Annotated in this window: 48 protein-coding genes and 6 pseudogenes (1 of these 54 running past the window's edge); 38 read left to right on the plus strand and 16 right to left on the minus strand. The window is 61.0% G+C overall.

Features of this window, described 5'->3' with window-relative positions; translation table 11 throughout:
• Positions 1–2,046: 2,046 nt before the first annotated feature.
• A complete protein-coding gene (locus IVB36_RS22620) occupies positions 2,047–2,823 on the minus strand; it encodes a substrate-binding domain-containing protein (RefSeq protein ID WP_247393001.1) in 777 nt (258 codons plus the stop codon).
• A 229-nt stretch (positions 2,824–3,052) separates the two neighbouring features.
• Between IVB36_RS22620 and IVB36_RS22625 the strand changes: the two genes are divergently transcribed.
• From IVB36_RS22625 to IVB36_RS22650, 6 genes and pseudogenes are all read left to right on the plus strand, one after another.
• Complete coding sequence (locus tag IVB36_RS22625) at positions 3,053–3,883, plus strand: helix-turn-helix domain-containing protein (protein ID WP_256467270.1); 831 nt, start codon at positions 3,053–3,055, stop codon at positions 3,881–3,883.
• Between the two features lie 265 nt (positions 3,884–4,148).
• Positions 4,149–4,397: a hypothetical protein gene (locus IVB36_RS22630; protein ID WP_247393003.1), complete on the plus strand. Its 249-nt coding sequence runs from the start codon at positions 4,149–4,151 to the stop codon at positions 4,395–4,397.
• Entirely contained in the window at positions 4,394–4,597 is a 204-nt protein-coding gene (locus IVB36_RS22635) for a transposase (protein WP_247393085.1), read from the plus strand. Before IVB36_RS22630 ends, IVB36_RS22635 begins: the two co-directional genes overlap by 4 nt.
• A gap of 121 nt (positions 4,598–4,718) precedes the next feature.
• A pseudogene (locus IVB36_RS22640) lies at positions 4,719–5,168 on the plus strand (transposase); the annotation flags it as partial.
• An 832-nt stretch (positions 5,169–6,000) separates the two neighbouring features.
• Entirely contained in the window at positions 6,001–6,438 is a 438-nt protein-coding gene (locus IVB36_RS22645; protein ID WP_247393004.1) for an ABC transporter substrate binding protein, read from the plus strand.
• A gap of 275 nt (positions 6,439–6,713) precedes the next feature.
• Complete coding sequence (locus IVB36_RS22650) at positions 6,714–8,540, plus strand: caspase family protein (protein WP_247393005.1); 1,827 nt, start codon at positions 6,714–6,716, stop codon at positions 8,538–8,540.
• Positions 8,541–8,769: 229 nt separating this feature from the next.
• Here IVB36_RS22650 and IVB36_RS22655 read toward each other — a convergent pair whose 3' ends face one another.
• Entirely contained in the window at positions 8,770–10,083 is a 1,314-nt protein-coding gene (locus tag IVB36_RS22655) for an adenylate/guanylate cyclase domain-containing protein (protein ID WP_247393006.1), read from the minus strand.
• Between the two features lie 872 nt (positions 10,084–10,955).
• Here IVB36_RS22655 and IVB36_RS22660 point away from each other — a divergent pair.
• From IVB36_RS22660 to IVB36_RS22710, 11 genes and pseudogenes are all read left to right on the plus strand, one after another.
• Positions 10,956–11,153 carry a hypothetical protein gene (locus IVB36_RS22660; RefSeq protein ID WP_247393007.1) on the plus strand — a complete coding sequence of 66 codons (198 nt, stop codon included), beginning with the start codon at positions 10,956–10,958 and terminating at the stop codon, positions 11,151–11,153.
• 831 nt (positions 11,154–11,984) lie between these two features.
• Positions 11,985–12,980, plus strand: a complete 996-nt coding sequence (locus IVB36_RS22665; RefSeq protein WP_247393008.1) for an ABC transporter substrate-binding protein — start codon at positions 11,985–11,987, stop codon at positions 12,978–12,980.
• Between the two features lie 121 nt (positions 12,981–13,101).
• Positions 13,102–13,755, plus strand: a pseudogene (locus IVB36_RS22670) (HAMP domain-containing histidine kinase); the annotation flags it as partial.
• 49 nt (positions 13,756–13,804) lie between these two features.
• Positions 13,805–15,664 (plus strand): ATP-binding protein, encoded by a 1,860-nt coding sequence (locus IVB36_RS22675; RefSeq protein WP_247393009.1) that lies wholly within the window; start codon positions 13,805–13,807, stop codon positions 15,662–15,664.
• Positions 15,661–16,050, plus strand: a complete 390-nt coding sequence (locus tag IVB36_RS22680; RefSeq protein WP_247393010.1) for a response regulator — start codon at positions 15,661–15,663, stop codon at positions 16,048–16,050. Before IVB36_RS22675 ends, IVB36_RS22680 begins: the two co-directional genes overlap by 4 nt.
• Entirely contained in the window at positions 16,047–17,297 is a 1,251-nt protein-coding gene (locus IVB36_RS22685) for a response regulator (RefSeq protein WP_247393011.1), read from the plus strand. Before IVB36_RS22680 ends, IVB36_RS22685 begins: the two co-directional genes overlap by 4 nt.
• Before the next feature lie 325 nt (positions 17,298–17,622).
• Positions 17,623–18,603, plus strand: coding sequence for an ABC transporter substrate-binding protein (locus IVB36_RS22690; RefSeq protein ID WP_247393012.1), 981 nt, complete (start codon positions 17,623–17,625; stop codon positions 18,601–18,603).
• A gap of 432 nt (positions 18,604–19,035) precedes the next feature.
• Positions 19,036–20,022 carry an ABC transporter substrate-binding protein gene (locus IVB36_RS22695; RefSeq protein ID WP_247393013.1) on the plus strand — a complete coding sequence of 329 codons (987 nt, stop codon included), beginning with the start codon at positions 19,036–19,038 and terminating at the stop codon, positions 20,020–20,022.
• A gap of 193 nt (positions 20,023–20,215) precedes the next feature.
• Complete coding sequence (locus tag IVB36_RS22700) at positions 20,216–20,527, plus strand: hypothetical protein (RefSeq protein ID WP_247393014.1); 312 nt, start codon at positions 20,216–20,218, stop codon at positions 20,525–20,527.
• A 43-nt stretch (positions 20,528–20,570) separates the two neighbouring features.
• On the plus strand, positions 20,571–21,545 hold the full coding sequence (locus IVB36_RS22705) for an ABC transporter substrate-binding protein (protein ID WP_247393015.1): 975 nt from the start codon (positions 20,571–20,573) through the stop codon (positions 21,543–21,545).
• A 78-nt stretch (positions 21,546–21,623) separates the two neighbouring features.
• Entirely contained in the window at positions 21,624–22,757 is a 1,134-nt protein-coding gene (locus IVB36_RS22710) for an ABC transporter substrate-binding protein (protein WP_247393016.1), read from the plus strand.
• Positions 22,758–22,896: 139 nt separating this feature from the next.
• On the opposite strand, the gene IVB36_RS22715 is transcribed toward IVB36_RS22710, so the two are convergent.
• Both IVB36_RS22715 and IVB36_RS40175 read right to left on the minus strand, forming a co-directional pair.
• On the minus strand, positions 22,897–23,694 hold the full coding sequence (locus IVB36_RS22715; RefSeq protein WP_346731060.1) for a tetratricopeptide repeat protein: 798 nt from the start codon (positions 23,692–23,694) through the stop codon (positions 22,897–22,899).
• Between the two features lie 234 nt (positions 23,695–23,928).
• Positions 23,929–24,126 (minus strand): annotated as a pseudogene (locus IVB36_RS40175) (winged helix-turn-helix domain-containing protein); the annotation flags it as partial.
• A 207-nt stretch (positions 24,127–24,333) separates the two neighbouring features.
• Between IVB36_RS40175 and IVB36_RS22725 the strand changes: the two are divergent.
• The 4 genes from IVB36_RS22725 to istB all read left to right on the plus strand — a co-directional run bounded on the left by IVB36_RS22725 (position 24,334) and on the right by istB (position 27,787).
• A complete protein-coding gene (locus tag IVB36_RS22725) occupies positions 24,334–24,834 on the plus strand; it encodes a nuclear transport factor 2 family protein (RefSeq protein ID WP_247393017.1) in 501 nt (166 codons plus the stop codon).
• A gap of 112 nt (positions 24,835–24,946) precedes the next feature.
• Entirely contained in the window at positions 24,947–25,150 is a 204-nt protein-coding gene (locus IVB36_RS22730) for an ABC transporter substrate binding protein (protein ID WP_247393018.1), read from the plus strand.
• A 469-nt stretch (positions 25,151–25,619) separates the two neighbouring features.
• Positions 25,620–26,927, plus strand: coding sequence for an IS21 family transposase (gene istA, locus IVB36_RS22735; protein ID WP_247393019.1), 1,308 nt, complete (start codon positions 25,620–25,622; stop codon positions 26,925–26,927).
• Positions 26,927–27,787 (plus strand): IS21-like element helper ATPase IstB, encoded by an 861-nt coding sequence (gene istB / locus IVB36_RS22740; protein WP_247393020.1) that lies wholly within the window; start codon positions 26,927–26,929, stop codon positions 27,785–27,787. Before istA ends, istB begins: the two co-directional genes overlap by 1 nt.
• Here the strand turns inward: istB and IVB36_RS22745 are convergent.
• Both IVB36_RS22745 and IVB36_RS22750 read right to left on the minus strand, forming a co-directional pair.
• A complete protein-coding gene (locus tag IVB36_RS22745) occupies positions 27,772–28,968 on the minus strand; it encodes a hybrid sensor histidine kinase/response regulator (RefSeq protein WP_247393021.1) in 1,197 nt (398 codons plus the stop codon). The two genes, istB and IVB36_RS22745, sit on opposite strands and share 16 nt — an antisense overlap.
• Before the next feature lie 457 nt (positions 28,969–29,425).
• A complete protein-coding gene (locus IVB36_RS22750) occupies positions 29,426–30,016 on the minus strand; it encodes a response regulator transcription factor (protein WP_247393022.1) in 591 nt (196 codons plus the stop codon).
• A gap of 187 nt (positions 30,017–30,203) precedes the next feature.
• On the opposite strand from IVB36_RS22750, the gene IVB36_RS22755 reads away from it, so the two are divergent.
• From IVB36_RS22755 to IVB36_RS40180, 3 genes are all read left to right on the plus strand, one after another.
• Positions 30,204–31,217, plus strand: a complete 1,014-nt coding sequence (locus IVB36_RS22755) for a hypothetical protein (RefSeq protein WP_247393023.1) — start codon at positions 30,204–30,206, stop codon at positions 31,215–31,217.
• Positions 31,218–31,442: 225 nt separating this feature from the next.
• A complete protein-coding gene (locus IVB36_RS22760; RefSeq protein WP_247393024.1) occupies positions 31,443–31,601 on the plus strand; it encodes a hypothetical protein in 159 nt (52 codons plus the stop codon).
• Positions 31,602–31,826: 225 nt separating this feature from the next.
• Entirely contained in the window at positions 31,827–31,961 is a 135-nt protein-coding gene (locus IVB36_RS40180) for a hypothetical protein (RefSeq protein WP_256467271.1), read from the plus strand.
• A gap of 852 nt (positions 31,962–32,813) precedes the next feature.
• Here IVB36_RS40180 and IVB36_RS22765 read toward each other — a convergent pair.
• A complete protein-coding gene (locus IVB36_RS22765) occupies positions 32,814–33,134 on the minus strand; it encodes a glucan biosynthesis protein (RefSeq protein ID WP_247393025.1) in 321 nt (106 codons plus the stop codon).
• Positions 33,135–33,405: 271 nt separating this feature from the next.
• Here IVB36_RS22765 and IVB36_RS22770 point away from each other — a divergent pair.
• A pseudogene (locus IVB36_RS22770) lies at positions 33,406–34,439 on the plus strand (glycosyltransferase family 4 protein).
• Positions 34,440–34,816: 377 nt separating this feature from the next.
• Here the strand turns inward: IVB36_RS22770 and IVB36_RS22775 are convergent.
• The gene (locus IVB36_RS22775; protein WP_247393026.1) at positions 34,817–35,635 is read right to left on the minus strand and encodes a class I SAM-dependent methyltransferase; all 819 of its coding nucleotides are present in this window, start codon (positions 35,633–35,635) and stop codon (positions 34,817–34,819) included.
• A 786-nt stretch (positions 35,636–36,421) separates the two neighbouring features.
• On the opposite strand from IVB36_RS22775, the gene IVB36_RS22780 reads away from it, so the two are divergent.
• The 4 genes from IVB36_RS22780 to IVB36_RS22795 are packed head-to-tail and all read left to right on the plus strand — an operon-like array spanning position 36,422 to position 42,455.
• A complete protein-coding gene (locus IVB36_RS22780; protein ID WP_247393027.1) occupies positions 36,422–36,703 on the plus strand; it encodes a metal-sensing transcriptional repressor in 282 nt (93 codons plus the stop codon).
• A gap of 10 nt (positions 36,704–36,713) precedes the next feature.
• The gene (locus IVB36_RS22785; protein WP_247393028.1) at positions 36,714–37,871 is read left to right on the plus strand and encodes an efflux RND transporter periplasmic adaptor subunit; all 1,158 of its coding nucleotides are present in this window, start codon (positions 36,714–36,716) and stop codon (positions 37,869–37,871) included.
• 3 nt (positions 37,872–37,874) lie between these two features.
• Positions 37,875–41,123 (plus strand): CusA/CzcA family heavy metal efflux RND transporter, encoded by a 3,249-nt coding sequence (locus IVB36_RS22790; RefSeq protein WP_247393029.1) that lies wholly within the window; start codon positions 37,875–37,877, stop codon positions 41,121–41,123.
• Between the two features lie 6 nt (positions 41,124–41,129).
• Positions 41,130–42,455 (plus strand): MFS transporter, encoded by a 1,326-nt coding sequence (locus tag IVB36_RS22795; protein ID WP_247393030.1) that lies wholly within the window; start codon positions 41,130–41,132, stop codon positions 42,453–42,455.
• Positions 42,456–42,912: 457 nt separating this feature from the next.
• Here IVB36_RS22795 and IVB36_RS22800 read toward each other — a convergent pair whose 3' ends face one another.
• A complete protein-coding gene (locus tag IVB36_RS22800) occupies positions 42,913–43,563 on the minus strand; it encodes a Crp/Fnr family transcriptional regulator (protein WP_247393031.1) in 651 nt (216 codons plus the stop codon).
• Between the two features lie 67 nt (positions 43,564–43,630).
• On the opposite strand from IVB36_RS22800, the gene IVB36_RS22805 reads away from it, so the two are divergent.
• The gene (locus IVB36_RS22805; protein WP_247393032.1) at positions 43,631–44,128 is read left to right on the plus strand and encodes a hypothetical protein; all 498 of its coding nucleotides are present in this window, start codon (positions 43,631–43,633) and stop codon (positions 44,126–44,128) included.
• A 50-nt stretch (positions 44,129–44,178) separates the two neighbouring features.
• Here IVB36_RS22805 and IVB36_RS22810 read toward each other — a convergent pair whose 3' ends face one another.
• Complete coding sequence (locus tag IVB36_RS22810) at positions 44,179–44,799, minus strand: class I SAM-dependent methyltransferase (RefSeq protein ID WP_247393088.1); 621 nt, start codon at positions 44,797–44,799, stop codon at positions 44,179–44,181.
• A gap of 34 nt (positions 44,800–44,833) precedes the next feature.
• On the opposite strand from IVB36_RS22810, the gene IVB36_RS22815 reads away from it, so the two are divergent.
• Entirely contained in the window at positions 44,834–45,622 is a 789-nt protein-coding gene (locus IVB36_RS22815; RefSeq protein WP_247393033.1) for a nucleoside phosphorylase, read from the plus strand.
• 60 nt (positions 45,623–45,682) lie between these two features.
• Here IVB36_RS22815 and IVB36_RS22820 read toward each other — a convergent pair whose 3' ends face one another.
• From IVB36_RS22820 to IVB36_RS22830, 3 genes are read right to left on the minus strand one after another with little or no spacing between them, the layout of a single operon-like run.
• A complete protein-coding gene (locus IVB36_RS22820) occupies positions 45,683–48,868 on the minus strand; it encodes a CusA/CzcA family heavy metal efflux RND transporter (RefSeq protein WP_247393034.1) in 3,186 nt (1,061 codons plus the stop codon).
• A complete protein-coding gene (locus IVB36_RS22825) occupies positions 48,865–50,277 on the minus strand; it encodes an efflux RND transporter periplasmic adaptor subunit (RefSeq protein ID WP_247393035.1) in 1,413 nt (470 codons plus the stop codon). Before IVB36_RS22825 ends, IVB36_RS22820 begins: the two co-directional genes overlap by 4 nt.
• The gene (locus IVB36_RS22830; RefSeq protein WP_247393036.1) at positions 50,274–50,681 is read right to left on the minus strand and encodes a FixH family protein; all 408 of its coding nucleotides are present in this window, start codon (positions 50,679–50,681) and stop codon (positions 50,274–50,276) included. The genes IVB36_RS22825 and IVB36_RS22830 overlap by 4 nt, the downstream gene beginning before the upstream one ends.
• A 572-nt stretch (positions 50,682–51,253) precedes the next feature.
• Between IVB36_RS22830 and IVB36_RS22840 the strand changes: the two genes are divergently transcribed.
• On the plus strand, positions 51,254–51,661 hold the full coding sequence (locus IVB36_RS22840; RefSeq protein ID WP_247393038.1) for a hypothetical protein: 408 nt from the start codon (positions 51,254–51,256) through the stop codon (positions 51,659–51,661).
• A 90-nt stretch (positions 51,662–51,751) separates the two neighbouring features.
• On the opposite strand, the gene IVB36_RS22845 is transcribed toward IVB36_RS22840, so the two are convergent.
• Positions 51,752–51,952, minus strand: a complete 201-nt coding sequence (locus tag IVB36_RS22845) for a hypothetical protein (protein WP_247393039.1) — start codon at positions 51,950–51,952, stop codon at positions 51,752–51,754.
• Between the two features lie 581 nt (positions 51,953–52,533).
• On the opposite strand from IVB36_RS22845, the gene IVB36_RS22850 reads away from it, so the two are divergent.
• Positions 52,534–52,743, plus strand: coding sequence for a hypothetical protein (locus IVB36_RS22850; protein WP_247393040.1), 210 nt, complete (start codon positions 52,534–52,536; stop codon positions 52,741–52,743).
• A gap of 75 nt (positions 52,744–52,818) precedes the next feature.
• On the opposite strand, the pseudogene IVB36_RS22855 reads toward IVB36_RS22850, so the two are convergent.
• Positions 52,819–53,746 (minus strand): annotated as a pseudogene (locus tag IVB36_RS22855) (Ku protein).
• A gap of 149 nt (positions 53,747–53,895) precedes the next feature.
• On the opposite strand from IVB36_RS22855, the gene IVB36_RS22860 reads away from it, so the two are divergent.
• From IVB36_RS22860 to IVB36_RS22880, 5 genes and pseudogenes are all read left to right on the plus strand, one after another.
• Positions 53,896–54,306 carry a hypothetical protein gene (locus IVB36_RS22860; protein ID WP_247393041.1) on the plus strand — a complete coding sequence of 137 codons (411 nt, stop codon included), beginning with the start codon at positions 53,896–53,898 and terminating at the stop codon, positions 54,304–54,306.
• Positions 54,307–54,316: 10 nt separating this feature from the next.
• On the plus strand, positions 54,317–54,766 hold the full coding sequence (locus tag IVB36_RS22865; RefSeq protein WP_247393042.1) for a hypothetical protein: 450 nt from the start codon (positions 54,317–54,319) through the stop codon (positions 54,764–54,766).
• A gap of 3 nt (positions 54,767–54,769) precedes the next feature.
• Complete coding sequence (locus IVB36_RS22870) at positions 54,770–55,489, plus strand: SOS response-associated peptidase family protein (protein ID WP_247393043.1); 720 nt, start codon at positions 54,770–54,772, stop codon at positions 55,487–55,489.
• Between the two features lie 11 nt (positions 55,490–55,500).
• A pseudogene (locus tag IVB36_RS22875) lies at positions 55,501–55,756 on the plus strand (DNA polymerase IV); the annotation flags it as partial.
• 66 nt (positions 55,757–55,822) lie between these two features.
• Complete coding sequence (locus tag IVB36_RS22880; protein ID WP_247393044.1) at positions 55,823–56,518, plus strand: hypothetical protein; 696 nt, start codon at positions 55,823–55,825, stop codon at positions 56,516–56,518.
• Between the two features lie 111 nt (positions 56,519–56,629).
• Here IVB36_RS22880 and IVB36_RS22885 read toward each other — a convergent pair whose 3' ends face one another.
• On the minus strand, positions 56,630–57,671 hold the 3' portion of the coding sequence (locus tag IVB36_RS22885; protein WP_247393045.1) for an AAA family ATPase. It continues 1,037 nt past the right edge of the window; only the last 1,042 of its 2,079 coding nucleotides appear in the window; the start codon falls outside the window, past its right edge — the gene reads right to left on this strand; its stop codon occupies positions 56,630–56,632.

Raw genomic sequence — 57,671 nt, forward strand, 5'->3', positions numbered from 1 at the left:
AACGAAGGCGTCGATCACGCGAACCGGATTGTCATCTGCAACCCAGTCGTCCAGGCATTCCGGCAACAAAGTAGATTGCCCGCGATCAGCTCCTTGAACGAAACGAGCCATGCCAGCCCCCCGCCGATTCAGTGCGGAATCATAGCAGGCACGGCGTTTTCACACAGCCAGGGTCATTCGCGTCCAATCGGTCGTGTCTCCGCCACGTCCAATCTGCCCTCAACTACCGAATTGCCGGACGCTATAGCCATCATCGCTTTGGAGCTCGGGCAGACGAGGCACCCCTAGCGATAAACGTGTGTTCTTCGTCAATGTCGCGTTTTATGCAGATAGTGACGATCTCCGTCGCTGCGGCTTCAAGATCAGGAAGATACCGGGCCGCGAATGCTTCGATTGTGCGGTGCGCAGCCAAAGCATATTGATAGCCCCTATCACGCGTCGGCCATCACGCAACGGAACAGCAATTGCCAGCAGGCCCTCGGCGTGCGGGGGCCGCCTTCCCGCCGGTCTGGATCACCGGGTAGCCTACGGCTGACGGCCAAGCAGTGCAATCCATCGGTCATGAGAGGACGGATACATTGATGCAAGACCCCTGACCGCCAGCTAGGCAAAACCACTTGCAATGCACGGCCTGACCATACGTTGGGTCAAAATTGTCGAACTAACGCTCGGCTGCAAACTTCCCGGCGGCCCCTATGAACAGACATGTAGCTGCACCGCATTAGCAGACGCGATGGGCCACTAGGCGACATGGACCGCTTAGACAAATAAAAGAGGACGACAACTGAGGCGGCCTTACTCCGCCTTGAGCGGCAAGTCTTTGGCCTCTTCCTCGTCCAGAAGCTTGGCCACTATTTGGCGCCTGCTTCATCCTTGGCCTCTGCAAACCGCTTTTCAAAGAGCGCCAAGTTTCCCGATGGATGTATTTGTCTGTGGCGGTGTCCTTCACGAACTAACGTCAGGGCCTGATCGCCCATCGTTACATGGCGCTGCTCTGCCGCAGGCTGCTTTAATTAGGGGCACGCAACCTTGGTGAACTCAGCCATTTCTGAATGTGCAAGGCGTTCTCACTCAGTCGCGCCGCCTTTGATAAAGCTTCTCGTTGAGGGCCTGGCGGTGCTGATTCTGACCGACTGCGAGCGGCGCTTGCCAATTGAGCTAGGCGTTCCGATAGTGAGGGGATAGGCTGGATTATAAAATGGCTCCGCGTATTGGCGGGAAGGCGGCCGGGTAGATATCGCCGGCCGAGTCATTGCGACCGCAAAACCAGAGCTGGCCCTTCATTTGGGAAATTGAAGTCGTTGGCGCGCTCGCAATGGCAGAACAAGGTCAATTTCAATCTTTGGTCAGAGCAGGGACGCTCGGCCGTTTACTAAGTTCGGCTTCATGCCGTAGCTGAACTCGGACATTACTTCGCAAGGCGGTATTCACTATTTCGAGGGGCCTTTTTGTTTTCAACTTCAAGTCAGGGCGCCCGGATCGTGGTCCGCAGTCCCCTTTGGTTCCCAGAAAAATTCTTGCTTTCAATAGCTTCGGAGGAAATCGCAAAGAACTGCCACATTGTTTGGAGGGGGGATAGCCAACTCGGTATCGCTTTTGATGAGTAGTTCCGCTTTGGGCTGATTGAGAAGAAAGACAAGCTGATCGCGATACCCGCGCCCTGCGTGGGAAGCGATTATGATTAGGGGTCTCGTAGGCAGGCTGTAGGACTAAGCCGAGGCCAAGGCACAGGTTGCGCCTGGGGAGAGACAGCGCCTATCGCTTAGGGTGCGTACTCATAAATCTGCTGCTAATAGTAGGCGCACGTGATGTCCGCCTGACTGGGTTGTCGGGTTGTCCATGGCGCATGATGATCTATCTCAGGATGTCCACGGCTCCTGGCATCGCTACTGTTCATGCTGAGCAGCCTCGATAGGAGGCTTCTGATGGCCATCCTCAAGGGTGCGGCTCGGTAGACCTTATCGTCAATCGAGACGAGCCACCGCCTTGGACTGGTTCGAGCTGCAAATTATCACGACAGAAGTGCATCTTTCTAACTTCACGACACTATTCGAAACCCTTGGCCTTCAGAACGGTCCGGCTGCCAGGCGAGGATAGGAAGGCGACCAGCGCTTTTGCAGCATCGCCCTGATTGCTACCGATAATGATCCCCGGAGCGAACTGGGTGTAATTCTGTATATCTGACGGCAACGGGGCAATGAGTTCGATAGTGGGCTGTGCGAGAATTTCGCTGACTTGATTGAAGCCTATCTCGACCTCGCCGATGGCCACGCTGGAATAAAGTGTTCCAAGCGTTGACAGCCTTGTTTTGGATTTCATCTCCCCAGCGATCCCCATTCGTTCAAGTAAGTTTGCCACGTAGATGCCACTGGCACCTCCGCCTGATGGATCGGGATAAGCGATCGATCTTGCTGCCAGCATGGCGCGTTTAAAAGCGTCGGCCGAACTGATATCGGGCTTCGCGGCACCCTTGCGCACAAACGCGCCAACACCGACCTTTGCGACAACGACGCGGTTCCCCGCCACGACTTTGCCCTGCATCTCAAGCCGGTCAATTGCTTGAACTGAACTCAAGATTAGGTCGGCAGCCTCACCCTTTAGAACACGCTCCGCCACAGCACCTGCGGTCCCGTAGTCGACCGTTACCTTGTACCCTGAGGATTTTTCAAAATCTGGTACTAGAGCTTCAATTGCGGGATGCAAGGCAGAGGCGGATAGGAGCCTAACTTCAGGGTCTTTGGCGGCAGCTCCCACCGTAACGCCGAGCGATACAAGCCCAATCGCAACTCCCGCAAATGTACTTAGTAGGTTGTGCCGGTTCATGGCTTTTCCCCTTGTACGCTTTGTTTCGGTTTCGGCGAGATACTCAACTGTTCAAAAGATCAGGGTGTCAGTCTATGCACCCGAAGCCGAGTTTTTCGCGGAGAGTGTAGCGCAACCCGCCGCGACGCAATCGAAAAGCGCAGACTAGTTCCACATCGTGGACACTGCCGAGCAGCTGTGCCACGATAACGTCTGCCCCTGAGGGCGGAGCGATATCGTCAGGCGTCCCATGAAATCCCGTGGCAGTCGCGATCCCACCGGCGCCCCACTGGTCGATAGGCCTGGCGGAACGCAAAGTATTCAAAGAGCATTGGCTGTGTTGCGAATCCTGGCCACGGCCCGCGAGGCAGGCCTGAGACTCAGCGAAATTTCCAAGCAGGCGGAGCTCACTCGGCCCACGACACATCGGATCCTAAGTGTCTTGATGGCGGAAGACACCGTTGAGAGGCGAAAGGGCTCTCAGCGATACGTCATCGGCGAACAGATACCATTGCTGGCCCTGTCGCGGCGATCACGCGATCCCCTCCTCGATATCGTTAGTCCTCATCTGCGGAGTGCGGTCAGTGAACTCGGTGACACCGGCTTTTTCACGCGCTGTGTCGGACTTGAAACGGTCTGCGTCGCAAGACAGCTGGGAACCGCCCCTATCCAGGCGCTATCTTGGGATGTAGGCGAACGCCGCCCCCTTGGCGTTTCCAACGCCGGAATTGCGATCCTATCCAGCATGCCCGCCGGAGCGGCGCGCGAAGTGCTCGCCAAAAATCGATCGCGTTTCTCTCGCTACGGTTTCTCGACGGAAGGGATCTTACAGGAGGTCGCAATGGCGCGATCGAAAGGCTTTGCAAGCCGCGCGCTGTCCCTCATTCCTGGCGCAAGCCCCGTCTCCGTGACCATCCGGTCTCCTGGTGGCGTAGCTCGTGGCGCACTTACGATAACGCCAACAGCGCGACGCCGCTCGCCCGAACGCACCGAGGAGATCGCAGCTTGCCTTCGCCGACACGCCACGGCGGCTGAATTTGAACTCAGCAATGCGGTCACCCCGCGGCCGGCGCGCGGTTAAGACCTGCGGCGCCAGGACAGCCATGCCGCAATCGCGGCTCTTGTCAGGGACGGTGTGCCACTTAAGGAGATCGTCCGCCGCACAGGCATAGTCGCAATCTGGTTCGCCAAATTAGTCGCGGCGGCGGTACGGTATCTTCCGCACCCGTCAAAGCACCCTGGATGGGCACCTGCCGTTCCTGGACGCACAGTGGTAAAGCGGCTGTCGTAACGGTGCCGAACTCTGGCGGCGTTTGAGAGGGCAAGGCTTTAAGGGATCGCTGCGCGTGGTGGCGGAATGGGCCACGCGACGGCGGCGCGCCGAGATTATCAGCCGTCAAATTGCAGAGGGTCCCGCCGCCCGGACGATAGCGCAGTTGATGACGATGAAGCGGGACCACCTAACCAAGGCCGAGACCCTCACGGTTTCCGCTATTGAACAAAGCGTCCCTATGCTGGCCGATGCCAACGCTCTCGTTGGCCGCTTCCACGCGATGATCCGAAAGAGGGCCGAGATCGAGCTCGAACCTGGATAGACGAATCCAAACGGAGCCTCATTGGCTCATTCGCGAATGGCATCGCCAACGACAAGGGCGCGGTGCACGCGGCTATCACGCAACCGTGGTCCAATGGCCAAGTGGAAGCTCAGATCACCAAGCTCAAGCTGATCAATCGGCAGATGTACGGGCGCGCTAAGCTCGATCTCCTTCAGGCTAGGCTGATTGGCGCGCCATAAAAACAAACACGATCATCGAATATGCGTCAGAGCCCCGATTGAATGCCGAAAACTTAAAAAACGGGGTCCTTATTCCGTGCCGAAACACACACGCTTCCGGTGGCCCGAGCAACAGCACGTTCTCAGTCGCAAGCTGCAAATGCTTGGCCACGACGCCCGCTTGATGCCGGCGAAATACGTGCGCCCCTATTCGAACGGACAGAAGAATGACTTCCGAGATGCGGAAGCCATCGCCGAAGCGGTCCAACGCCCGACCATGAAGTTCGTCGCAACCAAGACCGCCGACCAGCTCGACCTGCAGGTGCTGCACCGCGTGCGCGAGCGATTAGTTGGTCAGCGCACCGGCGTCATCAATCAGATTCGTGCGTTCCTGCTGGAGCGGGGCATCGCCGTGCGGCAAGGCCTGAGCTCCCTGAGGTCAGAGTTGCCGGGTATCCTCGCGACGCGCACCGATGTGCTCTCGCCTCGCATGTTGCACACCCTCGAGGATCTGGACAGCCGCAGATTGCGCGACCAAGCCCGCGCGCTGCGCACCCTTTTGGACCGGGCGGAGGCGATCGCGCAACGAGAAAACTGGCAGCGGACCGCCACGCTAGACCTGAGCGGCGCGCCACCGCAAAGCTAGGAACTATCCGGCAGGGCGCCGATTTGAACGCCATGCCACGTTTTTACTTCGACGTTCACCATGATGGCGGGATCATCATCGACGACGAAGGCCCGATATGACCGCTGCAGCAAGACAAGCCTTGGTCGCTTTGGGCGAGGCCATCCTCCACAAACCGAACGTCCTCAAAAGTTCGATGACAAAGATCGAGGTTAGAGACGCAGCGGGCCGTGGGGTGCTCCGAACGTCCGCTGCAGTCCTTTTTGAGGTCCTGCAGCGTTGAACAGGGCGAGCCAACACTGATGCTCAAGGCCGAGGAATGCCGGGCATTCGCTGAAGAATATCGAGAACGCGCCAAAAGCGAGAGATCGCGCGCTTCGCCAATGTGCTTTGCGGTATTTCCAATGCCTATCTAGCGCTGGCGAGCCAGCTTCGACCTTCTTGCGACGCTGGAGCGCCAGGAGAGCGCGAGCACACCAAGCGGCGACACTTCAAAGGCATGACGCGCCCCTGAAGGGAAGGGGACGTCACCCCTCCTTGCGCGGTGAAGCCCGCGCCGCGGCATTCCCGCTTGTGGCCCTTCGGCGAAGTGGCAGCATCGCTCAAAGAGGTCCGCTCGTTGAGGCCGGGCGGACAAGATTTGCTCAGGTTGAGTTCTTCGCATCGCGACCCGGACCGGACATCGCGCGGCTGGCACGCCTACTCGAGATTCTGTGGCAGAGGTCATAGCCAGCCGGTTCCAGTGTGTTAGTTTGAGGCGAGTGATAGGTTGTCTCTAGGCTTTGCGGAGGCATCAGACATGAAGCGGCGCGAGTTCATAACGGCCTTCGGCGGCGCTGCGGTGTGGCCGCTGGCGGCTCAAGCGGAGCAATCTAGAAAGATTTACCGAATTGGATATCTGACGGCTAATTTGAGCAGCTATCCTTGGGTAAACGGCTTCGTTCGCGAATTAAGTGATCGCGGCTATTCGGAGGGCAACAATCTTGCCATCGAATGGCGGGAGGCAAAAGGACATTCGGAACTTCTGCCCGAGATGGCTGCCGATCTCGTGCGGCAGAATGTCGACCAGATCGTGGCTGTGGGAAATTACCCCGGACTCAGAAGTGCGACAATTCCCATTGTCGTGCTCTCCAGCCGCGGCGGCGTCGAAACCAAACTATACTCGCCTCTTTTACATCCTGGCGGCAACCTTATCTGTTCCTCAGCATTTGGTCGCGAGGGCCGACGAGTTGTTTAAAGCGGACGTACACTAAGCGCTCAGCGATGCCCGCTAATGACCACCCCATTGGCGAAGTGGCGGCAGTCCTCCACGAGGTCCGCTACCGAGGCATGACGGACCAGATTTGCTCACGTTGAGTTGTTCGCATACTGGACCCATTGCAGACCTCCGGCCGCCGAGCCCGATATCGCCTTTGAGCGCGCCCTAGGAGATCGTCATCGACGTCACAGACAAGCCTCTTGCCTTCCGCCAGGGTGCGAATACTCTGCTCGCAGTGTGATTTGGGGCTGCGAGTGGGCGCGCTTCGGTTATTGGCTTGGCTGTTTATTGCGGCTTGGCTCGGCTGCGGATCGGCGCTTGCCGAGCGCCGTGTCGCGCTAGTGATCGGCAACTCCGCCTATAAAAGTGTGCCCCGGCTGGCCAACCCAGCGAACGACGCCACGTTAGTCGGGGGCATGTTCAAGAAGGCCGGGTTCGACTGGATCGATATCAAGGCCGATCTCAACGCCACGGAGATGCGGAAAGCTCTGCGTGACTTCGGCGGCCGAACGCGAGATGCGGATGTTGCAGTCATCTACTATGCCGGTCACGGCATTGAGTTGGACGGAACCAACTACCTTATTCCCACCGACGCGACGCTGGAAACGGACAGCGACGTTCTAGACGAGACGGTAGCGCTCGACCGCGCTCTGTTCGCTGTCGAGCCTGCCAAACAGCTGCGGCTCGTTATCCTGGACGCCTGTCGGGACAATCCATTCGCGAAATCTATGAAGCGGACCGTTGCGGCGCGCGCAATCGGGCGTGGCCTAGCCAAGGTCGAGCCGACCAGCCCGAACACCATGATCGCCTTTGCAGCCAAGGCCGGGTCGACCGCCTCGGATGGCGGGTCCAGGAATAGCCCGTTTGCGGCGGCTATAGTCGAGCGACTGCCAACTCCTGGCCTCGACCTGCGCAAGGCATTTGGATTCGTACGCGACGACGTCCTGAAGAACACCGGCTACAAGCAGGAGCCCTACGTCTACGGATCACTAGGTGGCGAAGACGTTTCCCTGGTCCCGACGAAGTCCGCGGCAACCTCGCAGCAGCCCACGCAAGATGCCGTTCGGCGCGACTACGAGCTGGCGCGCCAGGTCGGAACGCGAGAAGTCTGGACTGCGTTCCTGACTCAGTATCCGGACGGCTTTTATGCCAGCCTCGCCCGGGGACAATTGGATCGAGTGGCGGCTGAAGAGACACGAGTAAAGGCTGCGGAAAGAGCCCGTCTCGCCGAACAGGAAAAGGCTCGCCTCGCGGCCGACCGGGCAAGGCAAGCTGAGCAAGACAAGGCCACGGCCGCTGCCAAGGTTGCCGAGGACGCCCGGATTGCAGCTGAAAATTCCAAGCAGATCGTAGAGGCGAAGGCCGCAGCAGCTGAGCAACGGCGCAAGGAAGCGGAAGCTGCGGCGGAAAAGGCAGCCGCGAACCCGGACGACCAAAAAGCGGTCGACCGGCAGCGTCCCGCCAACAGCCAGCAGAACGTCGCCGCACTGACGCCGGCTACAAGCCAACCTGCGCGCTCGCCGGAGGACATCAACAAGCTTGTACAGCTTGGGCTCCGCCGCGTCGGCTGCTTCACCGGACCGGCGGAAGGTGAGTGGAGTTCATCCTCGCAGCAATCGGTGTTGAGGTTCAACAAATCCGCGGGGACCAAATTCGATGACAAGCTCGCCAGCCTCGACCTGCTCGAGGCTATAAAGGCAAGGCAGGGTCGCATCTGCCCCCAACTTTGCGAGCACGGGTTCACGGCGGTTGACGACCGCTGCGTTAGGCTCACGTGCCACGGCACGGAGGTCTTAAACGAGAAGGGCCAGTGCGTCTCGAGAACGAGGGACGACGGCACGGCAGCCCGGAAAAAGGAGGGTACGCTTGCCGCCAGACCGGAGCCGACGACCTCCAAGCCGACCGAAGGGCGCTCGCCCGGCGGCAACCGCTGTGTCAGCATCAGTCAGCGGTGCGCACTGGAAATTGGTGGACGGTGCGATCAAGCGAGCGGAAAATGGGAGTACGGGCGCAATGGTGCCGGAGGCAGTACCGAGTCATTCAACGCCTGTCTCGGGCGATTGATGGCGGGGAGGAAGTGAAGCTACGCTCGCGGCCGAGCGGACCTGAGGAGAGATCCCATCTAATGTCCGGTTCTGGCCACCCATTGCAGACATGAGCGGCTGGCTGATGATCAGGCATGATTGAAGGACCTGCACCATCGTATCCGTGGGGTTCCCAGCACGCCCCGTCTCCGAAGGTCGGCTCGCCGGTTGACCCAGAAGTGTTTCGCACCCGGGCGCGGTGGCCGGCTGCTCATGGGAGATATTTCTATCGTTCAGCTGCGAATATACGCCACTCACCAGGGATCCCCTTAAGGGATTGGATGCCGCGGTCGTTGAAGCGTAAACCAGAACCCGCTACCAAGTCTTTGACCGTACTCGACACCAACACCTCGCTTGGACCGGCAAGCGCCGCAACCCGCGCACCTATATGAACAGCGATGCCGCCAACATCTTCACCGATCACTTCGCACTCGCCGGTATGAAGTCCAGCACGGACGTCTATGCCGAGCAGCTTGATCTCATCCGCGATGGTGCAAGCGCAGCGGACGCCACGCGCCGGGCCGTCAAAAGTTGCGAGAAAACCATCGCCGGTCGTTTTCACCTCACGGCCACGGAAACGAGCAAGCGCGCGCCGGATCGTAGTATGATGGTCGTCGAGCAGATTACGCCAGCGCTGGTCGCCGAGGCTTGCAGCCTTCTCCGTCGAGCCTACGATATCGGTGAACAAAACCGTGGACAGCACGCGATCTGACTCAATGCGCGCGGGGGCGCCGGTGAAGAACTCCTCAATCGCGTCCGAGATCTTTTCTGAGCCGTCGCCGACGTAGAAGAGATGATCGATCCCCGGAAATTCGACGAGCTTGGCGCCCGGAATATGGGCGGCCACGTCGCGCCCCCCGGCGACATCGACGACCTGGTCTTCCGTGCGATGAAGCACAAGCGTCGGTACACGGACGGCTGGAAGGATGCCGCTGATGTCGATCTGGCTGTTCATACGCATCAGCGCGGTGACCGCAGCCGGGCTGGCACCGAGGCGTTCGTTACGGCCCCACCATTGCTGGAATGCAGCGTCGTTGGCGCGCGACGGCGCAAACCGTTGGATACTGCCGCCGGTACCCCAGGCTTTCTCGACATAACCAAAGAAGTTTGCGAGCGCCTGGTCGCTTGGAAACCAGTAGGAGAAGCGCGAAAAGCTGCCGTATAGTGCCAGCGCTCGGCAACGCTCTGGATAGGTCGCGGCAAACAACACAGACAGGGGCGCGCCCTCCGAAATCCCGAGTAGCGCCGCCTGCTCCATGCCGGCGGCATCCATGACCGCGCGGAGATCGTCCATCCGTACGTCCAGGCCGGGCAGCTCGCTGACGCGATCGGAGCCACCGGTGCCGCGCTTGTCGAAAGTCACTACCCGGGCATAGCTACTCAACCGGCGAAGGAAGCGCGCGAAGTCGGGCTGCTCCCAGTAGTTCTCCACGTTTGACACAAATCCCGGAACCATCACCACATTGATCGGGCCCGCACCAAATGTTTGATAAGCAATGTGAACATTGCCGCTTTTGGCGTATTGGGTAATCGGCTGCATGAGCGTTCCCCGCTGGTTCACCGGGTTTTTCCTGGGCGGAAATGCGAAACTTGGTCCTACGACGGAAAAACGGCAAGTGCCAGTGTTGTCATCTTCGGGTTTTTGACCTGTAGCTGACGTGCAAACCTGGTCGGTGCAATTCCGTTTCCTAATGAAGACCGGCCATTGCGCGCGCTGCGAAACCTCCCCTTCTGCCCCAAACCGTCATTCGTCGAAGTGCGATTCAGGAGGGCCCGATCCGTTAACGTTTGCGCACCAGCAAAGTCCAAACAGGCGACGCACCGTCCCAGCCGCGAAGGCGCCCCGACAGCCGCACCTTCAGCCCGGCTTCCGTGATCCGCTCGACAACAAGATGCAGCGCAATTACGTCGCCCTCAGACAGCTCCACACAGCCCCGTTTTCGCGACCACACCGCGCCCGGGAAGCGAAACAAGTTCGCCTTCAGCCATCGACCGCTGCGCTCCGTCAAAGGTTGTAAGTCGACCTGAGCGCCGGCCCTAGGCCGCAGCCTGACATCTGCCCGTCGCAGGCAATTCGGAATCCAGCCCATGCGAATGACTAGCCGTTACTTTTCACGTTTGTCTAGGCTTCGTCCGTCTACCGGATTCGCGGGCCCCGAAGCCGAGGACGCTCGCTCTTTCAAAGTAATGGAAAGTTCGCAGCCCCGCGCCGAAACCGCGCCTAACGGCCCTCAACTGACGGAAGTGTCCGGTCGGCTATCAGGGCTAATCCGGACGTCGATCCAGGCGGGCGCCTACTGCCGCTTGGAGCCTAACCCAACGCTTTGGCTCCCTTAGTTGGTGCAACGACTGGATGACTCGCAAACGTTGTTCTATCCTCAGGCGCGACGAGCGAGGGGGTAATTTAGTCGCATGTCGCAAACCCAGGGGTCGCCGGCCAGCCTGAACCTCATTTCTCGCTCCGGCTTAGAATGGCGTCAGAGCATGATTGCTTTGATGCTGGTTCTGGCACCTATGGCGCTGGCCATCATTGTGATGGCCATCGGACTTGCTATCTGGGCGATGCGGCTCATCGTACACGGTGCCCGCCGAGTTGCCTCCCTCACCTAGCATCAGGCTCGTGGCCTGCTGTCGTACGCAGTTGGCAGTTGGCTTGCTGTAGCATTGGCATGGGTCTGGACAGCGCGGCAGGGGTTACGCTCTGACGCCTTGAAGTTTCGAAGACTAACGCTCCTCGCCGTCGCCGCGAGCCTCATAGGTTTCGGGATCGTCGCCGTCGGCGTGCCGATCGTGACTGACTAGCGTAACTGGCAATCGACGTCAGAATGTTCCGATCGATATTCATGACGCGAAGTCAGTCGCAATTGTTGTTTTTCTTTTCGTTGTGACAACACCGCTGACCGAAGAAATCCTCTACTTTGGCCTCTTGGTATCTTGCCTGGGTCGAAACGGTTGGCAAAATTCCAGCATCTTGGCCTTCGGCACCGTGATCTTTGCTGCCAACCACATTATTCCGCTCGGTCTCGTTTGGGGTGCAGCGATGATTTGCTGGGTCTGAAACGTACACGCTGCGTCTGGGCTACGAATCGCTCTCTCCCTCTTGGCTCGTTCACACCCTTTTCAACGGGCGACTTACCCTTCCCTATCCGTTGATCACCTGGCTCGCGCAAGCCAACTAATTATTCGGATCGTTTAAATCGTCACCCGGCAATGGCCCCGCGTCGCAGACGTCCGTGTGTGGCCCATCGCATCATTGGCGCGTACATCGGCAGGTCTGGAGTCGGCGATAGAACAGAACTCATGGCCTCCGGAGCACCCCCGCCGCCTTTCACTCGAACCGGACGTGAGTCGGTCTCAATTTGCGATAGCGAAGCTGATTTCCCCCTATCAATGTACTCCTTTTAGCCGATACGATGCTGCTTCCCGACGATGAGGGAGCCCATGAAGCGGCGAGACGTTTTTCATGTTATTGGCGGAGTAGCAGCGTGGCCGCTCGCGGTTTCGGCGCAGCAGCCTAAAAACGTACCGCGGATTGGCTTTCTTGTGACGGGTTCGCTTGAATCTCCCGAGGCGCGCGCAATTCTAAAAGCCTTCGATCAGGGACTCCGCGAATACGGCTATATCGCTGGTCAGAACGTGATCCTAGAGGTCCGAGCGGCGGACTTGAATGTCGAGCGGTTTCCGGTTCTCGCAAGTGAACTGGTAAGTCTTAATGTTGATCTCATCGTCGCATCGAATTCGCTCGCGGCGCGTGCCGTGCAGCAAGCAACCAGCAATACTCCCATTGTCGTTCCGGTTATGGGCGATCCTGTCGGAGACGGGCTCGTTGCTAGTCTCGCTCGACCGGGTGGGAACATCACCGGGTCAACTTTCCTTGGACCGCAGCTTGTCCCCAAGCGCCTAGCCCTGCTCAAGGAAGCGCTGCCCACCGCTTCGCAAGTCGCCGCGCTCTGGCATCCCGGCGCCTATGGCGAACGCACGATGAATGACATGGTTAAGGAAGCAAAGGAGGCGGCACTCACCTTGGCAGTGCACCTTCGACTTGTTGCTGTGCGCGTCCCCGACGATTTAGATCGCGCGTTTTCCGCGGTTGCCGCAGAGCGTGCCGATGCCCTTCTCATATTTCCGAGCCCGATGCTTTTCAATCAACGAAAGCGCATTGTTGACCTCGCGGCAGAGCATCGGCTGCCTACAATGGCTATGGGCAAAGAATTTGTACAACTCGGTGGGTTGATGTCGTATGGAGCGGACATCATCGACTTCAATCGACGCTGCGTTGCCTACGTGGACAGGATACTTAAAGGCGCGAAGCCTGCTGACTTGCCGGTCGAACAACCCACTAAGTTTGAACTTTTTATCAACCTCAAAACTGCGAAGACATTTGACATCGAAATTCCTGCCGCGCTGCTCGCCCGCGCCGACGGGGTACTCGAGTGAGAACAATTATTTCCGAGTTGGTCGGAGCGGCCAAGTTGGCGAACGGCCAGGGCGGTTCACCCCGGTTTAGGCATGGCTCCCGCAGGCGACAATGCCAATTCTTCTTGATACCGTGGCCGGGATGAGCATTTCGCTACAACCGGACACATCGGAAGGACGGACGCTGGCGGCTTCCGCCCGGCCGGACGCACCTGCTGTGCAGTCAGCGCCGCCGAAAGTCCGTGCCCGCCTGTTCGCCAAATATGTCGCCCTGTTCGTGGTGGTGGTGGGACTCGCGCTGCTTTCGAACGGGATATTCGAAGTTTTCTTCTACTACCGCGAGCACAAGGCGGCCCTGATCCGGATTCAGCACGAGCAGGCCGAGGCCGCGGCGGCCAAGATCGGCCAGTTTATCAAGGAAATCGAAAGCCAGCTCGGCTGGACCACTCAGCTACCGTGGTCGGCTGGCTCGCTGCAGGACCGGCGTTTTGATGCTCTTAGGCTGCTGCGGCAGGTGCCGGCCGTTACCGAACTTTCGCAAATCGACTCGACGGGCAAGGAGCGTTTGCGAGTGTCGCGCCTCGCCATGGATATCGTGGACTCCGGCCTCGACTTATCCAAGGATCCGAAGTTCACCGAAGCGGTTGCCAACAAGGTCTATTACGGCCCCGTCTACTTCCGACGGGAGTCGGAGCCTTACATGACTCTGTCACTGGCCGGCACCCGCAAGGACGCCGGCGTCAGCATCGCCGAAGTCAATCTGAAGTTCATTTGGGAAGTGGTCTCGCAAATCAAGGTCGGCGAACGCGGGCATGCCTATGTAGTGGGTTCGGAAGGACGGCTGATTGCGCATCCAGACATCAGTGGTGCTGCGCAACACGGATATGTCGAAACTAGTGCAGGTCCAGGCTGCGCGCGCCGGCAGTGCGAACGACGCCGATGCGTTGCAAGGCTCGCTGAATATTCAGGGTCAGGAGGTGCTGACAGCGTCCGCGCCGATCGTGCCGCTGGGCTGGACCATGTTTGTCGAGCTGCCGGTCAATGAAGCCTATTCGTCGCTGTACCTTGCCCTGCAGCGCCTTTCGATCGTACTTGCCGGCGCATTGTTCTTTGCCATTCTAGCCGGAGTTTTCCTGGCGCGCCGTATGGTTGGTCCGATCAAGGCATTAAGCGCTGGCGCGGAACGAATTGGCGATGGCGATTTCGCTCAGCGTATCTCGATCACGACCGGCGATGAACTCGAAAGTCTTGCGAATCAATTCAACAAGATGGGTGCGCGGCTTCAGGAATCCTATGCGGACCTTGAGAACAAGGTCGAGCAGCGCACTTCGGAGTTGAGCGAGGCACTGCAACAGCAGACCGCAACGGCCGACGTTCTCAAGGTCATCAGCCGCTCGACATTCGATTTACAAACGGTGCTCGATACGCTCGTACAATCAGCAGCACGACTGTGCGAGGCAGATGAAGGGCTCATTCTGCAACCCAGAGACGGTGCCTTCGGACTGGCGGCAAGTTGCGGGCTTAGCGTTAAAAAAAGGAAGTTTCTGGATGGCTATCGTTTCACGCCGGGTGGAGCGACAGCAGTTGGACGCGCTTTGTCCGAAGCTAAAACGACAGTACTTAACGATGGTCTTTCGCCACTGCGAGGAGATCCGGATCCAGCGCAATCAAGAATTGCTGTTCCGTTACTACGTGAGGGCGTGCCGATAGGCGTGTTCGTGCTGACGCGGCGGGAGAAGCGCCCCTTCAGCGAAAAGCAGATCGAGCTCATCACCACCTTTGCGGACCAGGCCGTCATCGCCATTCAAAACGTCCGGCTGTTCGACGAGGTTCAGGCGCGGACCAAAGAACTCGCACGGTCGCTCGAGGAGTTGCGCACTGCGCAGGACCGGCTGGTGCAGACCGAAAAGCTCGCTTCGCTCGGCCAGCTTACCGCTGGCATCGCCCATGAGATCAAGAACCCGCTCAATTTCGTCAACAATTTCGCTGCTTTGTCGGGGGAATTGATTGGGGAGCTGAACGACCTGCTGAAGCCGGCGGCGCTCGATGGCGAGACCCGCGAGGGAGTCGATGAACTCACCCTTATGCTGAAGGGCAACCTGGAAAAGGTGGTGCAGCACGGCAGGCGAGCCGATTCGATCGTCAAGAACATGCTGCTGCATTCCCGCGAAGGCTCGGGTGAGCACCGGCCCACCGACATCAACGCGATCGTAGAGGAAAGCCTCAATCTCGCCTTCCACGGCGCACGCGCCGAGAAGGCGGGCTTCAACATTACACTCGAACGCGACCTCGATCCCGCCGCGGGCCAGATCGACGTCTATGCGCAGGAGATTACTCGGGTCTTCCTCAACCTGATCTCGAACGGGTTCTATGCCGCCGCCAAGCGCAAGGAGACTGGTGACGAAAACTTCGAGCCCATCTTAAGCGCCGTGACCAGGAGCTTGGGCAACAAGGTAGAGATACGGTTCCGCGACAACGGCACCGGCATTCCTCCCGAGGTGAGAAAGAAGATCTTCAATCCTTTCTTCACAACCAAGCCGGCGGGCGAAGGCACCGGCCTGGGACTGTCAATGAGCCACGACATCATCGTGAAGCAGCACGGCGGTACAATCGACGTCGCCACCGAGCCCGGCGCGTTTACCGAATTCGTTATCACGCTGCCCAAAAGCAGGACCGATCCGACGACTAGCGGAGAAAAAAATTGAGCGTTTACATACTCGTCGTAGACGACGAGCCCGACGTCGAGCCCCTGTTCCGTCAGCAGTTCCGCCGCGATCTGAAATCTGGCCGCTTTCAGATGGAATTCGCCCCGTCGGCGGCCACAGCACTGGCGCGTGCCGCTGAGGTCAGAGATCCCTCATTGATCCTGATCCTCTCCGACATCAACATGCCTGGCATGAGCGGACTCGAGATGTTGCCAAAAGTACGTGCCCAGCGCCCTGATGTGCCCGTGATCATGATCACCGCCTACGGCGATGCTGAAACGCGCCGCAAGGCCATCGAGAACGGCGCGGTCGGAATGCTGACCAAGCCGATCGACTTCGCGCTGCTCCGGATCGAAATCGATAATCGACTGGGCCAAGCTGCATGACCGCGACTATCCTGGTCGTCGATGATGAGCCTGATCTCGAGGCCCTGGTGCTGCAGAAATTTCGTCGCCAGATCCGTGAAGGGGCAATGGCGTTCCTCTTTGCGCATGATGGCATCGAGGCGTTAGCCTCGATCGAGCAGCATCCCCATGTCGACATGGTGGTATCCGACATCAATATGCCCAGGATGGACGGGCTGTCGCTGCTGGCCAAGCTGCAGGAGCAGAAGGACAAGAAATCGACCATCATCGTCTCTGCTTACGGCGACATGAGCAACATTCGAACGGCCATGAACCGCGGTGCCTTCGACTTCTTGACCAAGCCGATCGATTTCGACGACCTTGAGATGACGATCAACAAGACCATCAGTCACGTCCAGACGATGCGCGAGGCCCGCCGCCGCCAGCTCGAAGCCGAACGCGCTCACGCCTCGCTATCTCGTTATTTTTCGCCACAGATAGCGAGCCGTCTCGCGGCTATAGGCGACGGCGACGGTATGGAGGTGCACTGGCGGGAGATTGCAACTATCTTCACCGACGTCACCAACTTCACCCCCCTCGTAGAGACTGTAGCTCCGGGAGTGCTGGGCGCGCTGCTCAACGAATATGTGGGCGGTATGACTGATGTGGTGTTCGCTCATGAGGGCACGGTCGCCAAGGTCATAGGCGACGCGATCCAGGTGCTGTTCAATGCTCCAGGCGAACAGCCCGACTATGCCCAACGAGCCATTAGCTGCGCTCATGACCTCGACATCCGAGCCCAAATGTTCCGAGAACGCTGGAAAAAAACGGGGGTTGAGTTTGGTGCAACGCGCATCGGTGTCCATGCGGGGGCGGCGCTGGTCGGCAACTTTGGCGGCAGTCGGTTCTTCGACTACACCGCCTATGGCGATACCATCAATACCGCGGCCCGGCTCGAGGCAGCCAACAAGTATCTCGGCACCCGCATTTGCGTCAGCGCAGCGGCGGCCAAAGCCGCGGGCAATTTTCAGGGACGGCCAGTCGGTGAAATTATGTTGCGCGGACGCAGCGAGCCGCTAAGTGCTTTTGAGCCACTCCAGGACGTGGCCTTCAGGGCGCCTTCCACCGCGCAATATGTCGAGGCTTTCACCAAGTTGGAGGCCGGCGATGCAACGGCGATGCCGGCCTTTGCTGCACTGGTCGGCCTGCATGCCGACGACACGCTGGCCGGATTTCACCTCAAGCGGTTACTCAACGGTGCCAAGGGCGCCCGCATTCAGTTTGAGTAGAAGTCCCCGCACCACCGCGCCCGAGGATTGTCCACGCATCACCAATTATTTGGCGGCGTGGTAAGATCTCGGTGGCAGCCGCATCCACCTTCCTGTTCCGTTCTCGCGAAAACCGCTTCTGGCCCATCAACGCAGTAGCCGCACACCTCGTCGAGGTCAGCTTAGGAATCAAGGGCGGACCAGAGTTGCTCCGGTCAGCTCCCTCCGCAGTTTGGCCTGCGTCTTCTTGGGAGCGCGCAAGCGCGGCTATCCTTATAAGCTGTTCCATTCTCCGCTTTTTAAGCGCAAGGTCCTGCGTCACCGGCAATCCCAACAGGATGATCACATGAAGCGGCGCGAGTTCGTCTCGTTACTCGGCAGCGCTGCTACGGCTTGGCCGCTCGCGGCGTGGGCGCAGAAGCCGATGATGCCAGTCATTGGATTCATCAATGGCACATCGCCGCAGGGATATGGCCATTTCGTCGCGGCATTTCGCCGTGGGCTGGCCGAAACCGGCTACGTTGAGGGGCAGAACGTCGAAATCGAGTACCGGTGGGCGGAGGGCCACTACGATCGGCTGCCTGCGTTGGCGGCTGATCTGGTTGGCCGGCGCGTCGCCGTTATCGTCGCGACAAGCACCCCTGCGAACCTCGTGGCAAAAAAGGCAACCGCGCAAATTCCCATCGTCTTTACGACCAGCAGCGATCCTGTTGAGTTAGGGCTTGTTGCCAGCCTGGACCGACCTGGAGGCAACGTGACCGGCGCGGTCACGTTGAATGTCGAGGTAGTTTCGAAGCGGCTGGAGCTGCTTCATGAACTGCTCCCGAACACAGGTGTTGTTGCCGCGCTGGTTAACCCAGTGAATCCCAATGCGAAAACTCAGTCCAGAGCGTTGGAAGCGGCGGCTCGCAACATCGGGCTGCAACTCGATACGGTGAATGCAACAACTGAAAGCGAAATCGATGTAGCTCTTGCAGAACTCGGTGAACGACGGAGAAGTGCTCTTCTCGTCGACACGGATGCGTTTCTATTCAGCCGGCGCGCCCAACTCGTTGATCTGGCGAAACGCTATGCAATTTTCACCATTTTCGACAGGCGTGAGTATGCCGAGGCCGGAGGATTGGTGAGCTATGGCGGAAATGTTGAAGATGTCTATCGTCTGGCGGGCACTTACACGGGTCGGATCCTGAAGGGCGACAAGCCGGCAGATTTGCCGGTAATACAATCCACGGCAGTTCAGCTGATCGTCAACCTTAAAACTGCAAATACCCTCGGCGTAACCGTGCCGATGTCACTGCTCGCGCGGGCCAATGAAGTCATCGAATAGACCGCTTCTGGAGGGGTAGGGCATGTCCACTCAAGTCAGTTCCGGCTCCGACCTGCTCTGCTGTTGCAACGCATTGTCAACTTCAACTCTCTTCTCAGGTATCGGGCGGTGCTCTCGATTTGGTGCGCCCTAGAAGCTCAGGACTAGCCAAGGCTCTTTTTGACTCCAAGCTGACCTTCTGCGACCCTTAATCAGTCCGAACTGCCGGATAGTCACTGCAGCCATTTTGGTTGCTCGCCAGCATTACGACGGAGGGAAGCCACTTCCATTATTAGCCTCGCGTGCAGCGAGGAACGGAAATCACGAACTCTCAGGGCGACGCGATTGAGCCGTACGTGACATGCACAGCTTAAAAACTTCAGCGCGAAATCACCTAGGAGCCGAGCGCTGACATTATGCATCCAAACGCTTGGGCGTATCTTGGAGTGACAAATGCGACGGCGAGAATTCATTGGGGGAGTTGCGGCTTTTTCGGCCACCTTGCCGGTTGTTACGAGCGCCCAACAACTAGCTGCGCATCCGCTGATCGGATTAGTTAGCACGCGCTCTCCCGAAGAAGCTACGGTTCACATGGACGGCTTTCGCCGCGGGCTCGAGGAAATGGCTTACGTCGAAGGTCGTACCGTCGCCATCGAGTATCGCTGGGCGAAGGGCGACTACAGTCAGTTGGGGCCCCTTGTCGCCGATCTGCGGGGCAGACCGCTTTCGGTCATCATTGCCACCGGTGATCCGGCCGCACTCGCAGCCAAGGCGGCTGGCTTTCCCGTGCCGCTTGTCTTCGTCGTCGGCCAGGATCCAGTGCGCGCCGGTCTGGTCGCAAGTATGAATCGGCCAGGCACGGCCACTGGTGTGAACTTCTTCACGGGCGATCTCGGCGCCAAACGGCTGGAGTTTCTCTGCACATTGGTCCCCTCGGCTCGTCTTGTGGGTCTTTTGCTCAACCCGGCCTTCGGAATGGAAGCGTTCGACGAGTTCCGACGATCGGTAGTGAGCGCGGCTCAGTCGCTCGGCCGCGAGATAGTGGTGCAGAGCGCAACAACGGATGCTGAGATCGAGGCGGGTTTCGCGGCGCTGAATAAAGCTGGCGTTGGGGCGTTGATGGTGCAGAACGATCCATTCTTCGACTCTCGGCGGACCAAGATCATTGCTCTCTCGTCTCGTCAACAATTGCCCGGCATCTTCCACATTCGGGAGTTTCCGGCGGATGGCGGGCTAATGAGTTATGGTGCCAGCCTCGCCAACGCCTACCGCCAGGTCGGCGTCTATGCGGGCAAGATCCTCCGCGGAGCGAAACCGGTCGATCTTCCAGTCCTGCGGCCGACGAAGTTCGAGCTGGTCATCAACATGCGAACTGCGAAAGCACTCAGCCTTCCGGTACCACCATCCATTCTCATAGAGTCGGACGAACTGATTGAGTGAGATCGGGAGGCGTTCGTAAATGCTGATGGCGCCAGGCGGCGGCGATTGTCCGGAGGTCGAGGTCGACCGAAGGACGTCTGGCGTCTAGCCAGGGGAGGGAGCTTGTGGAGGCTAAGCGGTCATGACTGACCTTGCGCCCTTCCAGTGACGAATGTTTATCGCTACCATGGCCGGTGCTATGTCGGGGTGGCAAATGACGCGGCGCGAGCTCATCAAACTCCTCATCAGCGAGGTCGGGAGTTGGCCGATCGCCGCCGACTCGCAGTTCCAGATCGGCGTTCTGTCGGAGGGCCGCGGCGACAGAACTGACGCCAGTCTTGCCACGCTCGACGCGTTCATTCCGGCGCTACGTGTGTTTGGATATGTCGAGGGACAGAACATCGCCTTCAAGCGTCGATTTGCCGACGGTGACACGAACAAGCTGAGCACGCTCGCGCAAGAATTGAACGACCGCCGATACAAAGCCGAGGTCTGTCCCTCTGGACCGTTGGCCGAGGTTGTTTGATGGTGCCATCAACTTTGGTAACTCTTGTGGTCAGGACGAGCCGATGGATCGACGCACTTTTTTGCTTTCGAGCCTCATACTTGTGTTTGCGGACCAGCAACCGGTACAGGCAGCGGGTAGAATATTCCGAATAGGGTTTCTTACGGCTCAGCGCGAGCCGAGCCTCGCGCCGTTTGTCGACGTGTTTAGAAGCGGCCTCAAACAGCTTGGCTATGTTGAGAACGTGAATCTGGAAATCACCTACCGGTATGGCGACGATGATCTAACTCGCGTGCCGAGCCTTGCCTTCGAGCTGGTTAGCAGGCCCGTTGACCTTTTGGTTGTCCAAGGGTCCGCCGTGACTTTGGTGAATCAGCTGAAGCTATCTACACCTGCGGTATACGTCTTCAGTGGAGACCCTGTGCTCGCTGGTTTTGCGACCAGCCTTTCGCACCCGGGCGGCAACATGACAGGCCTAACGTTTATGGCGGCCGAACTCAACGCCAAGCGACTGCAAATCTTGCGAGATGCGGTTCCACACTTGCAGCGCGTTGCGATCATCGGCAACCCCGAACATCCGGGCTCACACATCGAACGTGTATACTCAGAGGACACGGCTAAGCAGCTGGGCATCGCGGCCGATTTCTTTGCCACGGCAACCCAGGATCAACTCGTTTCCGCACTCGCGGCTTTGGACCGTAGCCCTCCTCAAGCGATCTCGGTCCTCGCCGACGGATTTGCCATCCAAAATCGCAACAAAATAATCGAATTCGCGATGCAACATCGGGTACCGGTCATATCAGGCTGGCCGATTTTTGCCAGAAGCGGCGCGCTCTGCACATATGGCCCAAAGTTGTCCGATTCCTACCATCGATTGGCGTCCTACGTAGACCGAATCCTCAAAGGGGCACGACCAGAGGAATTGCCAATCGAACGGCCAACGACGTTTGAAACTGTCCTTAACTTGCGGACAGCAAAAGTGCTTGGACTGGACTTGCCGGCATCTCTCTTAGCGTCGGCGGATGAAGTCATTGAATGACTCCTAGTTGGCCCAGGGACACCCTTCGGCGGCTGCTGGCGAGCGTCAGGTCTAGAGGGGACAGCAGACCGTCCTCGCGTGCGCTTTAAGCAGAGATTGACGCGAAGCGGGCATCGCCAGGGATTGTTTCTCAATGCGGCCGTGAAATCCTGCACGGCCGATATGGAGGCGTGCTACATTGAGGCGCTCATCATTCAGGTCATTGGTACCGCGATGGAACGACGCCAGCTGCTTTCAGCCTTTGGGGGTCTAGCAGTCTTGCCGCTCGCGTGGCCCATGGCTGGGCTCGGGCAGGCGCCGAAGCTTTACCGCGTCGGCGTCATAAGCGCAGGGAGCTTCGCGCCGGACACTTACCCAGGCAGGCTCACGGACCAACTAACTCACCACTTCGCGCAGAATGGCTTTACTCCGGGGGTCAACCTCGAGCTGGTCAAACGAGCCACTGAAGGGCATCTCGACCGTTTACCGGGGTTCGTGGCGGAGCTGGTTACAGCGAAGGTCAACGTCATAATTGCCATCAGCTATCCTGTCGCTGCTGCAGTGAAGGAGGGTACCAGTACGGTTCCAGCTGTGATTTTTGCCACTGGTGATCCCGTGCAAACGCATCTCGTCGCCAGTCTCAATCGACCGGGAGGAAACATAACGGGTATTTCCGATGTCGCAGCCGAGCTCGCGCCGAAGCGCCTCGAATTGCTGAAGAACGCCGCGCCTGGACTTCAACGCGTAGCATTGCTGTGGAATGCAGGTAACCCCGGAATGACCGCGCGCTATGAAGCATCTGCGGCTGCGGCAAAGCAGTTGAACATCACAGTGATGGCATTAGGCGTACGCGAGCCCGATGATTTCGAAGATGCGTTTGCGAGCATGGAACGCTCCATGCCAGATGGGTTATTGATGGTAGCGGACGCGCTCACCGCTCTCAATCGCAAACGCGTCTTTGACTTTGCGGCGAGGCATCGCTTGCCTGCCATCTATGAGGCGGATAGCTTCGTGCGGGACGGAGGCCTTATGTCCTATGGTCCGGACGAGGTAGAGACCGCTGAGCGGGGGGCGAGCTTGGTGGAGCGCGTCCTGAAAGGCGAGAGGCCCGCCAATCTGCCACTTGAACAGCCGACGCGCTTCCGTTTAGTCGTCAATCTCAAGACCGCGCAGTCCCTCGGGTTGACAATACCACCATCAATCCTGCTGCTTGCTGATGAGCTAATCCAGTAGCTCCGTGCGGTTTATCTCGGTGCATCTGCAGATGGCCCACCGCCGAATTGGCGGCACCCCTTGATAGCTGTTCGGTCCGCAAGGCCGCGCGGACCAGATTTGCGGGCGTTGAGTGTTCGTAGTTGACCCACTGCTCTGTTCATTCCGGATACCCAATACGGCTCACGCATTCCTTGAAGCGTGGATCGAGCCGCAGAGTTTTCCAACGCGGGTCAAGTCGCAGCCATATCAGCCAGTTAGACCGCTCGGCAAAAGCCGTGTCGAGACAGGCAAACGCGCCATCCGTGTCGCCAAGAGCTGCATGGACCAGCGCGAGGCCATAAGATGTGACGAACTTTCGTTCCGAGAGCATTTCCAATTTCCGCAGGGTTGCTCTGGCGTCCGAAGTACGTCCGGCGATGCCTTCGACAAAGCCGCGAGCGGCTAACGGGACCGACCATTCTGGCAGCATGTTCTCAACATGACCAAACGCGGCAATCGCCTCATCATACCTTCCAAGCTCTTGATAGCTTCGTCCAAGCCAGAGATGCGCCGGTGGGAACCCGGCATTGATTTCTAAAACTAACCTTAGTTGCTTGACCGACTCGTCGTATTGGGCGGCGTAATAGTGGCAAAAGCCAATGTCGGTGTTGATCGGCAAGGACAGCGGATCACGCTGGCGAGCCCGATGCATTTCGGCGAGCGCGTCCGTGGGGCGGGCGGCGGCCATCAAATAGGTGCCATACCATTGACGGGTGGGTGGATACCCTGGATCAAGTGAAATCGCTCGTTGAAACTGGATATCCGCAGCTGACCAGTTCCAATCGTGGTACAACTCGACAAACCCGAGTGAAGCATGCGCATCAGGGAGCGACGGATCGAGCTCAAGTGCGCGGGTTGCGTACCGTCGCGCAGAAGGAGACGCGTCTGTCGGCGCGACATAGCTAAGTGAGCCCATCGTTGCGTAGCAATCGGCAAGCCCAGAATAGGCTGCTGCAAAATCAGGATCGAGCGAAACAGCATGCTGGAATTGAGCTATGGCGCGCTTTAGCGCTGGTTCGGATCTTTGGCTCCACTCGTGGCGACCTTGCAAATAAGCGCGATACGCATCCGCATTTGAAGTCGCAGCCTGGTCGACCTGATGAGTCAGGATTGAGTTGCGAACACGAACCGGTGCGACGAACCGGTATCCGTGCGCCGATACCGTGCGAATTAGGTCTTGGTTTGCTCGACCACGCCGAAGAGCTTTCCGCAAGGCAGAGATGTTAACAGTCAGATTGACCTCTTGAACGATTGTGTCAGGCCACACCTCATCCAGTAGCTCGTCCTTCGTGACGAGGTGACCGCGACGGCGAACAAGGGCTACGAGGAGATCGAAGGACTTGGCTGTAAGACTTACAGGTCGTCACCGTGCAGCAGCAGGCGCTCCTTGGGTGAAAGGGTGAAGTCCCCAAAATCAAATATCTGGTCATCGCCTCTATCCGTACCCATGCTTCAGCTTAGGAAAATTACAGGAAAAATATAAGCCCCCTGCAAGGACCGGGAAGGCAGGGATCGCCATGGTCGCTCTCGTGAACCCGCGACGGAGGACCATACTATGAGCAAAAAAACGCGGCGGACGATGAGCGGGCCTTACCACATCGCGAAAATCTTGGGCCGATCTGCGGTGATTGCCGCGTTGTGTGTTGCACCAAGGCTGGCTCTCGCAGCATCCGAAGATGAGGTTAGAGCAGCGTTCGAGCAATTCGTAGCGGCGCAAAACGCGCACGATGTCAAAGCAGTGGAAGGACTGTTGCTAACATCTCCTGATTTCCTCTGGATCACTCGCGGGGCACCGATCTGGGGCAAGGACGCAGCACTGAAGCGGTTCGCTGCCTTATATCAGGGAACTTGGCAACTTGACCCCGACACTGCCGGCTTAAAGGTCATCATGCTCGGCGATGGTGCTGCGCAAGTCTACCTCCCGATCACTTTCGCGATTGGTCCAGCAGGCCAACCAGCTCAGCAGACGAGGTTTCTGATGAATCAGGTACTGATCAAGACCGCCGCTGGCTGGAAGGTCTCAAGCATACTACCCATTCCAGCACCCGCCCCGTAGTGGTGACGTCCCCAGATGGCCCGTGGCAACCTTAAGCTTGAGCAGCTGGGAAAAAACCTGCCTTATCTATTTAGGCACAAGATGCCAAGCAGCGGAGCCGGCGACCCTTCTCATGTCGTATTCCACTGATCCTCTGGAGAAATATCGAAGCGCTGGCGCCTACGCGGCCAAGGCTTTAAAGGGCACCAAGCCTAGCGAGCTGCCTGTTCTGCAAGCAAGCAGGTTCACCCTTGTGATCAACCGAAAAGCCGCGAAGTCGCTTGGTATCCTCGTGTCGCCGTCGCTCTTGGGGCTGGCCGATGAGGTCATCCAATAGAATAGGAGAGGTCCGCTTCTGGCCGCCCTAAGCCGAAGGCCGCCTGAGCCGCCCTGATGTCCGCTGTCGCTGGTAAACCCCACCGCGAGCTGACCGTGGACTGACGGCTGCTTGTGACTCGAAGCTTGACTTGCGCAGCCGGTTACACTCCCCTTCGAAGATCTATTTCCATCTCTTGTTCACGAGGAGCTCAGAAGTGCATTCAACCGGATCGGCTGGATCGGCTTTCTTATCAGAATAAGTCCCCGCTGCTTTGCTCCATCGGCTATCTCACTCCCTATATCTCCAGTCATGAGGCTAATGCGGGTCTTACCTGTCCCCAACGATGTGATCTTATCCGCGATCGAAAAGCCTGTTTCGGCGCCTGCTAATCGGTAGTCTAGCAATATATGTGTCGCGCGCCATGGAAAACTGCCCCCTCAGCGTCACGAGGAATTGCCTCCTCCTCGGATAGCTGAGGAGAGAGTGAATGAAGCAGGAACGAATCACGGAAAGCTCGTCGTGGATTGATCCACGGGGGCAGGTGATGAAGACGCCGGATGACGTGGCGGAGATGTTGCGCCTGAGGGCGTGCGGGTGGGGTCTGAAGCGGATTGCTCGGCAGCTGGGCTGCAGCCACCACACGGTGAAGGACTACGTGGCGGCGGGCGGGCTGAAGCCGTTCAAGTCGCCTGAGCGGCGGAAGCGTCTCAACGGCCTTGAGAGTTGGCTGCGCGAGAGGCTCATTCGGCATCGCGGCAATGCCGACGTGGTGCGCCAGGACCTTTTGGCCGAGAAAGGCGTGGCAGTCAGCCGGCGAACGCTGCAACGCGCCGTGCAGCCCTATCGCCAGGCGCTGAAGGCGGAGGCGCTGGCGACGACGCGGTTTGAGACGCCGCCAGGCCGCCAGCTGCAGATCGACTTCGGGGAGCGCCTGGTTGAGATTGGAGGAGCGAAAGTCAAGGCATTCGTGTTCGTGGCAACGCTCGGACACTCGCGACGGCTCCACGTGCGTGCGTTCCGGGCCGAGAGGCAGGAGCATTGGTTCGCCGGGCTCGAGAGCACATTCACGACCTTCGGCGGTGTGCCGGAGGAAGTGCTGATGGACAATCCTCGGGCGCTCGTGGTGCACCACGACGCAGTGAGCCGGTCGGTTCAGTTTAACGACAAGCTGATTGCCTTCGCAAAACATTGGGGCTTCCGTCCTCGCGCCTGCGCGCCATATCGGGCCCGCACGAAGGGCAAGACAGAGAACGGCGTCGGCTACGTGAAGAAGAACGCGATTGCGGGTCATTCTTTCCCGAGCTGGGAGGCATTCGAGGCGCATCTCGACAGGTGGGAGCGTGAGGTTGCGACGTTCATCCACGGCACGACCGGCGAGGCGCCGATCATCCGCTTTGGGCGTGACGAGATACACCGGTTGAAGCCGCTCGGCGGGCAGCCGTCGTTCGGATCCTTGCGTGAACTGACCCGCGTCGTCAGCAATGATTGCGCCATCGAGATCGAGACAAACAGCTACTCGGTACCGTGGCGCCTTATTGGCGAGCGCGTGGCTGTAACGATCGCGGCCGGCGAAGTGCGGATCCGCCATGGATTGCACCAGGTTGCGGTCCATAAGCAAGCGGAGGGGCGCCGGCTGCGGATCGTCGACTCCGCCCATCTCGATGGTGTTGCTGGGCGCAATGGCGCGGTCCGCCGGGCGGAGATCGGGGCGGCGACGGTGCTGGCGCCATCTCCACCGCCGTCGCTGTTACGTCCTCTTGCCGAATACGAAGCCGTCGTCGGAGGAAGCTTCTGATGGCGCGGGCAAAGAAGGTCATTGAAGCAACAACCGATCCGCTCGATGCCATGCTGGCGCGATTGCAGCTCTCCGGCATCCGCGATCAGCTCGACAGCCTGCTCGACGAAGCGGCGCGCGCAAACTTGTCGGCACGTGAGACGCTGATCCTGCTGTGTGAGCGCGAGATCGCACGCAAGGATCATCGCCGCATCGAGATGGCGCTGAAGCTCGCACACTTCCCGGCCGTGAAGGAGCTTGCTGGCTTCGACTTCGAGGCGCAGCCGTCGATCGATCCAAAGCAGATCCGTGATCTTGCCGCGTCACGCTGGATCGCCAACGGAGAGAACGTGCTGCTGCTTGGCCCGCCGGGCGTCGGCAAGACGCACCTGTCCATTGCACTCGGGCGAGAGGCAATCCTGGCCGGGTATACGGTGCAGTTCACCACGGCGACGACGCTGGTCGCTGGCCTCGCCAAGGCGCACGGCGAGCGACGCCTGGACGAGAAACTGCTCGCGTTGTCGAAGCCAAAGCTGCTGATCGTCGACGAACTCGGCTACCTGCCGCTGGAGCCGGACGCCGCGCATCTGTTCTTCCAGCTGGTCAGTCGGCGCTACGAAACCGGTGCCATGCTGATCACGTCGAACCGCAGCGTTGCCGAATGGGGCACCGTGTTCGCCGATCCCGTGGTCGCCACCGCCATCCTCGATCGGCTCCTGCACCACAGCCACGTGCTGACGATCCGCGGCGACAGCTACCGGCTCCGCGCCAAGCGCAAGAGCGGCCTCATCAAGCCGCCGCCCGACGGTGACGGCCCTCCGGTCGGCTCCGCCTCCCTCCGGCCCGTCACCGTCGGAAACAACCTTCAACCGAGATCATAACCCAGATGGTGGGGGCAGTTCTTCATGACGCAAAGGGGGCAGTTCCGGATGGCGTTTGACAATATATGCCAAGGTTTTTGCTGTCCCTCATTTCGTAGGAAGTTTACGGCCGGCTCCCCGGCATCAAAAGTGAAACACTCATAAGCCGACTGACTCAGGAGACGCCGCAGCGAGTCACGTGTCCCGGGGTCGTCGTCGATCACAACGATGCCGGGCATCTCCTGTGCAGAAGTGGTCTGACCGACAAGTGTGGGCCCCTCCGGGGCCATTACTACGGCATCTACTTTAGGAACTGACAACGTAAACGTCGTTCCCCGGCGCGGCAGCGACCTCAGGTCGATTTCCCACTGCATTGCCGAGCACAGGCGGCGAACGACTGCCAAACCTATGCCCCAGTCCTTTGTCCCTGTTCCGCTCAGGGTTATCAACCTGATAGAAGTCATCGAATATCGAGTCGACGTGCTTAGCTTCGATTCCAATTCCTGTATCGACGACCCATATTTCGACGCTGGCACCTCGGGCGCGAGCCCCCAGCAAAACCCCGCCTTTTTCCGTGTATTTGATGGCGTTGCCGGCGAGGTTGAGCAACACGCGTTCGAGCAACACTGGATCAACGAGGCAATGGAAGCGAGAATGGACCGTGCGCAATTGAAGACCTTTTCTTTCCGCCTTGGTTCAAGCGTAGCAGATACTCTCTCGAATATCTCTTGGACTGCAGTCTCTCTCTCGTTGACATTGCGAATGTCCGCGTCGGCTGCTGCCACCTCCATGATAGCGTCGAACTGTCTCATCAGACTTCCAGCGCAATCACGCAGACGATCCAAGATTTCACCTCGGTCGCCGTGGTAAGGCGAACGAGAAAGCAATTCGAAATACATTCCCATGGCGTTCAGCGGCTGCCGCAAATCGTGACTGGCAGCGCTAAAGAAACGAGTGCGCTCCGCAAAAAGCTCCTCGATCTGTTGAGCTTGCCTCGCTTTGATCTCCAGAAGTTCTGCAATATCAAGTCGGTTATTGATAGCGATCTTCGACTTGCTTAGTCCGATCGATCCAGTTGCAGCCATACAGGGAAGCAAGGCCAATAAACAGATGGCAGCCGTATGCTCGATTCCGAACGGAGGACCAGACGTTGTGAGCCACAATGCGGACGGCAGGATCGCTGACAGGGGGAAAACAACCATGCATGGGGCGTAGTCAGACCCGACCATTCCACTGCTGGCGGTAACGAAGTAAATCAACGCGGTGACTGGAATAAGTACAGAGGATGGGGCCAACGGAACATGTAGTAGGAACGGGCCGAGGCTCCATGCCACGGCAACCAATCCGCAGAGGGCGGTCTTTGCCCATCCCCACCTCCACAAGCACTCGTCTGCAGGACGCGCTCGCTCAAATGCCTCGTTGATTTTCGTCACTAACACCTCTGCGATCATGACGGCAGAGCCGTAGGCGACCACCTGAAGTGGGGGCAGATCACAAACGAGCCAGACGAGCAAACCTGTGTATAGGGCGCCACCTACGGAAAGTAGTTGAAGTAGACGTAACCGGCCCAGGTAGGGGACATATCTTGTTCTAAAGAAGAGGTGCACGCGTTCGCGCTTAATTGCATTCGCACGAGCGGCGTCAGGCCTCTCGGACATCTCAGATCAGCCTTTGCCGGAGCGCTCGGGTTACAGCTTCGGTCCTATTGGCAATCTGAAGCTGCTCAAATATTCGCGCCCAGTGAGCTCGAACGGTGCTTTCGGTCACCCCGAGGCGCTCGCCGATCTGCTTGTCCAATAAGCCTTGGCTCGCATAGATCAAGATCTCGCGACGGCGAAGGGACAAGCCGCCGTCAGCCTCCGGCCCAACGAGGTTGTACACTTTACCGCCCGCAAAAGCGATTTCGATCGCAGCGACCAGTTCGTAGGACGTCTTGTCTTTCGAGAGACAGAGTACGGCACCAACAGCTTTCGCTTCATTCGCAAGCGAGGGAGACAGGTCGGCGCTTAGAAGGCCAAGCGCAACTAGCGGCCGTGATCTCTTGACTTCGGCCAGGAGCGAGAGCCCGTCTCCATCCGGCAATCGATAGTCGGCGAGACACAAATCTAGTTCGTGGGTCGCAATCGCTTTCAGGGCCGACTGACAACTGTTTGCGGTTCTTACGACAAGCCCGAGGATCTCCTGCTCGAGCGTACGCCGGACGGCGTCGAGATAGATAGGATGATCGTCAACGAACAGGACTGAAGGCATGGTTCACTTGAAGGCATTTTGCCGTCAATTGTCTCGAAATCGGCCGCCGGGTCAATGTATTCGGCTTTGGATTCTCTCGGCAAGTTGCGAACCCCCGTCGAAATCTACACCTGTTGAAATCGCTATCTGGAGCCCCGTCCGCGCTGCCGGCACGATGCCGTAGTCGTCGTGCTCTTGGGAGATCCAAATGTCCAGACCGCTTTTCTGGCTGACAGCCGCCGGCCGTCACGGCCCCTTGTTGCTCTGCGTTGGCGTCACGATCGGCCTGTTTCTGCCTGCATGGGCCGACGCTGCCCGCCCTCTAATGGGCGTAGCGGTCTTCATCTTCACGTTGGGCGCGTTCCTGAGAGTCGAAGCCAGTGCGTTCGCGCTCGAGATGAAGTCGCGGCTCCGCATTTGCCTGATCCTGGCGTGGACGACCTTCGGTGTTCCTGGCGCAGCCTATCTTTTGGTCAGAACGACACACCTTCCCGCCGATATCGACGTCGGAATTGTGCTAGCAAGCTTGGCGCCGCCGGTCGGCAGCGCAGCTGCGATCGTTGCGATGCTGGGCCTCAATGCCTCTCTCGCGTTGATCTGTACCGTTGCGGCGACCGTCGCCGCGCCGGTGTACCTGCCTCAATTGGCGAATTTGATGGCCGGCGCTCAGCTCGAAATCGATATGGCGGCGCTGTCAATGCGGCTGGCGGTCATCGTCGGCGGAGCAGCCGCTTGCTCATGGCTGTTGCAGCGCTACGCCGGCGCAAGCGTACGTGCCAATCCACACGCGATGACTGGTATATCGGTTGTTGAACTCATCGTAGTGGCCATCGGCGCGATGCATGGGATGAACCAGCAGATCAGCACCGACCCCCTGCGTGCATTCGAAGTTCTGATGCTTGCTTTCGGCATGAACATTCTGCTCCAGATTGCGGGTGCCGCCATGTTTTTCCACGCGGGACAAGTCCGAAGCCTCACGATCGGGCTTGTGAGTGGAAATAGAAACGTTACGCTTGTTTGGGCGGCTGCAACGCCCTTTCTGGCGGCTCGTCCCGGCGCCGAGCTGTTCCTGGCGATGAGCGCTTTTCCGATCTTCATGCTACCGCTTGCGATGAAGCGCTCACTTCCATGGGTGCGCTCCATGGCGAAGATATTGGATAGGCCGACGATCGCACCGCGCCTGGTGGACTCGCTGGGACGCCGTGACAGGCCCGTCGCGTGAGAGCTGCAATTGGTGCGGTGTCCCATCGCTCGCCTAACATCGATGCGCGAGCCGAGCCCGCAAGGGCTGCGAGCGGCAATGATTTTCACTTCGCCGCAGCCCAAAGTTCGAGGTCCCATTTTTTCACGCGCTTTTCACGCATAGCCGACCATTGGCCGATGCCTTCGAGGTATGGCTGTTAGGTCGTCCTAAGCCGGATTGCTGTGGACAAGCCGAAGAAAACCCATGGGGAACGAGACCTCGCGGCCGGCATTGGCTCCCATGGATGACAGAAAGTGGATTGCCATCATGATCGCTGCGATGCTGCTTCTGGTGGCGGTCGCAGCAATCCTTGTGCAGCGGCCGGGCTTGGTGACCGACACCCACGCGGTGATGAGTCGGTAGCGCGGAGCGCTCGCTACCCAGGAACGGCGCGGCCTCGCGACGGTTTTCGGTCGAAACGCGGAGGCGCATATGGGCATCATTCTGCCTGACTCGGGGCAGTCGATCCTTCTCCTCGCGATCGGGGCGGCAGTGGGAAGCCGGCGTAGGATCCATCATTAGCGCGGAGCGCTCGCTGCCCATGGCGAGCGTGGTACGATGGCCTCGGCAATACCGAGGGCACCGACGATGACTGACACCACCGCCGACCTAGCCAGGCTGATGAACGTAGTAGAGGCGATCGTCGCCGAGCTGGAGCGCCAGGGCGTTCACAATACGCTCGCGGGTCTCGGGTTCGACCGACGCCGATGGCCGGGCCGGTGATGCGGGCGGCCGATGGTGTCGTGATCGTTTTGCCGGCCGAGCAGCTAAGGATAGGACGTCTTGCAGCGCCCGCCGATCGTCAGCGCGGCTGCGTGAGCGTTAGTTTGCCGTCGGGGCTAGGGGTGCGGTGTTGGGGTGTTTTCTGATATCGAGCCGCGGTTTGTTTGCGGCGGATGCGGCAACCGGGGTTCTGAGGGTCAGACCTGATTTCAGCACGGCGAGGCGCCGCAATTGCGACTCCGAAGGCTCGTTAGTCAACCCGTCGCCAAGGCAAGGCGCCCCCAGCCTGTACCCGCGGCACGGCGCATCCTCGTCCGGTAAGATGCGCCGGTCCTAATCATTCCCTGCTCTCCCGTAAGGTTTGGCTGAGCCAGCATAGAGCGATTCTAGAAGAGACTTATACGTCTACGTCTCTGTGCAGCGCTCCTCTCGCTTCGGAGCAAAAATCCCATGTCTCGGGCCACGCGTTTGACGGACGCGATATACCTTCCAAGCTCGGTTGCAATTTCACCCGCGGTCGAGCCCCTGTTGATCATTTTTACCAGCGTTTGGACCTCGCCCTTGGTCCACTGCTTAGGTTTGTGGTTGCGCACGCGCCAAGCTCCGGTTCGCGCGGAAGAATAACAGAGTCGTTCCGATCTTGGAACAACATGCCTCATAAATGTACTTCGGTTCCGCCGAATTTCATGTTGCAAACGAGACCAAGCTAGGGCAGAAATTCTGTTACCGGGGCTGGCTGGATATTTCACTTCGTCTTTTTAACCCGGCTCATTTGACCACGCGCGGGCCGCAGCGCTTTGACCTCCCGCTGCGGCCTTCGCCGTATGGCCGCCCAGCGCGAACCGGCGGCCCTCATATCAGATCAGTGCGCTTGCTTCTTTGTCGAGGTTGGCGGTTCACGCGGTTCTTGTAGAAGAAGCCGCGATGGAAGAACTGCGCTTCGAAAGGAAGATTCTTGCCGCGCCAAAGGGCACGTTCGGGCAGGAAGCGGATCGAGCGGTACTGATCGTAGTCGAGATCCTTCAAGCCGCCCGGCAGCTTCTCGTCCGGCGCTTCGTAGGGTTTGCCCGCCAACATGCGGGCGAAGTCCCCCACGGAGGAAGGGCTGAACGCGCCTTCCGACGGGACAGCGGCGGCGAAACCGGTGCGCGAAGCGAGTAGCAACGCCGGCAATACCGCCGACCCTCGAACAAGCTGGCGTCGGTTAACGCCACCTGCGGGGGATAGGGCAAGAGCGCCAGAGCGATTCCGAAGAGCTCGCCAGCTTTGGGATTGACTACCTACGGCGGCTTCCGGACGAATGTTGAGGGACCCGAAGATGCTCGTCGCGCGGGCTGCTCGCGGAAGCACAAGGCCCGGCTGGACGCTGCTCGCCATCGCCTCGATCTTTTCCGCCGGCTTTGTCATCGTCCTGCAGTTCGTGTTCGGGACCTAGCCGAAGCGGATCGCCCAGCTCGCGCCACTCGCCGAAAGCGTCCCGCCGAAGCAATATGGCGGCACGAAGCGCGTGATCGCCTGGTTGGTGGACGAACTGGTTGGGCTTGGACACGACGTCACCCTGTTTGCCAGTGGGGATTCGAAGACGAAAGCAACGCTGCAGGCAGTATGGCCGCGCGCGCTGCGCCTGGGGCGGAAGGGCGTTGATCCAAAAGCGGCATGCGCGGTGATGATCGAGGCAATCGCCGAGCGCGCGTGCGACTTCGACGTCGTTCACTCTCATGTCGACTGGCTGCCTCTGCCTGTACTAAGCCGGGCCCGGGTGCCGTTCCTGACGACTATGCATGGCCGGCTCGACCTTCCGGGCCTGTCCGACGTGATCGGAGCTTTTCCGGAAGCTCCCTTCGTTTCTATCTCCGACAACCAGCGCCGGCCGCTTCCGGAGGCGAACTGGATCGCGACAATTCAGCACGGGCTGCCCAGGGAGCTGCTTCAGCCCTGCTACCAACCGGTTTCCTACCTGGCCTTTTCTCGGACGGCTCACGGCGGAGAAGGGACCGGAAGATGCCGTACGCATCGCACGCGCCGTGAGGATGCCGCTGCGGATCGCGGCCAAGATACCGCGCGCGGAGACGGCCTACTTCAAGAGGAAGATCGAACCCGAGATCGACGGGGAAGAGATCAGGCTCATCGGCGAGGTGGACGAAATCCGGAAGCAGCTGTTCCTCGCCAGCGCGGTCGCCCTCCTATTTCCTATCGATTGGCCGGAGCCATTCGGACTCGTCATGATCGAGGCGATGGCGTGCGGTACGCCCGTGATCGCATACCGCTCGGGTTCGGTGCCGAAAGTCGTGGAACGGCGTCACAGGCTTCTTCGTGGACGGCGAGAAGCAGGCGATCGAGGCTCTCAGCGAAGTGGGCCGACTGGACCGAAGAAGAATTCGCGCTCGGTTCGAGGAGCGTTTCGCCGCGAGCCGGATGGCGAGAGATTACGAAGCTCGGTATCGCGAGCTGATCGCCCGCGGAGGGCGCCAGGCGTGAAGCCAATTCCGTAAAGGATTCGCGGTCGCCTCGATCGCGGCCGCGGCCGCGACGGCGAACTTTGCGCGTTGTCGCCGGCCAGTCGAATGGGCGCCCGGGTTCCCCGACCGGCCCTTTGTGCGAGCCTCTAATCACTCAGTGCACGTGAACCAGAAAATAGCTGTCGCCGCCTACAACGAAGACGCAGGAACGGTCTATAAAATTACTACAGGCATTTCCAACTCCAATGCTGTCCAGAGCCGCGGGTGCCGACCTTCGTGGTCTTCACCACGGATTCGGCTCCCTGTGCACAGATGTCCAAGCTTAGCTCGCCGATCCGCTCGGGACCGGCGCCGAATTTACATGCCAGGAGGCTACCGACCGTACACGACAGTATATCACCCAACTGCTACGCTAACGCGGAGGAAAGTGGCGGGGATGGACGTCGCCTCCTGGCTCGTGTTTTGGCTGATGAACAGCGTTTCCATCTGTTTTTGCAGCTCCGCCTTGCGGCCGTTCTTTTCTGCCGCCTCGAACGCATTCATCGTGGGGCCGTAATAGTCGCGGAACACAGCGACGAACTGGACCGGCGTGCCTGGAAAACTGAAGTTGTAGGTATCACGAGAGAACGAGATATTTTCTCTGGCGATGCCGGCGCTGCCAAACCGCTCGACAACATTGCTCTCGATGCCCCAGGTCATCGGACTGACAAAGCCCTCTGGCGGGGGCGGAGTATAGGCGGCCGCAATCTTCAGGATCTGGGCAACCAGGGTTGGATCGCCAGGAATCCAATTTCCCATGATGATCCGTCCGCCCGGGCGTGTCACACGCACCATTTCCTTGGCCACGTCGAACGGCCTTGGCGCGAACATGGCACCGAAAATGCTCACGACGCGATCGAAGCTTTTGTCAGCGAGGTCATCGAGGTGAGAGGCGTCACCCTCCTGAAAACGGCAATTGAGAAGACCCATCTCCTTCGCGCGGTTGTTGCCGGCCCGCACGAGGTTGCTGGCAATGTCGACGCCGAGCACGTCGCCGCCAAGCTTGGCCTGTGGAATGGCAGTCGTTCCGTCACCGCATCCGAGGTCTAGAATCTTCATTCCCTGTGCGGAGCCGAGCGAGTTGGCGAGTGCCTCTCCGCTCTCTCGCATGGTCGCCGCCAGTCTCGTGAAGTCGCCTTTTTCCCAGAGCGCTTTGTTTGGGTTAGTAGTGCTCATCACTGTTCTCCTTCCCATTGCTCGCTATCTGATGTTGGGCTGCGGCCGGTGACGGTTGAACCGCGCAGCAAGAACGGTGCGGACACCTATCAATTCTCAGCAGCTTCGCTACACAAGCACCACGGGCCGGAAAACCAGGCCCGTGCTCAGCCGCACACAGGTTAGGTCTTGACCATAATTAGAAAGGTTCATTGGCGATTGACAGGCCATCCTATGCCGAAAGCGCGCGGCCCTTTGGACAGGAGATGCCGTGGGCTCTGGCGGCTACGGGGGACCAGATCGGTTACTACGAGACCAGAACCTCGCCAGGCCCGGACTGTGACATCAGGCAGGCAGCATGCTCCGAGTCTGGCCTATCGAGCCACGCAGCGGTACGTCTGAAGCGAGCTGTCGCCGGCGCGTGAACGTGGCCTTGATGATCATTATGGGTGGCGTTTCCATGCCGGTGGTCGTGGTCGACATGCCGATGTTCATCGTCGGCGATGTGGCCGCCCGTCCCCTCACTGGTCATTAGACCTGATTCCTTCGCTCTCAGTACGCCGCCGCCTATCTGGCCAACGACCTTGCGGATCGGAACACGAATCGGGTCCGGTCCCACCGGAAGAACTGGTTTGACGCACCATGGTTCACTTCAAGCTGCGTAGGTCATCGATCTGCTCCGCCGCCCACGGACCCTCGCTCGCCAGGCTACGCGCCGCGTCGATTTGACGTTCCGCGGCAAGTCTCCAGGCTGTTGCCGGGACGGCTGAATTCAGGTATCCCCCCCAGGGGATAGGATATTTGACCATGAGCAAGGATCACGTTCACGAAAGCCACCCGGAGATCGTCAAGCGGCTGAAGCGGGCCGACGGGCATCTCCAAAAGGTCATCGCGATGCTCGCGGAAGGGCGACCGTGCCTCGACCTCGCGCAGCAACTCCACGCCGTCGAGAAGGCAATCGCCGAGGCGAAGAAGACCCTGATCCACGATCACGTCGACAATTGCCTGGATGCCGCAGCCAACGGCGGATCGGGCAAGTCGACCAAGAGCGTCCTCGCCGAATTCAAGGCGATTTCGCGCTACCTGTAGGAAGCAAAAGATGATCCCGGGGATACGGACGGCCTGCATGGTCCTCGTCGCGACGATTGCCGCGGCCGGCACCATCGTGCCGACGAGGGCGCAGGTGGATTCCGAGAAGCCGGGGGTCATCGTCATGGACGACGAACGCGTCCGGCTGTCGGAGATCGAACTTCGTCAAGCGGGCCCCGCCTCCATCGCCAAACGGCTGACCGTGCCGGGCACGATCGTCCCCGACGCAGGCCGGGTCGCACACGTCTCCATCAAAGTTTCCGGAGCCGTCGCCGATCTGCGCAAGAACATCGGCGACGACGTTCAGAAGGACGAAGTCCTGGGCGTTCTGGAAAGCCGTGAGGTCGCCGACGCCAAGAGCGAGTATCTCTCTGCCAAACTCTCGAACGAACTGCAGCAGGACCTTACGTCGCGCGACAAGTCGCTGTGGGAGGGGCGCGCCGTCCCCGAGCAGCAGTACATCAAGTCGCGCAACGCGGCGGCGCAGACCGAAATGCGCTTCGGCATCGCGCGCCAGAAGCTGATGGCGCTCGGCATCAGCGACGCGGAGATCTCCGGCCTGCCGCAGGCGCCGGACAGGATGCTGCGCAGCCAGAACGTCCGCGCCACCATCTCCGGACGTATCGTCGAGCGAAAGGTGGAGCTCGGCACCGCGGTTGGACGGGACAGTCTGGAGACCGAACTCTTCGTCATCGTCGACCTCAGCCGGGTTTGGGTCGACCTGGCGGTCTCGGCGACCGACCTGCCCCTGGTCAGGGAGGGCCAGGATGTGGCCGTGGCCGTGCGCGGGATCGCGGAGACCGGCTCGGGTAAGATCACGTTCGTCAGCCCCCTGCTGGACAAGGATACCCGCACGGCCCGCGTCGTGGTCTCGCTCGACAACGCCGGCGGCCGATGGCGTCCCGGCTCCTTCGTCACGGCCAAGATCGCAGTCGAAAGCCATGATGCGGCGGTCACCATCCCCTTTGCTGCACTCCAGACCCTTGACGGGCGCAAGACCGTCTTCGTCCGGACCAAGGAAGGTTTCGAAGCCCGCAACGTCGTGCTCGGCGGACGAGACGGACCGGTCGTCGAGGTGATCTCTGGTTTGGCTGCCGGCGAGACCGTAGCCGCCTCGAACACGTTCCCGCTCAAGGCGGAGGTATCCAAGCCCGGCGACGAGGACTGAGCGATGATCGAACGCATCGTCGAATTCTCGGTCCGCCGGAGATGGCTGGTCGTGCTGATCGCCTTGGCCGCGGCTGCGTCCGGCTTCTGGTCGCTGACGAAGCTTCCGATCGACGCCGTGCCCGACGTCACGAACGTCCAGGTGCAGGTCAACGCCGTGGCGCCGGCCATGACGCCGGTCGAGATCGAGAAGCAGGTCACGGTCATGCTGGAGACGGCGCTCGCCGGCACGCCCGGTCTGGAATCGACGCGCTCCTTCTCGCGCAACGGCTTCGCGCAGATCACCGCCGTCTTCGCCGACCGGACCAACATCTATTTCGCGCGGCAACTCGTCGCCGAGCGTATCAGCGAAGCCAAGACCGATATGCCCCCGGGTGTCGACATCCGGATGGGACCGGTCTCGACGGGCCTCGGCGAGATCTACTGGTGGGCCGTGGAATACGAAAAGCCTGGCGCGTCCGTACCTGTCCGCGACGGAAAGCCCGGCTGGCAGACCGACGGCAGTTACCTCACTCCGGAAGGCGGGCGGCTGACCGACGATTTCCAGCGCACCGTCTACCTTCGGACCGTGCAGGACTGGATCGTCCGGCCTCAGATAAAGACTGTGCCGGGCGTCGCCGGCGCCGATGCCATCGGCGGCTTCGTCAAACAGTACCAGGTGCAGCCGGATCCAGCTAAGCTCGTCGGCTACGGGTTGTCCTTGAAGCAGATCATCGAGGCGATCGAGGCCAACAACGCCAGCCGCGGCGCGAACTACATCGAGCAGAACGGCGAAGGGTACGTCGTGCGCGCCGCTGGCCGCGTCGAGAACCTGGAAGACATCGAGAACATCGTCGTCGCGACACGTGGCGGCGTGCCGGTCCGCGTCAGGGACGTCGCCGAGGTCGCTATCGGAAAGGAGCTCCGGACCGGCAGCGCGAGCGTCGACGGGCGCGAGGTCGTGCTCGGCACAGCGCTGATGCTGGTCGGCGGCAACAGCCGGACGGTAGCAGCCGCAGCGGATGCTAAGATCAAGGCGATCGGCAAGACGTTACCGCCGGGGATCTACGCCCACACGGTCCTCAATCGCACGCAACTGGTCGACGCCACCATCCAGACGGTCGCCAAGAACCTCGCCGAAGGCGCCCTCCTGGTGATCGCCGTGCTCTTCGTCCTGCTCGGAAACTTCCGCGCCGCGCTAGTCACGGCCCTCGTCATCCCGGTCACGATGCTCGTCACCGCGAGCGGGATGCTGCAGGGGCGGATCAGCGCGAACCTCATGAGCCTCGGTGCGCTCGACTTCGGCCTCATCGTCGACGGCGCCGTCATCATCGCGGAGAACAGCCTCCGGCACCTCGCCGAGCGCCAGCGCGAACTCGGCCGCGCGCTGTCGCTGCAGGAGCGTCTGGACACCGTGACGGCGTCCACCGTCGAGATGATCCGTCCTTCCGTGTTCGGCCAGATCATCATCATCCTGGTCTACACGCCCCTGCTCGCATTCTCCGGCGTCGAGGGAAAGACCTTCGAACCCATGGCGCTCACCGTGATGATCGCGCTGGCCGTAGCCTTCGTCGTGTCGCTGACCTTCGTCCCCGCGGCCGTCGCCATCGCGATACGCGGCCGCGTCATGGAGCGCGAGAACGTCATCGTCCGAACGCTGAAGCGCTGGTACGCCCCGCTCCTCGCCGGATCGATCGCAAGACCGCTCCCCGTCGTCGTTGCTGCAGGCCTTCTCTTCGTCGGCGCGGTGCTCCTGTTCACGCGTCTTGGCCAGGAATTTACCCCCATCCTCGACGAGAAGAATATCGTCATGGAGGTGAAGCGCGTGCCGTCCACGGCGCTTGCGCAGTCTCAAAGGATGCAGCTTCTCATCGAGCGCCAGATCAGCACCCTGGAGGAGGTCTCGTTCGTCTTCTCGCGCACCGGCACGCCCGATCTCGCCGCCGACCCCATGCCGCCGTCCGCGTCCGACACCTACATCATCGTCAAGCCGCAGGAGGAATGGCCCGATCCTTCGATGACGAAGGAAGATCTGATCAAGAAGATCGAGGAGGTGACCGCGAAGCTTCCCGGCAACAAGGTCGGCTTCTCGCAGCCGATCGAGATGCGGTTCAACGAACTCATCGCCGGCGTCCGAGAGGATCTGGCCGTCAAGGTCTTCGGCGACGACTTCGAGCGGATGCAAAAGTCCGCGGGCCAGATCTCCGAGGTCATCCGCAAGATCGCCGGCGCCGAGAACGTGAAGACCGAGCAGACAACCGGTCTTCCGTTCCTCGACATCAATATCGACAAGGGCGAGATCGCGCGGCGGGGCCTGAGCCTGGCCTCGGTGCAGGACCTCATTGCGACCGCGATCGGCGGCACCGACGCCGGTCTCGTCTTCGAAGGCGACCGCCGCTTTAAGATCGTCGTGCGGCTTCCGGACGATCTGCGCGACAGCATTCCGGCGCTCGAGGAGCTTCCTCTCTCGCTCCCGAACGCGAATCCGAACGCGCCCGCCGCGTCCATCCCGCTCAGGACGGTAGCTTCGTTTGAACAGAGCGTCGGCTACAACCAGATCAGTCGCGAGAACGGCAAGCGCCGCGTAGTGGCAACGGCCGAGATCCGCGGTCGGGACATCGGCTCGGTGGCAACGGAGGCGCAGGCGAAGGTCGCCGAACAGGTGAAGCTGCCGCCGGGCAGCTATCTCGCCTGGGGCGGCCAGTTCGAGAACTTCGCGGTCGCGCGCCAGCGCCTCGTCTTCGTCGTCCCTTGCGTCTTCGCGCTGATCTTCATGCTGCTGTTTGGGGCGCTGGGCTCTGCACGGGACGCGGCGCTCGTCTTCAGCGCGGTTCCACTCGCGCTGACCGGCGGGATAGCCGCGCTCTGGCTTCGCGGCATGCCGTTCTCCATCTCGGCGGCCGTTGGCTTTATCGCGTTGTCCGGCGTGGCCGTGCTGAATGGACTGGTCATGCTGACACAGATCAGGCGGCTGATCTTCGAGGGCATGGAGCCCGAAACCGCGATCCGCGAGGGGACGCTGACCCGCTTTCGACCCGTCGCGATGACCGCACTCGTCGCCTCGCTCGGTTTCGTGCCGATGGCGCTGGCGACCGGCACGGGTGCCGAGGTCCAGAAGCCGCTGGCGACCGTCGTGATCGGCGGCCTCCTGACCGCGACCCTGCTCACGCTGGTCGTTCTACCCGCACTGTACGCCCGCTTCGCGGTTCCCGCCGCCGCGGACAGGCGCAGCGGCTCGGTCGGGCCCCTCATCCACGATCGCGCAGCGGAGTAGCGGCCCATGCTGTCAGTCCTTGCTAACCGCACCTACCGCCATCTGTTCGCCGCCCAGGTCATCGCGTTGATCGGTACAGGACTGATGACCGTAGCGCTGGGATTACTGGCGTTCCGTATCGCTGGCGAGAACGCCGGGGCGGTGCTGGGGACGGCGCTCGCCATCAAGATGGTCGCCTACGTTCTCGTCGCGCCGGTCGTAGGCGGTCTCGCAAGCCGCTTGCCGCGGCGAACCTTCCTGGTGGCGATGGACCTGACCCGTGCCGGGGTCGCGATCGCGCTGCCCTTCATCGACCAGGTCTGGGAGGTCTACGTCCTCATCTTCGTGCTGCAGTCCGCGTCTGCCGCCTTCACTCCCACGTTTCAGGCGACCATCCCGGACGTACTTCGGGAGGAGCGCGACTACACGCAGGCGCTTTCTCTGTCCCGACTGGCATATGACTTGGAAAGTCTTCTGAGCCCAACGCTTGCAGCCGCCTTGCTGACCCTGGTCACCTTCAACTGGCTCTTCTTCGGAACCGTGATCGGCTTCTTCTGCTCGGCTGCGCTGGTGGTATCCGTCACGATTCCGCAAGCGCCTGCAACGCTTCCCCGCCGCGGCTTCTATGACGATACGACGCGCGGCATGCGCATCTATCTGGCGACGCCCCGCTTGCGCGGCTTGCTGGCGCTTAATCTCGCCGTCGCCGCAGCGGGAGCGATGGTATTCGTCAACACCGTGGTCTTGGTGAAGGGCGCGATGGGCGGAACTGATGGCGACGTCGCGCTCGCACTCGCCTGCTTCGGCGGCGGCTCGATGGCGGCGGCACTTCTGCTGCCTCGCCTGCTCGACCGGCTGCCCGACCGAAGGATCATGCTCTCGTCGGCGGGAATGCTGGCTGCAGTGCTGGTTTTCTTGGGATTGATCATGACCATATCTGGGGGCAGCGGAGGCGTCAGGTACGCGCTTCTGCCGACTTGGGCGCTATTGGGGATCGGATACTCCGCCGTCATGACGCCGTCTGGGCGCCTGCTGCGCCGTTCGGCTGGCGCTGCGGACCGGCCGGCCGTGTTCGCCGCTCAGTTCGCGCTGTCGCACCTGTGCTGGCTGCTCACCTACCCTCTCGCGGGCTGGCTAGGACCGGCAATAGGACTCGCTGGGACGTTGTTTGCGCTCGCCATCGTCGCGCTTGCCGGCGTGGGCCTCGCTTGGCGGCTCTGGCCCGCAGCGGATCCGGACGTGATCAGGCACGAACACGCGAATCTAGCCCCTGACCATCCGCACCTGGACAGCGAGAAGCGTATCCACACCCACGCTTTCGTCATCGACGATCTTCACATCCGGTGGCCGTGATCTAACGCGCTGGCGCTGGCATCTCCGTGAGAAGTCGGCCGTCCTCCAGCCCCTTTACATGTTGGATCCGGAAATTCTCGACAAGCAGGGATCGAATCTGGAGCAATGATGCCGGAAGGGAGGCCAAAAAAGTCTGCTCGGTCTCTAAAGCGCGGAGATCGTCTAAAATTTCGGCCTCGAGCTCTCGGAGGTGCTGAGCCGTCGTGCCGTCTGGGAACTCCTTGGCGAGCTTGCGGCAGCGCTCCAGCCGCTCTTGCAGCAGCTGCCTATCCCGATCCTGTTTCATCAATCTATGACGCCCAAAACGGCAGCAAGGTTCAACCTGGGAAAATTCCCAAGTACCCCGATCCTGCGAAGCCAGCCAGGGCCGCTTTGCGGCAATTTGGACGGGGCGTCCTTCGAGCTGGCGTCGGCGGGCGATAGCCAAAAGGCATCGATCGACAACGCCTCATTCGGGTCATTGCAAAGTCAACCGGGACTGATCAATCCTGAGTTCGCTGCACTTCTCCATCTGCGCCAACGTACGATAGAGAGCTTCGTGAGTCAGGCCGAGCTCCGACGCCCAATCCTTCTTGGACTGGTTCAGGTCGACGACGCCCCCCTCCCCCTCGGTCTCGATGAAGTGGACGATCCGCTCCCGCGCGGTCTTGAGGCTTAGCCTTTCCGTGTGGGCACGCACCTTCCGCAGCTCCCGCGCGAGATGAGCAATCCATTTGTCTCGAAAGCCCTCGACTGCGAGCGCGCCGGTGAAGGCTCTTCGCGGTAACGCCAACAGCCTCGACGGCTCAGCGGCGACCGCGTCGCAGTGGTAGGTCGACTGATCGAGGCTGGCTTCGGCCAGAAAGCCGCGCTGCGCCCGCTGCAGAACGACCTCACCGCCGGCTTTGGATCGACGGAGCAGCCGAACCTCTCCCGAGATTACGAAGAACATCGCCTGGGGGCTGTCGCCGCGGCTGAACAGGGTGCGCTCGCGCTCGATCTCCATGGATCGCGTGAGCCGCCGGGCCGATTCCGGCAGGGCCGCCAAAAGCGGCGACTCAAGTGACAAGGACTTCCAGTCCGGAGCCGGATGCCGCGGAGCACTGAGTTCTCTTTCGATGGTGGCCATATGATCGAGATCATACGCCCTGAGTCGTGTTCCGTCTACGCTTCCGCGAGACTCAGGAAGACTCGACATGCGCGCATTCCTCACTTACGCGGTTGCCGGTGCTGCAATGCTTTCGGCGGGCTTCGCCGTCGCACAACATCACGACCATCAAGGCAAAACGGATAACAGCCACATGGAGCACGGCGCCACCGTCGCCGACACGCGCGAATTCGTGAAATTTCCTCCGGATCTCGTCGAGCACACCATCGCGAACATGCGCGATCATCTCCTCACCCTTCAACAGATCAACGAAGCCCTCGCCGCTGGCGAGCCCGAGAAGGCTGCGAAGATCGCGGAGGAGCGTCTGGGCATGAGTTCGTTGCGCCTGCACGGCGCTTCCGAAGTTGCCAAGTATATGCCGCAGGGCATGCAGGATGCTGGGACATCGATGCACAAGGCCGCAAGCCGTTTCGCCATTGAGGCGCAGAATGTGGGAGTCACCGGGGAGATGAAGCCCGCCGTCGGGGCCCTTGGTCAGGTGATGGCCGCCTGCGTCGGCTGCCACGCAGGATATCGACTGAAGTAACCTTGCATGGGACGAAAGCGTGGCTCAGGTGCGCTCGCGACCTCGTTCAATTACCTTCGCAGAAAGCGGCTGAACTGAAACCGCTGCGTGTTGCCGCCGGGGGTCACGTGATCGTGCCGCCGCGAACCGACGAGGTCGAAGTAAGGCCCCAGCGTCGCCGACAGCGCCTCCGGATCGTACCGAACGATTGGTAGTCCGCTGCACCGTTCTGGACCGTCGGGCGCGAACGTCGCGATGATCACATGCCCGCCGGGGCGCACGGCCTTCTTCAGGCAAGCGACATATGCCTCGCGGTCGGCGGGATCCGTCAGGAAGTGGAAGGCGGCTCGATCGTGCCACAGATCGTAGGTGTCCGGAGGATTCCAGGTAGTAACGTCCGCGACGATCCAAGCGACCGCATCCCCGCGCGGTCCGAGCCGCTCCTTCGCTGCCTCGAGAGCTTCCGCGGACAGATCAAGAATCGCAATCCGGCTAAACCCTCGCTCCAGCAGACCATCCACGAGACGTGAGGCGCCACCACCGACGTCGATGATGCCCGCGTTGGCCGAGATGCCGGCTTCGGCGATGAGATCCAGCGATGGAGCCGGGTCCTCCTGAAACCAGCTAACTTCCCTTTCTGCTTTCGTCGCGTATACGCTCTGCCAATGAGCCTGGCGGTCGAGGTCGTTCATGGCTTCCGTCCCTCCATCGATCCAAGGTGCATAGATGGCCATCCCCCCGATCCTTGAGAACAAGGACCCCTCGGCTCCTTCCGTCTTCATGCCGGCTGCGTTGATGCGGGAGGCACGCCGACAGAAGAGCATCGAGGCGGTCGGCGTCCCCTCCGTTTGCCTGCTCGATCCGGATGGCGATCTCGTGCGCCATCTCCGCCGGACCGGGCGCGCAAAGCCCTTCGGAGGGTGGCCATGCTATCACACTGAGCTCGATGTGTTCTCCCTTGCCGGAAGGGAGGTCGGCATCGTCGGACGGGCCGTGGGGGCCTCGTTCGCCGTTCTGGTCGCCGAGGAACTGTTTGCCAGCGGTTGTCGGCTCCTGATCAGCTTGACGTCCGCTGGGCAGATCGTCGACGCCGGTGAACCGCCGTACTTCATCATCATCGAGCGGGCGCTGCGCGACGAAGGAACGAGCTACCATTATGCTCCTCCTTCGGAATATGCCAGCGCGTGTCCTCACCTGCTGGAAGTCGCGAAAGAGGCAATCAAACATGGCGCACCGCGAACTATCGCGGGCGCAAGTTGGACCACGGATGCCCCGTTCCGCGAGACCAGCCAAGCTGTTCAAGCAGCCGCGGACCGGGGAATACTTGCCGTCGAGATGGAAGCGGCCGCGCTGTACGCCTTCGCCGGCGCCACCGAAAGCAAAGTCCTCTGCGTCGCTCACGTGACGAACACGATGGCTCAAACGGGCGCGGACTTCGAGAGGGGCGAAGACGACGGCGCGGTGGACGCGTTGGCGATACTGGGCCCAATAGTAGCTGCTTTGGCCGAAGAATAGAGAGATTCGTCTCCTCAATCGGCTATGCTGGGCGGGTTGCACAAAACCCCCTTCCTCACCTTACCCAGCAGGCTCCAGCAAACGCAATACGGTGGGCTTCGTCACTTCCGGCGCTTGTCCCTTGGTGTTGTCCTCGGGAGGCAAGCGGAAGCCCATGACCAGCCCGAAGATCGCGGGGATCACGATCAGCGTCAGCAGCGTCGAGGAGATCATCCCGCCAATCATCGGCACGGCGATCCGCTGCATGATCTCGGATCCCGTGCCGGTGCTCCACATGATCGGCAGCAGGCCCGCCATGATGGCGACCACCGTCATCATCTTGGGCCGCACGCGCTCCACCGCGCCCTCCATGATGGCGTCGTACAGATCGCCGCGGGTCACGACCCGCCCCTCGGCGGCACGTCTCGCCGCAGTCTCCGCCAGCGCCTGGTTGAGATAGATCAGCATGACGACGCCGGTCTCCGCCGCCACGCCGGCGAGCGCGATAAAGCCGACAGCAACCGCGACGGACAGGTTGAAACCCAACCACCACATCAGCCAGAGCCCGCCGACCAGCGCGAACGGCAGCGAGAGCATCACGATCATCGTCTCCGCGATCGAACGGAAGTTCAGGTACAGCAGCAGGAAGATGATCAGCAGCGTCACGGGCACCACGATCTTCAGCCGCGCGGTTGCGCGCTCCAGGTATTCGTATTGACCACTCCACATCACGTAGTAGCCCGGCGGGAACTGGATGCTGGCCTGCACGGCGGCTTTGGCATCGGCCACGTAGCCGCCCAGATCGCGGTCGCGGATATCGACGTAGATGTAGGTCGCGAGCTGCCCATTCTCGGTCCGGATCGAAGTCGGTCCGCGTGCCGGCTCGACCTTGGCCACTTCACCGAGGGGCACGGCGCCGCCCGCCGGCATCGGCACCAGGACGTCGCTGGAGATGGCCTTGGGGTTTTCGCGGAGATCGCGTGGGTAGCGCATGTTGACCGTGAACCGCTGCCGGCCCTCGACCGTCGTGGTGACCGTCTGGCCGCCCAACGCGGCGGCGATGGTGTCCTGGACGTCCTGGATCAGGATGCCGTAGCGGGCGAGCGCCTCGCGGTCGGGGACGATATCGAGATAGTAGCCGCCCATGCCCCGTTCCGCATAGGCAGAGGAAGTCCCGGGCACCGCCTTGATGACGCGCTCGATCTGCTTGGCGAGCCTGTCGATCTCGACGAGATCGGTGCCCATGACCTTGACGCCTATCGGCGTCCGTATGCCGGTCGACAGCATGTCGATGCGGGCCTTGATAGGCATGGTCCAGGCATTCGAGACGCCGGGAAATTGCAGCGCCTTGTCCATCTCGGCTATCAGTCCGTCGATGGTCATGCCGGGCCGCCAATTCTCCTTCGGCTTGAGATTGACGATCGTCTCGAACATCTCGGAGGGGGCAGGGTCGGTGGCGGTCGCCGCACGCCCCGCCTTGCCGTACACCGAGGCGACTTCCGGAAACGACCGGATGATCCGGTTTTGGGTCTGCATCAGTTCGGCGGCCTTCGTGACCGAGATGCCCGGCAGCGTGGTCGGCATGTAGAGCAGCGTGCCTTCGTTGAGGTTCGGCATGAACTCGGTGCCGAGCTGGCGCGCCGGCCAGATGCTGACGGCCAGAACGGCGAGCGCGAGCACGACCACCAGCGTCTTGGCCCGCATGACGCCGTTGATCACGGGGCGATAGATCCAGATCAGGAAGCGGTTGATTGGATTACGGTGCTCCGGAACGATCCGCCCGCGCACGAAGATCACCATCAGCGCCGGCACCAAGGTCACCGACAGCAGCGCGGCCGCCGCCATCGAAAAGGTCTTCGTGAACGCCAGCGGGCTGAACAGCCGGCCCTCCTGCGATTCCAGCGTGAAGATCGGCATGAAGGACACGGTGATGATCAGCAGGCTGAAGAACAGCGCCGGTCCGACCTCGGCCGCGGCGGCGATCAGGACGTCGATCCTGGGCCTTCCGGGCTCGGCCCGTTCGAGATGCTTGTGGGCGTTCTCGATCATGACGATCGCCGCATCCACCATGGCCCCGATCGCGATCGCGATCCCGCCGAGGCTCATGATGTTGGACCCGAGCCCCAGCAGCTTCATGGCAGCGAAGGCCATCAAGACGCCGACCGGCAGCATCAGGATGGCGACCAGCGCGCTACGGAGGTGCAGCAGGAACACGATGCAGACCAGCGCGACAACGACGCTTTCCTCGAACAGGGTGTGCTTGAGCGTGTCGATGGCCGCGTAGATCAGGTTGGAGCGGTCGTAGACCGGCACGATCTCGACCGACTTCGGCAGGCTGGAGGCGATCTCCTGGAAGCGCTTCTTGACGTTCTCAATCACCTCCAGCGCATTGAGGCCGAAGCGCTGCAGCACGATGCCGCTGGCGACCTCGCCCTCGCCGTTCAGCTCCGTGATGCCGCGCCGCTCATCCGGGCCGAGTTCGACCCGCGCGACGTCCCGCAGCAGCACCGGCGTGCCGCCGGAGGTCTTCAGCACGATGTCGCCGAGGTCGTTGATCGATTTGATGTAGCCCTTGCCGCGGATGACGTACTCGAACTCGGACAACTCGACCGTCCGGCCGCCGACGTCGGCGTTGCTGGCGCGGATGGCATCGCGCATCTTCTGCATGGTGATGCCGCGGTCGCGCATGCGTTGCGGATCGAGGATCACGTTGTACTGCTTGACGAAGCCGCCGACGCTCGCAACCTCGGCGACACCCTCGGCCTTCGCCAGTGCGAACTTCAGATTCCAGTCCTGGATGGTACGGGTGTCGGCGAGGTTCAGTTCCTTCGATATGACCGCGTACTGGTAGACCCAGCCGACGCCGGTCGCGTCGGGGCCGATCGTGGGGCTCACGCCGGCAGGCAGGCGCGCGCTCGCGCCGTTGAGGAATTCCAGCACGCGCGAGCGCGCCCAGTAGATGTCGGTGCCGTCCTCGAAGATGACGTAGACGAAGGAGACGCCGAAGAAAGAGAAGCCGCGCACGACCTTCGATTTCGGCACGGTCAGCATCGCCGTCGTCAACGGATAGGTGACCTGGTCCTCGATCACCTGCGGGGCTTGGCCCGGGTACTCCGTGTAGACGATGACCTGGGTGTCCGAGAGATCCGGGATGGCATCGAGCGGCAGATGCAGAAGAGCGTAGAGCCCCGCTGCGGCGGCGAAGCCGGTCCCGAACAGGACCAGCACCAGGTTGCGGGCGGACCAGGTGATGAGGCGCGCGATCATTGCTGCGCCCCCTCGGCAAAGCCCTTCAGCGCCGCCTTCAGGTTGCTTTCGGCATCGATCAGGAAGTTCGCCGAGACCACCACGGCGTCGCCCTCCGCGAGGCCGTGCCGGACCTCCACGAACCCACCGCCGCGGTGGCCGAGCTTGACCTCGCGCGGCTCAAGCCGACCCTGCCCCTTGTCGACGAAAACGGCCTGCCGGCTGCCGGTGTCCATCACCGCGCTCTCCGGCACCGCGAGGACGGCCTCGCCACTGCCGGTGTCGATTTGGGCGTCCACATACATGTCGTGCAGCAGGATCAGGTCCGGATTCTGCAGTTCGACGCGCACCCGCGCCGTCCGGGTCTCTTTGTTGATTTCAGGATAGATGACCTGCACCTTCCCCTTGAACTCCCGCCCGGGAAAGCTCCGCGCCTTCACCGTGACCGGCTGGCCCTTGGCGATCATGCCGAGGTCGCGTTCGGCGACGTCGATCAGGGCCCAGACCATCGAGTGATCAGCGATCCGGAACAGGACCCCGCCGGGCTCGACGCGCATGCCCTCGATGGCGTTTCGCTCCAGCACGATGCCGTCCCGCGGAGAGGTCCATCCGATCGAGGTCGGCACTGTCCGGCTCTTCTCGATCGCCGAGATCGCAGCGTCGGGCACATCCAGGTTCATCAGGCGCTGGCGCGATCCACGGCCATACTGAACGTCGCCGCTGGTCGTCTTCGATGTGATGGTGGTGAGGTACTCGGCGGCAGCAGAGGAGACGGACGGGCTGTAGACCTCCATCAGCGGCTGCCCCTTGACGACGTGAGATCCGGTCGTCACGTCGGCCACCTTCAGGATGAAGCTTTCCGCCCGCATGGCGACGACGGAGATCCGCCGCTCGTCCAGCGCAATCGTGCCCGGCGCCGTGACGGCGGTCCGGACCACGCGCATCGCTGCGGGCTCCGACTTGACGCCGGTCCGCTGGATCTTCCCGGGTGAAAGTTTGATCGACCCATCGTCGCTGTCGTCGCCCTCATAGACAGGGATGTAGTCCATCCCCATGGAATCCTTTTTCGGCGTCGGCGAGGTGTCCGGCAGGCCCATGGGATTGCGGTAGTATTTGATCTTGCGCTCTCCGGAGCCGCCAGCCGTTGCAGTCGCCGGGGCTGTCGCCTGGTGATCGTCGAAGCTGACATCGGCGGCGGCCGGCACCGCGCGGTAGTCGCGGCCATCCGGCATCTTTCTCGGCACAAGCGAGTACGACGGCTTCCCGTCCGGATCCTGGTAGTAGATCGGGGCGCCGCTCTCCTCGGCCGCAGCAGGGCCGATTATCGCGACGGCTCGCGCCGTCGGCCGCTGTGGACCGAGGACGACGAATGCGATCCCGGCCGCCGCGATCAGCACGGCGGCGAGGCTTGCTGCGAAGGGGCGGATCACTTTTGCGCCGTGATGACGAGCTTGTTCTCGACGGTGCCGCTCTCGCCCTGGACTTTGGCTCCGAGCGAAAGCTGCCACCGCCCGGCCATGCCGAAGCTTGCCTTGAAGCGGTACGTGCCCGGCTCCGTCCCCGGCATGGGCGTGACCTTGGTCGCCATCTCCTGCATCCCGTCCGGAGCCATGTCCAAACGGCTGGCGAAGATCACCGCATCGGGCACAGCCTTGCCGGTCTTGATGTTCAAGAGCCTAACGGTGATGACCTTGTCCGGCCCGGCCTGGACCGACTGGTCGACGAGTTCGAACTTGTAGTCCTTGATGTCGGCCAATGCGGCCGTGCTTGTGCCAGCGACTGCGGCCGCGATCAACGCCGCCTGGACGGCGCGCACGATGGTAGAGGTCTTCATTTCTGGTCCTCGATTGTCCTGAATGCGCCGCCGAAGCGGCGTGCGACATCCGCGCGCGTGAAGCGCACGGACGCGATCGGCGTCAAGCGCCGTTCAGGCCAGGGTTCGAGGTGGTTGGTCGGGAGGTGGACGGCTCAGACCGTCGCCAACCAGGTCGTCCGCAACCAAATGAGTGGTCCGGATCGCGTGCCGCAGCGGGAGGGTGGCGGCCTCGGAGGGGCCCGCCTGGGCGGTCTTCAGGACGCACATCGAAACGAGCGGGCAGTCTTGGCAGTCCTTGCTCTTCTGCTCATCGGGGCAACAGGGCATGTCGGCGGACACGGACATGTCGCTCATGCCGTCCGAGCGAGCTTGCGCGGCTGCCATCGGCGCCGCCAAGGGCGCCAACGTCAAACCGGCGGTCACCAAGACCGCGAACGCAACTCTGAGCAGCCCTCGCAGATACATGGAACGAGCATCCCACGAGCGGGCTCGCTTTGGAAGTCGGGCCCCTTCACATGTTCGCCACCCGGGACCCGGCAGCGACATAGCTCAGCCGGTCCTTTTGGGTCCGCCCAGGAGCATTCCAGGCCTTGGCCGGCCCTGATATCGCATTTCGGCTCGAACGCGCGCCTGCCCGCCGCAGACCGGGGCAGTTCGACAAATTTTCTGAATGCCTCGCTGCAGAAGAGCAGATGCGCAAGCACTACGCGGACGCATTCGAGGCATGGGACAGATGGGCCGCGGCAAACATCGAGCGACGACGCGAATACTCCAAGGTGCGTGATCTTCAGGCAAAACGTTTGCTGAGCAACATTGGCACGTGCGTTCCTCACGCCGGGGGGCGATCAGCCCGCCGTCGCCGCTCCTCAGCAGCCGGCCACGACGCCATCCCCGCAGCCGCCGGCTCAGCAACCTTCGCCGACGCCGGAGCCAAGCCCACGGACATAACGCTCGAGGATCAGCACTCTTGGAACGCACGCGGCAGCAACTCTCGCTGACCTCAGTGGCAGCGACGAATACGCCGGGCCCATCCATGGCTGCACAGGCGCTGCGCCGGGACGGCTCGCTCGGGCCGCTGCTGGGCGGAATCAATTCCGCAGGATCGGCGCCTCGCTGAGGGCTCTCCTGCCGATCTGCTTCAGCCCGTCTACCGAGGTCTCGCCGTTGCTGGCGGCCTCAAGGATCATCGAGGCGACGTGCATGCGTGCCGAGGTCTCGTACCGAGATACGGCCTCACACACCTCATCGAGGACAGCGCGCAAAAGCGCGGTGGTCTGAGCATCGAACATTGGAGGTTTCCCAGCTATGGCGCCATCCTGCCTGAACAGGGCCAATCTGGGATTCACGCATGTTAGGGATGACGAAAATTTCTGCGGAAGGACGGAGAGGATTGAGCGTGGCCCCGCCTTTTGGGGGCTGGGGGGCTTGAGGGCGGAGCCACGCAGGCCTTGCATTCGCGCGGGGCCCGCCGCACCAACGGCATGCGGCCACGGCCGTTCCACGCTCACGAGAAGTCCGCTCGCAACGCGAAGACCTACGGCTCCGGAGGCCGCAGCGGACTGTGCGCCCATTTCAGGGCGTCGGGGTCGCGCAGAGGGTCGTCGTTGCAGTTGGTGCAGACGTACCTCAGCGGCTTTTCCGAAGCTTCGTCAGGCACAGCTTTCATCGGCTTGCCGCACGCCGGGCACGCCTTCCGGATCGGGAGCATGGCCATCTATTTTCCCCTGCGATGGCACTCTAGTTCAGCCGACATCGGGAGCTCAAGCGCGACGATGAAATCCGGGTAGCGTTCACGCACTATTGCCGGCCCTTCTTGACTCCGCGACCGCAGAGCACTCAACTCAGGGCAGTGATGTTGAGGGGGCGTGTCATGGAGCAGGAGTTCTACCGAGGTCTGGCCCAGCGGGTCCGCGGTATGGCCGAAAAGGCTGATCCGTTCACCCGGCGTCGTCTCCTCGATTTGGCAAAGCGGTACGACTCGAAGGGCGGCGCCGCAGGACGGGGAGGGACCGAACGGCCGCTGCCGGCGCCGCGCACGACGCCGCTCCCATCGAGCTACTCCGGACCCGGCGAGGCCTGACCGCCCAAGTTCCTGTGGCGCAGCGCGCCCCGATCGAGCGTGGCCGGCTGCCCGCAGCGCGCGGAGAGTTCGAACTCAAGCGGACTTCCGATGCGGTTTGGCCGCGGGCTTCTTTGCCGCCGTTTCCTTGGACGGCTTCTTGCCCGAGATCGACATCAGCATCTCCTTCTGGCCAGCCGCGCCTTTACGCGGCTTCTTCGCCGGCTTGTCTGCTTTCGCCGGCGCGGCTTCCTGGCCCACGCTCCACCGCAGCGCCTCCATCAGGTTGACCACGTTGGTTGCAGTCGGCTTTTCTTTCGGCATGATCGGCTTTCCAGCGCGCTTCTGGTTGATGAGCTCGATCAGCGCGCTTTCATAATGGTCCTCGAACTTCTCCGGCTCGAAGCCGCCCGCTTTCTGGTTCACGATGTGCCTGGCGAGATCGAGCATGTCCTTGGTCTCACTTTGACGTCCTGGATCTCGTCGAAGTATTCGTGTTCGCTGCGCACTTCGTAAGGATAGCGCAGCAGCGTGCCGACCAAACCCTTGTCCATCGGCTCGAGCGCGATGATGTGCTCGCGGTTGGTCAGCACCACACGCCCGATCGCGACCTGTCCATCTCGCGGATGGTCTCCCGGATCACCGCGAAGGCGTCGTGGCCGACTTTTCCGTCCGGACGGATGTAGTAGGGGCGGATTAGGTAGCGCGGATGGATGTCCGCCTTGTCGACGAACTCGTCGATCTCGATGGTCCGCGTGGACTCCAGCGCGATCTCTTCGAGCTCTTCCTTGGAAACCTCGCTGAACTGATCCTTCTCGAGCTGGTAGCCCTTGACGATATCCTCGTTCGGGACCTCCTCGCCGGTGTCGGCGTCGACCTTGAGGTACTTGATGCGGTGGCCAGTCTGGCGGTTCAGCTGGTTGAACGAGATCTTCTCGCTCTCGGAAGTGGCCGGGTAGAGCGCCACCGGGCAGGTGACGAGGGACAGGCGCAGGAAGCCTTTCCAGTTTGCGCGTGGGGCCATGGGACTCAAAACTCCGGCGTACGGGACGCGGACTCAAGACGAACGGGGCGGCACGGTTCCGACGCTCGAAGTCCTCCCATGATCATTTTCGTAGCTTTCCGACTTTGGACGGACTCGACTCTTTCGTTCTTCATATGTTCTAATTGCTCATGACCGACCGACCCGCGAGCTGGCGCATGCCGACACCCAAGCAAATGGAAAAGATGGCCGCCGCCGTCGGCGGAAAGGGCCCTTCCGTGCGCGGGTTGGCTCCGGACGAGGATCTGCCGCCTGAATACTGGAAAGCACTCCTGCAGGACCCCCGCGCCGAAGCGCCCAGCCCCGGCCCCGGCGCCTCCGGACGCCTGCTGCAGCTAAGGCAGATTCCCCAACACCGTCTGAGGGTGGGTTGTCGGCGCTGCGCCCGGATCGTCGAGATTCAGAAGGTGGACGCTACCCGGCTCTACGGTGCGGAGGCGATCTGGAGGGACGTCGGTCAGCGGTTGCTCGACGGCACCTGCAGGAATCGAACCGGGCGCCATGAGGAAGACGGCTGCTGGCCGACGTTCGACATGTCGTAGGCGCCAGTCGATGGCGCCGAAGTATCACCCAACGCCCCTCTCCGGAGGCGACCGCAAGGCTCTGAAAAAGGAGCTCGGCAAGGCGCGAGCGATGGCCAACATCCTGGCTGCGCAGTCGGCCGAGATGCGGGCCAAAGCCGAAACCATGCTGCAGCAGGCCGACAAGTTGCTCTGCGAGGCCTGGAACGAGCGGATGTGGTCGGACGGCGAGCCGATCGATCCGTCGCCGACGATCGACCAGGCCATCAATGCGGGCTTCCCTTTTCTCGAGATCCGCTGCGCCCGATGCAAGACGCCGAGCAACGTCAATCTCGCCGCGATGAAGCACGTACCGACCACGTTCGTCCACGATCTTGCCAGTCGCCTGCGCTGCCGCAAATGCGCGACAGCCGGCCGACGGCCCGCAGCGACTCTGCTACAACTCGCCGCGCAACCACGCCATCCTCGAAACGATTCCTGACCGATGTGCAATCTCTACTCGATCACGACCAACCAAGCCGCCATCTCCGAGCTGTTCCGGGTGGTCAACCGCTACGTCGGCAACCTCGCGCCGATGCCGGGGGTTTTCCCAGATTACAAGGCGCCGATCGTGCGCGCCGGCGCCGAGGGGCGCGAGCTCGTCACCGCGCGCTGGGGCATGCCGTCGTCGCAGCAAGCCCTCATGGAGGCGACCAAAAAGCGCGCGCGGAAGCTGGAGGCCAAGGGCAAGCCGGTCGACTTCAAGGAGCTGCTCCGACTGGAGCCGGACGGCGGCACGACCAATATCCGCAACGTGAAGAGCAAACACTGGACGAGATGGCTTGGCATCGAGAATCGGTGCGTCGTGCCGTTCAACTCGTTCAGCGAGTTCAACAAGGACGAGGGCGGCGACATCTGGTTCGCGCTCGACGAAAGTCGGCCCCTCGCCTGCTTCGCCGGCATCTGGACCAATTGGACTTCGGTCCGAAAGGTCAAGGAGGGCGAGACTAGCAATGATCTCTACGCCTTTCTGACGACGGAGGCGAACGCCGAGGTCGGTGCCATCCACCCGAAGGCCATGCCGGTGATCCTCACGACCCCTGAACAGGTCGAGATCTGGATGACCGCGTCGCCGGACGAGGCGTTGAAACTGCAGCGCCCGTTGCTTGAGGGGTCACTCCGGATCGTCGCCCGCGGCATCAAGGAGGATCCGGTGGGTCGATGACATGACCGCCAATAGAGACCATCCGTCCGGACGCCCTTCGCACCACGCGAGTCATCCGTGTCGACATAGATGCCTTCTACGCATCGGTGGAGCAGCGGGACAAGCCGGATCTTCACGGCAAACCGGTCGCCGTCCGCGGCTCCCGCCGCGTGGTCACGGCAGCGAGCTACGAAGCCCGCACGTTTGTGTCTGGTCGGCCAGGCCATCGGTGACGGCGAAGCGGCGGTCCTGTACATCCTTTCTGTGAAGCCGCGCCTTGAGACCTGGACTTGCAAAATGACCCGCTGAGGGCAACATCGGCACCGACTTGGAATTCGTGAGCAGGATTTTCCTATGGTCGATGTAAGAAAGCGAACGCGTCAGTGGCAGAAAAATCTCGAAAAGGCAAAGCGGCCTGAGGACCGCGAGCATCAGTACCCACCGGTGGAAGCGACGACCGTACCTCGTCACCATCAAATATCGGCGGAGGTAGCGGCCCGCATCAATGTCGAGATCGCAAATTACAATCGCCATCGAAATGCGCTGTCGCTTTGGAACGCTCTCGCAATCTGCCTGGAGAACAAGATTCCCGTTCCGGACGAGCTGAGCGAATTCTTCCTGAATATCTCGCGGAAGCTGATCGGCTTCGCCCGTGACGGCGAGAAGCAAGCAAGTCGTGCCATCTCGAACCTTGTGTTGGACGCAAGTGGTCAAGACGGCGGGCCCGGCAAGTTTCGGTCCTTTCAAAACATCGAGAAGGAACGCGCGATCGTGCACAGGACTGGAGAAATCGTCCTTCAGCGGATCGCCGGTAAGCTCCCGGCGCTGAAGTCGCTGGAAGCCATCTATGAGAGCGTAGCGTCGGAGTTCAGCGTCGAGCCCGAGCACGTCAAGAGGCTATTCCGGCTGTATGAAGCGGACGCCGGCAGCCTCGGCTTTCGGGAGTTGTTCAAGGCCGCCACCAGCCCGCCCCAAATGTTTGACTCAGGTCTCGACACAACCCAGGCTAATTTCGATGACGATATTCAGCCTGGAGATCGGTCAGATTGAATTTTGTAAACCGTCAGCTTGAAAGAAGGGGAAGCGCTCGCGCCGCCGTCGATTCGCGCATCTATCTGAATCTATTGATATTTCCAACGTAACGTTGCCCGCACCCTGGAACTAGCCGAGTTTGACGCTCGTCTCCGGGAGCCACCAACCAGACCAGCCTCGCCGCCAATCCCCTGGGTCCGAACTCCAGCTCGACTTCAAGAGCTCCATCTCCAGGTGAAGGCTTTCGCGGCGCGCATCGTCCGCTCCTGGAAGCAGCGCGGCCAGCCTGGCGAGAGCAATGTGGCGACGCTCCCGTTCCGCCTTGCGCGCTTCGTACTCTGGCAACTCCCATCCGGTATCGACCGCCTGCCAAGCACCATCGCTCAGCGCGGAGAGGCAACCCATGCCGCTCTCGTCGTTCCGCTTGGCCCCACCTGTCAGCGAGGCCGACATGCCGCGAGCCTGCACATTCGACATGCGACGAATCTGCGCGCGCCACCGCAGCGGAATCTTCAGCAGATCGACCAGAGGGGAGACGGTGCCCAGACCTGAGCGGGCGGTGAACCTCGGGTCAAGGCTGCGACTCAACGCGCGGACGCCCTGCCAATGAAAGCGCACTCGATCTTCTTCCGACATTCCAGGTCGGCAAGCGATCTGAACCTTGAGATGGCATGTCCGGGAAATCCTTGGCACAAACTTCGCGCGAAGCCACGCCAGCGCCCCCGGGACGTGTTCATCGGGAACGGACAGAAGAACTCGCGTTCTCTGTCGCGTCTCGTCCTCTAGTTCGTGACGGTACATCCAATGCAGAACTGGCGATGACGAGCCGCACCAGTCTTTGAGGCGCATGCCGAGCTCGTGGGTGAGCTTGGACACGAGTTGAGCATTCCCTTCTGGATTGATCCGAGCCGATCCCGAGCGGCTGATGGTCAGCCGAAGATTGAAAAGGACGCCGTATCGTTGCGGCAGGAGCGACGCCGCCTGCCAATGAGGGCGAATCTCGGCCCAGGAAAGAAACGCCCGGTCCCCTGAAGACGATCCGAACGATCGCACGCGCAGGACCGATTTAGCGGCTTCGGCCCGCGGCTTTCCGACCTGTGCTCGGATCGGCGACACCGGGTTGAACAGCCGGTTTAACCTGCCCAGGATCATGGCGAGGCTATGATCCGTG

Origin of the sequence: Bradyrhizobium sp. 35 (assembly GCF_023073215.1) — a bacterium.
Lineage (GTDB): Bacteria > Pseudomonadota > Alphaproteobacteria > Rhizobiales > Xanthobacteraceae > Bradyrhizobium > Bradyrhizobium canariense_D.

Bases quoted from the DNA above. Each gene is read 5' to 3' on its own strand.
- IVB36_RS22620 (WP_247393001.1), bottom strand. From the start codon at position 2,823: ATGAACCGGCACAACCTACTAAGTACATTTGCGGGAGTTGCGATTGGG.
- IVB36_RS22625 (WP_256467270.1), top strand. From the start codon at position 3,053: ATGAAATCCCGTGGCAGTCGCGATCCCACCGGCGCCCCACTGGTCGAT.
- IVB36_RS22645 (WP_247393004.1), top strand. From the start codon at position 6,001: ATGAAGCGGCGCGAGTTCATAACGGCCTTCGGCGGCGCTGCGGTGTGG.
- IVB36_RS22655 (WP_247393006.1), bottom strand. From the start codon at position 10,083: ATGCAGCCGATTACCCAATACGCCAAAAGCGGCAATGTTCACATTGCT.
- IVB36_RS22660 (WP_247393007.1), top strand. From the start codon at position 10,956: ATGTCGCAAACCCAGGGGTCGCCGGCCAGCCTGAACCTCATTTCTCGC.
- IVB36_RS22665 (WP_247393008.1), top strand. From the start codon at position 11,985: ATGAAGCGGCGAGACGTTTTTCATGTTATTGGCGGAGTAGCAGCGTGG.
- IVB36_RS22685 (WP_247393011.1), top strand. From the start codon at position 16,047: ATGACCGCGACTATCCTGGTCGTCGATGATGAGCCTGATCTCGAGGCC.
- IVB36_RS22690 (WP_247393012.1), top strand. From the start codon at position 17,623: ATGAAGCGGCGCGAGTTCGTCTCGTTACTCGGCAGCGCTGCTACGGCT.
- IVB36_RS22695 (WP_247393013.1), top strand. From the start codon at position 19,036: ATGCGACGGCGAGAATTCATTGGGGGAGTTGCGGCTTTTTCGGCCACC.
- IVB36_RS22700 (WP_247393014.1), top strand. From the start codon at position 20,216: ATGACGCGGCGCGAGCTCATCAAACTCCTCATCAGCGAGGTCGGGAGT.
- IVB36_RS22705 (WP_247393015.1), top strand. From the start codon at position 20,571: ATGGATCGACGCACTTTTTTGCTTTCGAGCCTCATACTTGTGTTTGCG.
- IVB36_RS22715 (WP_346731060.1), bottom strand. From the start codon at position 23,694: ATGGGCTCACTTAGCTATGTCGCGCCGACAGACGCGTCTCCTTCTGCG.
- IVB36_RS22725 (WP_247393017.1), top strand. From the start codon at position 24,334: ATGAGCAAAAAAACGCGGCGGACGATGAGCGGGCCTTACCACATCGCG.
- IVB36_RS22730 (WP_247393018.1), top strand. From the start codon at position 24,947: ATGTCGTATTCCACTGATCCTCTGGAGAAATATCGAAGCGCTGGCGCC.
- istA (WP_247393019.1), top strand. From the start codon at position 25,620: ATGAAGCAGGAACGAATCACGGAAAGCTCGTCGTGGATTGATCCACGG.
- istB (WP_247393020.1), top strand. From the start codon at position 26,927: ATGGCGCGGGCAAAGAAGGTCATTGAAGCAACAACCGATCCGCTCGAT.
- IVB36_RS22745 (WP_247393021.1), bottom strand. From the start codon at position 28,968: ATGGTTGTTTTCCCCCTGTCAGCGATCCTGCCGTCCGCATTGTGGCTC.
- IVB36_RS22750 (WP_247393022.1), bottom strand. From the start codon at position 30,016: ATGCCTTCAGTCCTGTTCGTTGACGATCATCCTATCTATCTCGACGCC.
- IVB36_RS22755 (WP_247393023.1), top strand. From the start codon at position 30,204: ATGTCCAGACCGCTTTTCTGGCTGACAGCCGCCGGCCGTCACGGCCCC.
- IVB36_RS22760 (WP_247393024.1), top strand. From the start codon at position 31,443: ATGGGGAACGAGACCTCGCGGCCGGCATTGGCTCCCATGGATGACAGA.
- IVB36_RS40180 (WP_256467271.1), top strand. From the start codon at position 31,827: ATGACTGACACCACCGCCGACCTAGCCAGGCTGATGAACGTAGTAGAG.
- IVB36_RS22775 (WP_247393026.1), bottom strand. From the start codon at position 35,635: ATGAGCACTACTAACCCAAACAAAGCGCTCTGGGAAAAAGGCGACTTC.
- IVB36_RS22780 (WP_247393027.1), top strand. From the start codon at position 36,422: ATGAGCAAGGATCACGTTCACGAAAGCCACCCGGAGATCGTCAAGCGG.
- IVB36_RS22785 (WP_247393028.1), top strand. From the start codon at position 36,714: ATGATCCCGGGGATACGGACGGCCTGCATGGTCCTCGTCGCGACGATT.
- IVB36_RS22790 (WP_247393029.1), top strand. From the start codon at position 37,875: ATGATCGAACGCATCGTCGAATTCTCGGTCCGCCGGAGATGGCTGGTC.
- IVB36_RS22795 (WP_247393030.1), top strand. From the start codon at position 41,130: ATGCTGTCAGTCCTTGCTAACCGCACCTACCGCCATCTGTTCGCCGCC.
- IVB36_RS22800 (WP_247393031.1), bottom strand. From the start codon at position 43,563: ATGGCCACCATCGAAAGAGAACTCAGTGCTCCGCGGCATCCGGCTCCG.
- IVB36_RS22805 (WP_247393032.1), top strand. From the start codon at position 43,631: ATGCGCGCATTCCTCACTTACGCGGTTGCCGGTGCTGCAATGCTTTCG.
- IVB36_RS22810 (WP_247393088.1), bottom strand. From the start codon at position 44,799: ATGAACGACCTCGACCGCCAGGCTCATTGGCAGAGCGTATACGCGACG.
- IVB36_RS22815 (WP_247393033.1), top strand. From the start codon at position 44,834: ATGGCCATCCCCCCGATCCTTGAGAACAAGGACCCCTCGGCTCCTTCC.
- IVB36_RS22820 (WP_247393034.1), bottom strand. From the start codon at position 48,868: ATGATCGCGCGCCTCATCACCTGGTCCGCCCGCAACCTGGTGCTGGTC.
- IVB36_RS22830 (WP_247393036.1), bottom strand. From the start codon at position 50,681: ATGAAGACCTCTACCATCGTGCGCGCCGTCCAGGCGGCGTTGATCGCG.
- IVB36_RS22845 (WP_247393039.1), bottom strand. From the start codon at position 51,952: ATGTTCGATGCTCAGACCACCGCGCTTTTGCGCGCTGTCCTCGATGAG.
- IVB36_RS22850 (WP_247393040.1), top strand. From the start codon at position 52,534: ATGGAGCAGGAGTTCTACCGAGGTCTGGCCCAGCGGGTCCGCGGTATG.
- IVB36_RS22860 (WP_247393041.1), top strand. From the start codon at position 53,896: ATGACCGACCGACCCGCGAGCTGGCGCATGCCGACACCCAAGCAAATG.
- IVB36_RS22865 (WP_247393042.1), top strand. From the start codon at position 54,317: ATGGCGCCGAAGTATCACCCAACGCCCCTCTCCGGAGGCGACCGCAAG.
- IVB36_RS22870 (WP_247393043.1), top strand. From the start codon at position 54,770: ATGTGCAATCTCTACTCGATCACGACCAACCAAGCCGCCATCTCCGAG.
- IVB36_RS22880 (WP_247393044.1), top strand. From the start codon at position 55,823: ATGGTCGATGTAAGAAAGCGAACGCGTCAGTGGCAGAAAAATCTCGAA.